This window comes from Cellulomonas terrae, assembly GCF_007990265.1.
GTDB classification, from domain to species: domain Bacteria; phylum Actinomycetota; class Actinomycetes; order Actinomycetales; family Cellulomonadaceae; genus Cellulomonas; species Cellulomonas terrae.
This window is the reverse complement of the sequence record NZ_BJWH01000028.1, coordinates 1-51401: the sequence shown is the minus strand read 5'-3', so window position 1 is coordinate 51401 and position 51401 is coordinate 1. Positions and strand designations below refer to the sequence as shown.

The window sequence follows — 51401 nt, the reverse complement described above, 5'->3', positions numbered from 1 at the left end:
GGGCCGCGCTGGCCCGCCGCCCGACCTCAGCGGCGACGTCGGAACAGCCGCGCCGCGACGACGCGGGCCACGACGAAGATCCCCAGGCACCACACGACGGCCGCCACCCAGGTGTCCCCGATCGGGGTGCCCAGGAGCAGCCCCCGGAGCGTGTCCGTGACGGGCGTGATCGGGTTGTAGGTGGCGATCGACTCCAGCACCGCCGGCATCGACTCCGGCGGCACGAACGCGCTGGACACGTACGGGAGGAACAGGATGGCGAACGTGAACCCGCTCGCCGCCTCCGGCCCGGACGCGACGATCCCGATGGCGACGGCCACCCACGTCAGCGCCAGCACGAAGAGGGCGATGAGGCCGATCGCGCCCAGCCACTGCACCGGCGACGCGGCCGCGTCGAACCCGATGAGGATGGCGATGCCGAACACCAGGGCCGTCGAGACGGCGTTCCGGGCCATGCTGGCCACCACGTGCCCGGTCAGGACGCCGGTCGGACGGATGGGCAGGGACCGGAAGCGGTCGATGATGCCCCCGGTCATGTCGCTGGCGACGTCGACCGCGGTCGTGGCCGAGCCGTAGCCCGCGGTCAGCAGCACGATGCCGGGCACCACCCAGTTCACGTAGTCCCCGCCGGTCTGGATGGCGCCACCGAACACGTAGACGAACAGCAGGAGGAGCACCACGGGCAGGATCACCGCCATCAGGACGGTGTCGAGCTGCCGCAGCGACCGCCGCAGGCACCGCTCGATGAGGGCTCCGGTGTCGTGGGCGGTCCAGCCGAGGGCAGGGGTGATCGTGGTCATCAGGACTCCCGGGAGGTGACGAGCTCGGACTCGGTGGGGCGGCCCGTCAGCGTCAGGAAGACGTCGTCGAGCGTGGGGGAGCGGACCTCCCAGGTGTCGACGTCGACGCCGCGGCGCTCGATGTCGGCGAGGATCCGCCGGACGTCCGGCACCGAGCCGTCGGTGCTGATGCGCTCGTCGGTGCCGTCCTTGAGCCGGAGCTCGACGTGCGCGGACCCGACCGCCCGCTTGAGCTCGCGCGCGGTGCCGTCCGCGATGACGCGCCCGTGGTCGATGACCGCGACGCGGTCGGCCAGCTGGTCGGCCTCCTCCAGGTACTGCGTGGTGAGCAGCACCGTCGTGCCGGCGGCCACGACCGACCGGATGACGTCCCACAGGTCGTTGCGGCTGCGGGGGTCGAGCCCCGTCGTCGGCTCGTCGAGGAACACCACCTGCGGCCGGGACAGCAGCCCGACCGCCAGGTCGAGCCGGCGCCGCATGCCCCCCGAGTAGGTCTTGACCACGCGCCGGCCGGCGTCGGTGAGGTCGAAGAGCTCCAGCAGCTCGGCGCTGCGCGTGCGGACCTCGGCACGTCCCAGGTGGGCCAGCCTGGCCATGAGGTGCAGGTTCTCGACGCCCGTCAGCAGCTCGTCGACGGCGGCGAACTGTCCGGTGAGGCTGATGGCCGCGCGGACCTCGGCCGGCTGCCGCACGACGTCCTTGCCCGCGACGTGAGCGGTGCCTCCGTCGGGCAGCAGGAGCGTCGACAGGATGCGCACGGTCGTGGTCTTGCCGGCTCCGTTGGGACCGAGCAGGGCGAGCACCTCGCCCGAGCCGACCTCGAGGTCGACGCCGTCGAGCACGGTCAGGTCGCCGTAGGACTTGCGCAGTCCCCGGGCGACGACGACGGGTGCAGTCATCGCCTTCTCCTTCTGTGTATGTCATAAACTGTGTGTGTATTTCATACACACTTATAGGATCAGGGGTCAAGGAGGTGCCGTGGACGTCGAGGCACGAGAGGCAGAGCTCGCCAGGCGCGAGGCCGAGGAGGCGCGGCGCGAGGCCGAGCTCCTGCGGCGCGACCGCGAGAAGGCCGAGCGCGCCGAGGCCAAGGAGGCCGAGCGTCGCCGTCGCGACCTGGAGAAGGCCGACCGCGACGCCCAGAAGGAGCTCGAGCGGCGTGAACGGGACCGGCTGAAGGCGGAGCAGGACGCCGCCAAGGAGGTCGAGCGCCGCGAGCGTGACCGGCTGCGCGCCGAGCAGGACGTCCGCAAGCTGGCCGAGCAGCGCGAGCGCGACCGGCTCCGCGCCGAGCAGGACGCGGTGAAGCAGGCCGAGCAGAGGCGTCGCGACGAGGAGCGGGCCGCTCAGCAGGCCGTCCGCGAGGCCGCCCGCCAGCTGCGCGAGGCCGAGAAGGCCCAGCGCGCGGCGGCGCTCGCCCAGCAGCAGGCGGCTCGCGAGGCCGAGAAGGCGCGTCGGCAGGCAATGCGGGTGGCGGGCACGGAGAGCGTCCCCGCAGACCTCCCGCCCGGCATCGCGGTGCTCTGGCGATCTCCCAGCCCGGGTCGCCCCGGGCCGCGGCCCAGCCTCACCCTGGAGCAGATCGCCGACGCGGCCGTCGCGCTGGCCGACGCCGAAGGGATCGAGGCGGTGTCGATGGCCCGGCTCGCCGAGTCGCTCGGGTTCACGACGATGTCCCTCTACCGCTACGTCTCGTCCAAGGACGAGGTGCTGAGCCTCATGTCCGACCGCGCGTCCGGCCGGCCGCCCGTCGTCGGTCCCGAGGTCGGCGGCTGGCGGGAGCGGCTCGAGCTCCTGCTCGCGGTCCAGCGCCCGATCCTGCACGCGCACCCGTGGCTCGCCCGCTCGTCCGCGGTCCTGCACGCCGTGGGCCCCAGCCGGCTCGCCTGGATGGAGGCCATGCTCTCCGCGCTCGACGGCACCCCGCTGACCGAGCACCAGAAGGTCGGGGCCATCGGCCTGCTGGCGTCGAACACGCTCGACCAGCTGCGGATCGGCGAGGAGCTCAGCGGCACCGGTCGCACCGCCGCCGTCGGGACCGCCGGAGACGGGGGTCCGCCGCCCGACCTGGGCGACCTCATCACGGTCCTCGCCTCGGCCGACGAGCATCCGGCCCTCCTGCGGGCCGCCGCCCAGGGCGCGTTCTCCTTCCCGGAGGACGCCGCCGAGCCGGACGACGAGCTGGACTTCGGCACCGTGCTCATCCTCGACGGGATCGAGCGCCTCATCGCGCTCGCCGGCTGAGCCGCCCACAGCCCTCGCGGTCCACAGCCCGTCGGCCCGGTGTCGGTGGCGCGCGGCAGACTCGGCGCATGACCTCGTCCGACGTCCCGCGCACCGGCCGCTGCTTCGGCGACGGCAACCCCGTCTACGAGCAGTACCACGACGAGGAGTGGGGCCGGCCGGTGCACGGCGAGAACGCCCTGTACGAGCGGTTCGCGCTGGAGGCGTTCCAGTCCGGGCTCGCGTGGATCACCATCCTGCGCAAGAGGCCCGCCTTCCGGACGGCCTTCGCAGACTTCGACCCGGAGCTCGTCGCCGCGTTCGGGGACGACGACGTGGCCCGGCTGATGGCCGACGCCGGCATCGTGCGGAACCGCGCCAAGATCGAGGCGACGATCGCCAACGGTCGCGCGCTGCGGGACCTGCACGCGTCGGGTCGCACGCTCGACCAGGTGCTCTGGTCGCACGCCCCCGACCGCTCGACCCACACCCGTCCGGTCACCTGGGCCGACGTGCCGGCGCAGACACCGGAGAGCCGGGCGCTCGCCAAGGAGCTCAAGCTGCTGGGCTTCCGGTTCGTCGGCCCGGTCACCGCCTACGCCGCGATGCAGGCCTGCGGTGTCGTCGACGACCACCTGGCGACGTGCCCCGCCGTCGCCGGAGACTGAGCGCGGCGTCCGAGATGTCCGGAAGCGCCCGGGTCGGCCCGTCGCGCTGCGGGTGAGATGTGCTCCCCGCGGGTGATACCCCCTCCGGGGGTCTCGGCAGGGCCCGGCACGCGCGACTACAGTGCCCCGCATGACGGACAAGCCCGACTCCGACGCCCGGCGTGATGCCGCGCGTGCGGCGGCCGAGGCTCTGGCGGACAACGTCGTCCCCGATGCCGAGATTCTCGAGGCGGTACAGAGCGGACTCCTGTCGGTCCCAGCCGGCTCCCCGAACTCGTGGTTCGACGTCCCGTCGCAGCGCAGCCGCATGCACACGAGCACGCTCGCCCCTCGCCGCCCGCACTGACGACGGCACGGACGCGCCCGCCGTCGCGGGCCGGTCCTCGCCGCGCTGTTGTTCACACCGGCCACCTCGCGCCGCCCTGCGCGCTGACGCCGGTCTGCTCGCACCGCCCTGCGCGCCCGCGCGGCTGACGGTGACGCCGACACTCCACGGACGCTCCCGTCTCATCTGTCGAGCGACGTTGCCCAGCATGTGATCGCCGGTCTACCATCACGCCTACCATCCAGAGCGGCCGAGAGACCTGGCTCGACGACGCCGCAGCAACCCCCCTCCTCGCGAGGGTGTGGGTGCTTCCGCCAGGGGCGATGGAGTGAGCAATGTCCCGAAGGTCACGTGTCCCCGCACCGCGCCGGTGCCCGGCGGCCCGGTCGGTCGCGCCGTGAGCGCCGCCGCCGTGGACTCCCGGACGCCCGGCCTGCACGCCGCGACGAGCCGACGCGCGGTCGCGGCCAACGACCGCCCGACCATCTCCTTCGAGCTCTTCCCGCCCCGGAACCCCGACGCGGCCCCCCGCCTCTGGGCCACGATCCGGGAGCTCGAGACCGTCCAGCCGGACTTCGTCTCCGTCACCTACGGCGCCTCGGGCAAGACGCGGGTGACCACGCGCGCCCTCGTCCGGCGGCTGCTGCGGGAGACGTCGCTCAACCCGATCGCCCACCTGACCTGCGTCGGGACGTCCCGCGAGGAGATCACCACGATCGTCGGGGAGTTCCTCGACGAGGGCCTGCGGTCGTTCCTCGCCCTGCGCGGCGACCCGCCCACGGACCAGAGCGACTGGGAGGCTCACCCCGACGGCCTCCAGACCGCGGGTGAGCTCGTCGAGCTGCTGCGCGAGATCGAGGCCCAGCGGTGCGCGGACAGCCCTTCGCAGGCGGTCCGGGCGCGGGTACGTCCGCTGTCGGTCGCGGTGGCGGCGTTCCCGCGCGGCAACCACGCGACGGGCGGCACGCGCGCGCAGGACGTCGCCTCGCTGCTGGCCAAGCAGGAGGCCGGCGCCGACTTCGCGATCACGCAGGTGTTCTTCGACGCGGACGACTACCTCGGTATCGTGGCGGAGGCCCGGGAGGCCGGCGTGACCATCCCGATCATCCCGGGCATCATCCCGACCACCGACCCGGCCCGGCTGCTGCGCGTGCAGGAGCTCACCGGCGTCCCCGTGCCGCACGACCTGCTCGACCTGCTCGGTTCTGCCGACGACGACCTCGACCGTCATCGCCGGGGCATCCGGGCGAGCGTCGACCTGGTCAACGGCGTCCTGGACGGCGGGGCCCCCGGCGTCCACCTGTACACGTTCAACCAGCACCATGCCGCACTTGACCTGCTCGAGGGTGCACACCTCGACGGCGGAGCTCGGACAGCTCCCGACCTGGCCAGCTGGCCGCAGGACACGGCTCCCGCCCGATCCACGAGGGACTGAAAAAAGATGAGCAGCACACCCCCGCTGAGCCCAAGCTTCCCGGCGAGCTCCGTGCTCGGCTACCCCCGCATCGGCCCGCGCCGCGAGCTGAAGAAGGCCCTCGAGGCGTTCTGGGCCGGTCGCACGTCGGCCGACGAGGTCGAGGCGACCGCCGCCGACCTGCGCAGGCGCACCCGCACGCGCCTGGCCGAGCTCGGCCTGGCCACCGACGTGCCCGCGATCCCGAGCGCGTTCTCGTTCTACGACCACGTGCTCGACGCGACGGCCGTCGTCGGTGCCGTGCCGGCGCGGTTCGCTGACGTCGTCGGCGCGGACGGTGCGCTCGACCTCGCCGGGTACTCGACCGTGGCCCGCGGCCGTGGCGACGACCTCCCGCTCGAGATGACGAAGTGGTTCGACACCAACTACCACTACCTCGTCCCGGAGATCGGCCCCGAGACCGAGTTCCGCTACGCCAGCGACCGTCCCGTGCGGGAGTTCAAGGAAGCCCTCGCGGACGGCGTGCTGACGCGTCCGGTCATCGTCGGCCCCGTCACGTACCTCGCCCTGGCGAAGGCCACGGAGGACGCGCCGGAGGGCTTCGCGCCCATCGACCGTCTCGCGGACCTGCTGCCCGTGTACGCCGAGCTGCTCACGGACCTCGCCGCCGCGGGTGCCACCTGGGTCCAGCTCGAGGAGCCGGCGCTCGTGTCCGACTCGGTCGCGGTGCCGGCCGAGCAGCTGCTCGCGTCCGTCATCGAGGCGTACCGCGCGCTGGCCACCGAGCTCACCCGTCCGACGCGTCCCGCCATCCTCGTCGCGGCGCCCTACGGCGACCTCGGCGCGGCGTTCCCGGTGCTGGCCGCCACGGACGTCGAGGCCATCGGCATCGACCTGGTCCGCGGGCACGCGCCCGCGGAGGCGGTCCCCGGCCTGGAGACCAAGACGCTCGTCGCCGGCGTCATCGACGGCCACAACATCTGGCGCGCCGACCTCGACGCCAAGCTGGCGATCCTCGAGCAGCTCGAGGGCCTGGGCGCCGCGGCCGTCACCGTCGGCACGTCCACGTCGCTGTTCCACGTCCCCCACACCCTCACCGACGAGCCGAACCTCGACGCCACGCTCAAGACGTGGCTCGCGTTCGCCGACGAGAAGGTCGTCGAGGTCGTCACCCTGGCCGAGGGTCTGACCGAGGGCCGCGAGGCGATCCACGAGCAGCTCCTCGCCGCGACCGACGCGATCAACTCCCGCCGCACGGCGCCCGGCGTCGTCAACCCCGAGGTCCGCGACCGCGTCGCTGAGCTGGACGAGTCCGCCTTCAACCGCGGCCCGTTCGACGAGCGCAAGGCCGCCCAGGCAGCGCGGCTCAACCTGCCCCCGCTGCCCACGACCTCGATCGGCTCGTTCCCGCAGACCACCGAGATCCGTACCGCCCGCGCGGCGTTCGGCAAGGGCGAGCTGACGGAGGCGCAGTACGACGAGGAGATGAAGGCGGAGATCCGCCGCGTCGTCGACCTGCAGGAGTCGATCGGCTTCGACGTGCTGGTGCACGGCGAGCCCGAGCGCAACGACATGGTCCAGTACTTCGCGGAGAACCTCGACGGGTTCGCCGTGACGCAGAACGGCTGGGTCCAGTCCTACGGCTCGCGCTGCACGCGTCCCTCGATCCTGTGGGGCGACGTCTCGCGGCCCAAGCCGATCACGGTCGAGTGGTCCGCGTACACGCAGTCGCTCACCGAGAAGCCCGTCAAGGGCATGCTCACCGGTCCGGTGACGATCCTCGCGTGGTCGTTCGTGCGTGACGACCAGCCGCTCGGCGACACCGCCAACCAGGTCGGCCTCGCGCTGCGCGACGAGATCGCCGACCTCGAGGCCGCCGGCATCGCCGTGATCCAGGTGGACGAGCCCGCCCTGCGCGAGCTGCTGCCGCTGCGAGTCGAGGACCACGCCGCGTACCTCGACTGGTCGGTCCGCTCGTTCCGCCTGTCGACCGCGGGCGTCCGCCCCGACACGCAGATCCACACGCACCTGTGCTACTCGGAGTTCGGCGAGATCATCGGCGCGATCGACGGCTTGGACGCCGACGTCACGTCCATCGAGGCGGCCCGCTCGAAGATGGAGATCCTCGGCGACATCTCGGCGGCCGGCTACCCGCGCGGCATCGGCCCCGGCGTCTACGACATCCACTCGCCGCGCGTCCCCAGCGAGGCCGAGGTCGAGGAGCTCCTCACCGAGGCGGTCAAGGCCATCGCGGTCGACCAGCTCTGGGTCAACCCGGACTGCGGCCTGAAGACCCGTCGCTACGAGGAGGTCGCCCCGTCGCTGGAGCACATCCTCGAGGCGACCCGGAAGGTCCGCGCGACCCTCTGATCCACCCGACGGCCCCGGACCCTGCGCAGGTGTCCGGGGCCGTCGTGCGTCCTAGGGTCGGACGCGTGACGATCTTCGACACCGTGCCACTCGACCAGCTGCGCCGCCGGACCAGCGAGAAGTGGCGGCACTACCCGCCGGACGTGCTGCCGCTGTTCGTCGCGGAGATGGACGTGCCGCAACCGGAGCCGGTGGTCCGGGCCGTCGTCGACGCGATGCGGCTGGGCGACACCGGCTACCCGGCCGGCACCGCCTACGCCGAGGCGATGGCGACGTTCGCGGCCGACCGGTGGGACTGGACGGTCGACGTCGCCGCGACACGGTTGGTCCCCGACGTGATGCTCGGCGCGGTCGAGCTGCTCCGGCTGGTCACCGACCCGGGCGACGCCGTCGTCATCAGCCCTCCGGTGTACCCGCCGTTCGCGGCGTTCGTCGACCACGCAGCCCGCAGGGTGGTGACCGCCCCGCTGGCCCCCGACGGGCGGCTCGACCTGGAGGCCCTCGACCGGGCGTTCGGCGAGGCCACCGCGTCGGGCGGCCGCGCGGCGTACCTGCTGTGCCACCCGCACAACCCCACCGGCACGCTGCACACGGCCGACGAGCTGCGTGCGGTCGGCGAGCTGGCAAGCATGCACGGCGTGCGCGTGGTGGCCGACGAGATCCACGCACCCCTCGTGCTCGGCCCGGGCAGCCGGTTCGTGCCCACGACGACGCAGATCCCCGACGCGATCGCCCTGCACTCCGCGTCCAAGGCGTTCAACCTGGCCGGCCTGCGCGCCGCGGTCGCGGTGCCCGGACCGGACGCGGTGGCCGACCTCGCCCGCCTGCCCGCGGTCGTCGCCGACGGCGTCACGCACCTCGGTGCCCTCGCCCAGCGCACCGCCTACCGGGAGGGCGCCGCCTGGCTGGACGAGGTGCTCGACGGGCTCCGGCAGAACCAGCTGCTGCTCGCGGACCTGCTCGCGGAGCAGGTCCCGGCCGCCGTCTGGTCCCCGCCCGAGGCGACGTACTTCGCCTGGATCGACCTGCGCGCCCTCGAGGCGGTCCGCTCCGGCGAGGACCCGGCCCGCCTCGCCCTGCACCGCGCCCGGCTCGCGCTCAACCCGGGCCCCACCTTCGGGGCCGAGGGCACCGGCTTCGTCCGCCTCAACCTCGCCGCCTCGACGGCGACCCTGACCGACGCCGTCGGCCGGCTCGCCAGCGCTCTGGAGCACGTCGCAACCGTTTCGTGACCAAGACACGCCGCCCGAGGGCTCATGTCCACCCCGGGGGCGTGCCGATCACTCCGTACGGAGCCCACGAAAAGGCCCACGCCTGTACAACGAAGTCATGGGAGATCGACGTGGTGAAGTGCGATGAGTGCAGCTCGGCGGTGCAGGTCTGCGAGCGCTGCGACGGAGCCGGCCGCAAGCGCTGGTCCGGGGAGTGCAGCTACTGCCGCGGGACCGGGCAGACGTGCATGAAGAACGGCAACCACCGCTGGTGACGCAGCAGCACCCCGCACCGACGGTGGGCGGGGTGCTCGACAGAGCAGGTCAGCTGAGGCGGACCGACAGGCTCGCCAGCCGGTCGACGATGCGGACGTCCGCATCCAACCAGGGGACGTCGTGCCACTGGTGCGGTGCCAGCCACCGCAGCTCGTCGTGCTCGACGAGAGGTTCGGGCGTGCCCTCGACGACCTCCGCCAGCCAGATGCGCATCACGTAGTCCTCGGACAGCCGCCACCCGCCGTCGTCAGGCCCGACGACCTCGTCGCCGAGGCCGATCCGCACGCCGAGCTCCTCGCGGATCTCGCGGTGCAGGGCATCCTCGGGGGACTCGTCGCCGTCGACCTTGCCGCCGGGGAACTCCCACCGGCCGGCCAGACGCGCGGGGACCGCCCGCCGCGCAGCAAGAAGCTCGCGCGGGTCGTCCAGGTCGTCGACGATGGCGGCGGCCACGACGAGTACGGGTGTGATCATGCGGTGAGTCTGCCAGGCCCGCGTGCCACGGACCTGGGACGCAGGGGACGGCCCACCTTCTGGAGCCGTCGGACCCTGCTCAGCGGATGCCGTGCTCGATGGCCCACGCGACCGCCTCGGCACGCGTCGAGGCGCCGATCTTGCGGTACACGCTGCGGACCTGCGACTTCACCGTGTTCCTCGTCACGAAGAGCCGCGTCGCGATCTCCTCCAGGGTGACGTCCTCGGCGAGCTCAGCCAGCACGACCCGCTCGCGGCGCGTCAGTGCGTCGTTCGTGAGCCCGACGGTCCTGCTCGTCTCCAACATGCTCATGATGTCCTCCGGTGTGCTGCGTGGTTCCGGGGGGTCCGGGCCACGCTCTGGGCTGCGTACCGGATGAGAGAGGGCTGGTCGTGAGCCATGACGCCACTTCCAGCAATCTCCTCATGCGCGGGTTCCCCCCCGCCATGCGCCCGATCGCGCTTGCCACCCACAATGAACGCCGGCTGCCCCGGCAGATACGCCGAACGTGTGATCAGTTCCGAGTTTTCACCCGGACGGCTGACCAGAACGCGTGGCATACCTCACACGGGGACAACGAGAGCAGTGCTGACGAGGTTCAGCCGGCGTTCTGCGCGGTGTACTCGGCAGCGGTGAGCAGCGGACCGGTCGATGCCACGTCGACCTTCAGCAGCCAGCCCTGTCCGTACGGGTCGGAGTTGACCACCGAGGGGTCCTCGACGGCAGCCTGGTTGATCTCGACGACCGTGCCGGACACCGGGGAGTACAGCTCCGAGACCGACTTGGTCGACTCGATCTCGCCGACGACCGCGCCGGCGATGACCTCCTCACCGACGGCGGGGAGCTCGAGATAGACGATGTCGCCGAGCGCGTCAGCCGCGATCCCGGTGATGCCGACGGTCGCAGGGGCGCCGTCATCCAGCCATTCGTGCTCGACCGTGTAGTGCAGGTGGGTGGGCAGCTCCGTCATGAGTGAGGCTCCTGTCGACTTCTTCTAGGGCTTGGTCTACCGGTGTCGGCGGTAGAAGGGAAGAGCAACCACCCGGACGGGCTCGAAGCGTCCGCGCACGTCAACCGCGAGCTCGGTACCGGGGGCACTGACCTCGGGGGTGACGTAGGCCATCGCGACGGGGTGCCCGAGGGTCGGCGAGGGTGCACCGGACGTCACCGTCCCGACGGTCGGGGCGTCCGGCGCGGTGGAGTGCTTGACGGGATAGCCGTGGCGGGCGGCACGTCGGCCGAGCCCTTCGAGCCCCACCAGGACGCGCGCGGGCTCCGACTGCGACCGGGCCTCCAGGGCGGCGCGGCCCACGAACGGGAGCGGGTTGCCCTCGTCGTCGACCTTGTCGAGCTTCACCACCCGACCGAGCCCGGCGTCGTGCGGGGTCGTCGTGCGGTCGAGCTCGTTGCCGTAGAGCGGCATGCCGGCCTCGAGCCGGAGGCTGTCCCGCGCGGACAGCCCGGCGGGCACCAGCCCGAACGGCGCGCCCGCCGCGAGGAACGCCCGCCACAGGGCGGGGGCGAGGGCGGCGTCGAGGAAGAACTCGAAGCCGTCCTCCCCGGTGTACCCGGTCCGCGCGACGAAGACGGCGCTGCCCTGGAACGTCATGGGGATGGCCGCGTAGTACTTGAGCGTCTCGGCGTCGTGACCCGCCTCGACGAGCCCTTCCGTGGCACGCAGGATCTCCAGCGCGCGCGGCCCCTGCACGGCGATGAGGGCGGTCTGCGGCGAGCGGTCCTCGACCGTGACGTCGAGGCCCGCGGTCCGCTCCGCGAGGGCCGCCAGGACCGTGTCGTGGTTGGAGGCGTTGGCGACGACGAGGAACGTGTCCTCGGTGTCGCGGTAGACGATCAGGTCGTCGATGACACCGCCGTCCTCGGCGCAGATCATCGTGTAGCGCGCACCGAGGACCCGCAGGCCGGAGAGGTTGCCGACGAGGGCGAGGTCGAGGAACCGGCCGGCGTCCGGACCGGTCACCCCGATCTCGCCCATGTGCGACAGGTCGAACAGGCCCGCGGCCGTGCGGACGGCGGTGTGCTCGGCGATGTCGGAGGTGTAGCGCAAGGGCATCTGCCAGCCGGCGAAGGAGGTCAGGGCGGCGCCCAGGGCGACGTGCTCGTCGTGCAACGGGCTCAGTGTCTCGTCGGCGCTGGCGCTCATTTCCTTGGCTTCCTTCACTCGGCGTACGACTCGATGGGCGGGCAGGAGCAGACCAGGTTGCGGTCGCCGTGCGCCCCGTCGATCCGGCGGACCGGCGGCCAGTACTTGCCCTCGCGCAGCGCGGCCACGGGGAACGCGGCGAGCTCGCGCGGGTAGGCCTGCTGCCAGGTGTCGGTGCTGACCGACGCCGCGGTGTGCGGCGCGTTGCGCAGCGGGGAGTCGGCCACGGACCAGCGACCGGCCTCGACGGCGTCGATCTCGCCGCGGATCGCGACGAGCGCGTCGACGAACCGGTCGAGCTCGGCCAGGTCCTCGCTCTCCGTCGGCTCGACCATGAGCGTGCCAGCGACGGGGAAGGACAGCGTCGGTGCGTGGAACCCGTAGTCCATGAGGCGCTTGGCGACGTCCTCCGCGGTCACCCCGGTCTCCTTGGTGATGTCCCGCAGGTCGAGGATGCACTCGTGCGCGACCAGGCCGTTCGGTCCCGTGTAGAGCACCGGGTAGTGACCGGACAGGCGCGTGGCCAGGTAGTTCGCCGCGAGGACCGCAGTCTCGGTCGCCGTCTTCAGGCCGTCGGGGCCCATGAGCGCGACGTACGCCCAGGAGATCGGGAGGATGCCCGCCGAGCCCCAGGGGGCCGCACTGACCGGGGCCACCGTGTTCGTCGCGGTGGTCGCCGGCGTCGGGTCGCCCGGCAGGAACGGGGCCAGGTGCGCCGCGACCGCGACCGGTCCGACGCCGGGCCCGCCGCCGCCGTGCGGGATGCAGAACGTCTTGTGCAGGTTCAGGTGGCTGACGTCGCCACCGAGCTCGCCCGGCCGCGCCAGGCCGACGAGCGCGTTGAGGTTCGCACCGTCGATGTACACCTGACCACCGGCCTGGTGGACGAGGTCGCAGACGGTGCGCACACCCTCCTCGTAGACGCCGTGCGTCGACGGGTACGTGATCATGATCGCCGCGACCTCGGGACCGTGCTTGTCCAGCTTGGCGCGCAGGTCGTCGAGGTCGATCGAGCCGTCGGCCGCGGTCGCGACGACCACGACACGCATCCCAGCGAGCGCCGCCGACGCCGCGTTGGTGCCGTGCGCCGAGGCGGGGATCAGGCAGACGTCACGCTTGTCGCCCCGCGACGCGTGGTAGCCGTGGATGGCGAGCAGCCCCGCGAGCTCACCCTGCGACCCCGCGTTCGGCTGCACCGACACCGCGGCGTACCCGGTGATCTCCGCGAGCCAGTCCTGCAGCTCCGTGACCAGCTCGGCGTAGCCCTCGGTCTGGTCGGTCGGGGCGTAGGGGTGGATGGTGGCGAACTCCGGCCAGGAGATCGGCTCCATCTCCGCCGTCGCGTTGAGCTTCATCGTGCACGAGCCCAGCGGGATCATCGTGCGGTCGAGGGCCAGGTCCTTGTCCGAGAGGCGACGCAGGTAGCGCAGCATCGCCGTCTCGGAGCGGTGCAGGTGGAAGACCGGGTGCTGCAGGTACGCGCTCGTGCGGCGGAGGGCGTCCGGCAGAGCGTCACCCTCGCCGAGGCCGGAGAACCCGAACGCGTAGGTCCCGTCGTCGTCGGCGTCCAGCGTGGTGACCCCGGCCGCCGCGAAGGCCAGCACGATCCGCAGCAGGTGGTCGGTGGTCGTGCGCTCGTCGGCCGCGATCTGCACGTGGTCGTCGTCGGGCGCCCAGAGGTTCACCCCGGCAGCCGCCGCCTGCGCGACGACCTCACGGGCCTTGCCGGGGACGACCGTGCGCACCGTGTCGAAGAACGTGTCGTGCTCGACCGTCACGCCGACGCCGGTGAGCAGCTCGGCCAGGCCGGCGGCGTGCGCGTGCACCCGCTCGCCGATCGCCCGCAGCCCGTCGGGCCCGTGGTAGACCGCGTACATCGACGCGACGATGGCCAGCAGCGCCTGCGCGGTGCAGATGTTGCTCGTCGCCTTCTCGCGACGGATGTGCTGCTCGCGCGTCTGCAGCGCGAGGCGGTAGGCCCGAGCACCGTCGGCGTCGATGGAGACGCCCACGAGCCGGCCGGGGAGCATCCGCTCGAGGCCGGTGCGCACCGCCATGAACGCGGCGTGCGGTCCGCCGCCGAACAGCGGGACACCAAAGCGCTGCGCGGAGCCGACCGAGACGTCGGCGCCGAGCTCGCCGGGGGAGGTGAGCAGAGTCAGAGCCAGCAGGTCCGCGGCGACCGTGACGAGCCCACCGCGCTCCTTCGTCTGCGCGACCACGCCACTCAGGTCCCGGACGCGTCCCGACGCACCGACCTGCTGCACGACGACGCCGATGAGGTCGCCCTCGATCTCCGGCAGCCCGTCGGTGAGGTCCGCGACGACGACCGGCAGGCCGATCGCCTCCGCACGGCCGAGCGTCACGGCCAGCGACTGACCGAACAGGTCGGCGTCGAGCACCACGGTGCCGGCCTTGCCGCGAGCCGCGCGCCACATGAGCGCGACGGCCTCGGCGACAGCGGTCGCCTCGTCGAGCAGCGACGCGTTGGCCACGTCGAGGCCGGTGAGGTCGGTGACCATCGTCTGGAAGTTCAGCAGCGCCTCGAGCCGACCCTGCGCGATCTCCGGCTGGTACGGCGTGTAGGCGGTGTACCAGGCGGGGGACTCGAGCACGTTGCGACGGATGACGGCCGGCGTGATCGTGTCCGAGTACCCCTGGCCGATCATCTGCGTCATCACCCGGTTCCGGCCCGCGATGGTGCGCAGCGCCGCCAGCACCTCCTCCTCGGAGCGCGCGGCGGGCAGGTCCAGAGGCCGGTCCGTGCGGATGCTCGCGGGGACGGCCGCGTCGACGAGCGCGTCGAGGTCCGGGTAGCCGACGACCGACAGCATGTGCGCGGTCTCACCGCCGCGCGGCCCGATGTGCCGGTCCGCGAAGACCTCCGCTGCCGGCGTGTGCTCGACGCTGGTGAACGGCACCGCGTCGGACGAGGGATCCAGGTGGATGGCAGGGACGCCGCTCACGACGGCGTCGTGCAACTGGCTCAGATCGGTGGTCACGGGCTGCTCCGCTGGGTCGTCCGGACGTGCCGGGACGGTGGGTGGGCTCCCCGCTCTGTCATTACGCGGTTGGGTACGCGCGACCTGAGAGTTTTGCCGGTCCGCCTGTCGGGGCGCGCCGGCTTGCACCGTCGGTGGGACCTGTCCCCGGAGGGGCCGGTCCGCTTTCCAGAGTTGCCTCGCCGTGGCGGTACAGGGGCCTGAGAGATTCCCGGGGAGGGTTGCTCCTTCGGCGTCCCGCACGTTGCGCGGGAGCTCTCCCGCCGCGGTTCGAGCAGCGTGTGAAGTTGTGGGGTCAGCCTAGCGCCTCGAGCCGTGGCGTCCGGCGGCCGCGGTCGGCTCGCACCAGGACCGCGACACCCCCCAGCAGCAGCGGCAAGGCTTGCGGCGCGACCTGCGCGACGAGCGGGAGCGGGTCGCTCGCACTCTGACCGGTGCTCGATCCCACGAAGCTGGCGAGCACCCCGAGAGCCAGCCCGGGCATGACGTAGGCGCCGACCCAGGCGGGAGCCATGGCCCAGGCCTTGTCACGCACGCCCGGCAGGCGCAGCGCCAGGTACGAGAGCGCAGCCAGCACCACCGGGATGGCCGTGACCGCCAACGCGAACCGCGCCGCGTCGGTCGTGGCGACGCCGTACTCGCCGACCCAGTGCCTGCGCTTGGCGCCCACCGCGATCCACCATGTCAGGTGGTCGCCGACGAACCCCGCGGCGATCAACGCCGACGCCGCGGTCACCAGGAGGCACAGCGGCACGCCCACCGCCCCGAGGACGAGCACGGTCCTGCGACGCCGCGCCAGGAGGGCGACGCGCTGCGCCGCGATCGCGGCTCTGAGCGCCGGCGGTTGCCTCAGCTCCTCGACGGCCTCGCGTGCGCGGCGCTCGAGACGGGTCTCCTCGCGGCGCAGGTGCTTGGCACGCACCGTCGTCGTCACACCGCCAGGCGGCGCCGGCAGGTCCGTGCCGTCGCCGACGCGTCCGCCGGCCCCCGGCGTGACGACGACGTCCATCGCGGTGCCGTCGGCACGTCCCTGCGTGTCCCACGAGCGCACAGGCGTCCCTTCTTTGCGGGCGAGGCTAGCGGCGCAGGAGCCTGCTGCGGTCCGTCGTCACCCGTTCGGACCTCCTGCCGTCTCGCGCCGACGGGCACCCGTCGAGGTGGTGACCCACGCGCTCGTTACGCTGACTGCGTGACCTCCTCGTCGACCGACCGTGCTCGTGCAGTCGTCGTCGTGGTCTCCGACCGGTCCGCCGCAGGTTCGCGGGCCGACCGGTCGGGGCCGCTCGCGGCCGCCCGGCTGCAGGCGGCCGGGTACGCGGTGGAACCGGTGGTGGTGGTGCCCGACGGTGCCGACTCCGTCGAGGGGGCGCTGCGGGCGGCCGTCGACGAGGGCGCCCGGCTCGTGATCACCTCGGGCGGCACGGGAGTCGCGCCCCGCGACCGCACGCCGGAGGGCACGCGTCCGCTGATCGCCCAGGAGCTGCCCGGCGTCGCTGAGCTCCTTCGCCGGGCCGGTTCGGCGACCGTCCCGACGGCGGTGCTGTCGCGCGGACTCGCCGGCATCACGGCGGACGGTGCCGTGATCGTCAACCTGCCGGGTTCTCCCGGTGGTGTGTCCGACGGCCTCGACGTGCTTGTGCCGCTGCTGCCGCACGTGCTCGACCAGCTTCTCGGCGGCGACCACCGATGATCGCGCGCATCGTCGAAGAGGCCCTCGACCTGCAGTTTCACGTGGAACATGTCAGTGATCCCCGCGCCGGGGCCGTCGCGACGTTCGTCGGGCTCGTTCGCGACCACGACCCGTCGGTCGAGGGGCGCGTGGTGGGCCTGGACTACACCGCGCACCCGGACGCGCAGGACGTCCTGGCCCGGATCGCGCGGGCCGCCCTGACCGACGACGTGCTCGGCATCGCCGTCAGCCACCGCATCGGGCACCTGGCCGTCGGGGAGGCCGCGATCGTCGCTGCGGTGTCCACCGCGCACCGCGCCGAGGCGTTCGACGTGTGCCGCGCGCTCGTCGAGACGGTCAAGGCCGAGCTCCCGGTGTGGAAGCGTGAGGTCCTCGAGGACGGTTCACACGTATGGGTGGGGTTGTGATGACCGAGCAGCTGGTCGACCGGTTCGGGCGCGTGCACCGCGACCTGCGGATCTCGCTCACCGACCGGTGCTCCCTGCGGTGCACGTACTGCATGCCCGCGGACGGCGTGCCGTGGCTCGCGCGGTCCACGATGCTCAGCACCGAGGAGATCGTGCACGTCGCCCGGGTCGGCGTCTCGCTCGGCATCACCGAGATCCGGCTGACCGGCGGCGAACCCCTCCTGCGCGTCGACATCGTGGACGTCGTCCGCCGGCTCACGGCGCTCACCGGCCCGGCCGGCAGCCCCGAGGTCTCCCTCACGACCAACGCCCTGCGCCTCCCCGGGCTCGCGTCGGACCTCAAGGACGCCGGGCTGTCCCGCGTGAACATCAGCCTGGACACCCTCGACCGCGCGAAGTTCCTGGAGCTGACCCGGCGCGACAAGCTCGTCGAGACCCTCGCCGGGATCGCCGCAGCCGACGCCGCCGGACTGCACCCCGTGAAGATCAACGCGGTCGCCATGCGTGGGGTCAACGACGACGAGGTCGTCGCCCTCACCCGGTTCGCCGTCGACCGCGGCTACCAGATGCGGTTCATCGAGCAGATGCCGCTCGACGCCGGGCACACCTGGGACCGCAAGCAGATGGTGACGCAGGCGGAGATCCTGGAGCGGCTGACCGCGGAGTTCACGCTGACGGAGGTGCCCGGCCGCGGTGCCGCACCCGCCGAGCTCTGGACCGTCGACGGCGGTCCCGCGACCGTCGGCGTCATCGCGTCGGTCACCCAGCCGTTCTGCGGTGCCTGCGACCGGCTGCGCCTCACCGCCGACGGTCAGCTGCGCGCGTGCCTGTTCTCCCAGACGGAGACCAACGTGCGGGACCTGCTGCGCGGGTCGTCGGACGCCCCCGACGCGGCGGCGCTCGGGATCGGGCCCGGGCAGGCCGTCCGCATCGGCGCGACGGCCCCCGAGCGACCCGCGCCCGCCGCGGCCGACGTCGACGCCGCCCTCGCCGACGCGTACCGCCGGTGCCTGGCGGGCAAGAAGGCGGGTCACGACATCGACGACCCGAGCTTCCTGCAGCCCGACCGCCCGATGAGCGCGATCGGCGGCTAACCGCGCGCCCGCACTCGCGCACCGGCTCGTGTGAAGAGTGGGTTCCGCTCACCGGAACGGAGTCGTCGCGCGAGCCGGAGCGGCGAGCCGTCGCGCGCTCAGCCGCCGGCGAACGGGGGGAGGACGTCCAGGGTCGTCCCGGAGGGGACCGGGTCGTCGCCGTCGACGCGGGTGCCGTCCGCCAGCAGGGAGCAGCGTCCGAGGACCCGGTCCAGACCTGCGCCGTGCGCGGCGACCATCGCGGTGCGGACCTGCGCGGCCGAGCCGGCGGGCAGCTGCTCGGTGTCCACTCCGGCGGCCTCCGCGGCGGCGGCGAAGTAGCGGACCGTGATCACTGCTCGGCGGTCCACTCGGCGGCGCGCGCCTCGACCCACGCGAGGACGTCGGACGGGTTCGAGCTCGCGGCGGCGAGGCCGGCCACGAACATGGTCACCGGGACGGCGGGGCGGGCCACCTGGTGGGCGACGTCGGAGGACACCTGGAGCAGCCGGTCGATGTCGACGAGCTCCCGCTCGACGCCGAGCGCGGTCGTGATCTGGTCGATCCATTCCGGCAGGTCTGCGCCCGGGGCGCGGCGAGGGTCGTCGGTCATGGGTCGATCCTGTCACTGAGCGCGGCGTCGAGGCGCTGCACGTCGGCCCAGGTGTCGGCGTCGACGGTCGCGCCCTCGTGGTCGGCGACGTCGACCAGCCGCAGGCCCTCGACGAGCCGGTGCATCGCAGCCCCGTGCACGGCCGGGAGCCGGTCGAGCGCCGCCCGCAGGGACGCACGCCGGTAGCCGGCGACGAGGTGCTGCGGTCGTCCCTCCGCGCCGACCATGCGGGCGCCGTCGACGTCGGTCGCCTCCGCAGCCGCGAGCAGTGCGGGCAGGACGCGGGCCGCGCCGGGGACGTCGCACGCGAGGACGACGACGAGGTCGGGGCCGTCGGCGGCGAGCGCGTCGAGGCCTGCGGCGACGCCCGCGACGGGCCCGCCGTCCGGCGGGTCCTCCAGCACCGTCGCGACCCCTGGGCGCGCCACCTGCGGCGGTCCGACGACGACGACGTGCGATGCCCCGACGACAGCCGCGAGCGCGTGGTCGAGCAGGGCCACACCGCCCACCTCGACGTCGGGCTTGCTCGCCCCACCGAGCCGACGAGCGCGCCCACCGGCGAGCACGATCGCGTCGAACGCCCGTCGGGCTCCGGCCTCGGACGCCGCCCCGTCCCCGGGCGCCTCGCCGCGCGGTGCGGTCACGCGTCGCGCACCCAGTCACCCGAGCGGCCGCCGGACTTCGCCTCGAGCTGCACGTCGGCGATGCGGACGGACTTGTCGAGGCCCTTGACCATGTCGACGACCGCGAGCGCGGCGACCGAGACGGCGGTGAGCGCCTCCATCTCGACGCCGGTGCGGTCGGCGGTCCGGACGGTCGCGGTGATGGTCACGCCGTCGTCGGTGATCTCCAGGTCGACGACGACGCCGTGCACGCCGATGACGTGTGCGAGCGGGAGCAGTGACGGCGTGAGCTTGGCGGCGGCGATGCCGGCGATGCGTGCGACCGCCAGGACGTCACCCTTGGGCACGTCGCCGGACCGCAGGGCGGCGACGACGGGCGGTCCGCACCGGACGCGTCCGCTGGCGGTGGCGCTGCGGACGGTCGGCTGCTTGGTGGTCACGTCGACCATGCGGGCGTGCCCGGCGGCGTCGAGGTGCGTGAACTGCTCGCTCATGGGCTCACTCTCAGGACGGTGATCGGGTCCCCGGCTCTGACCTGGGAGACCTCGGCGGGGATGACGGCGAGCCCTTCGGCCAGCGCGAGGCGGGCGACGAGGTGGGACCCGGAGCCGCGCGCGGTGGCGCGGACCACGCGGTCGGGTCCGACCCAGCGGACCGGCATGAGCTGTGCGCGACCGGGGGGTGTGGTCCAGGTGTCGTCGGCGACCGCGAGCACCGTCCGGCGCTCGACGTCGGCCAGACCCCGCATCCGGAGCAGGGCCGGCCGGACGAACATCTCGAACGACGCGAACGAGCTCACGGGGTTGCCGGGCAACGTGTAGATCGGGGTGCCGTCGGGGAGCCGGCCCAGGCCCTGCGGCTTGCCGGGCTGGACCGCGACGGCGACGAACTCGACGTCCGGCTGGTCGACCAACGCTGCCTTGACCACGTCGTACGCGCCGACGCTGACGCCGCCGGACGTGACGATCGCGTCGACGTCGAGGCTCAGGAGCAGCTCCCGCAGCGCGTCCACGTCGTCAGGGACCGGGCCGATCCGCACGGCCTCACCACCGGCCTCGCGGACGGCGGCGGCGAGCAGCCAGGAGTTGGAGTCGGGGATCTGACCGCGGCGCAGCGGCGACCCGGGCGGGACGAGCTCGTCGCCGGTGGAGACGACCGCGACGCGCGGCCGACGGTGGACGCGGACGGTCGCGTGACCGAGGGAGGCGACGGCGGCGATCGCGGCGGGTCCCAGCAGCGTGCCCGCGGCGACGACGACGTCCCCGGGGACGGCGTCCTCACCGGCGCGACGGACGTGCGTGCCGGGCGTCGGTGCGTCCCGGACCAGCACGGTCGCCGTCCCGGCGTCGGTGAGCTCGACGGGGACGATCGTGTCCGCACCCGCGGGCACCGGCGCCCCGGTCATGATCCGCGCGGCCGACCCGGCCACCACGACGGGCTCGTCGGCGGACCCGGCCGGCAGGTCCGCGACCACCCGCAGCGTCACGGGCAGCGCCGTGACGTCGGCGTGCCGGACCGCGTACCCGTCCATCGCGGAGTTGTCCCAGCGAGGCAGGGGCTCGTGGGTCCGCAGGTCCTCCGCGAGGACGAGCCCGCCGGCGTCGTCGAGCAGCACCTCGACCGTGGCGAGCGGGGCGGCCAGGGCGAGGGCCGCGGCGCGGTGGGCGGTCAGGGAGCGCACGGTCAGCGCGCGTCCATCCAGGCCAGGATCCCGCCGTCGACGTTCGCGGCGTCGAACCCGGCCCCGCGCAGGATCGTCGCGGCCGTCAACGACCGCGCACCCACCTGGCAGTGCACGAGGATCTCCTGGTCCCGCGGGAGGTCCGCGAGCGCGGTCCCGTCGAACACCGAGCCCAGCGGCACCAGGATCGCGCCCGGGATCGAGGCCTGCGCGTACTCGGCAGGCTCGCGGACGTCGATCAGGAGGAAGTCGTCGGTGCCCGCTGCCCGGGCAGCCAGCCGGCTGACCAGCTCCGGGGCGGTGACGACGGGGACGTCGGACATGGGGAGGACCTCCGGGGTGGGTGCGGGGAGCGGTCGGCCGACGAGGGGGACCTCGGTCCACCGGCCGCGCAGGGCGTCGATGACGAGCACGCGGCCGAGCAGCGGCTCGCCCGTGCCGGTGAGGAGCTTGACCACCTCGGTGGCCATGACGGAGCCGACCTGCCCGCACAGTGCGCCGAGCACGCCCGCCTCGGCACAGGACGGGACCTCGTCGTCGCGCGGCGGGGCGGGGAACAGGTCGCGCAGCTGCACCCCGGCCCGGCCCCAGAAGACGGTCGTCTGCGCGTCGAACCGCAGCACCGACCCCCAGACCTCCGGCAGGCCCAGGCGGACGCAGGCGTCGTTGACGAGGTAGCGAGTGGGGAAGTTGTCGGTCCCGTCGACGACGAGGTCGTAGCCGCCCAGGATCTCGTCGACGTTCTCGCTGGTCAGACGGGTGCGATGAGCGACCACCCGGACGTCGGGGTCGAGCGCCGCGACCGTGTCGAGCGCGCTGTCGACCTTCGCGCGCCCCACGTCGGCGGTCCCGTGGATCACCTGACGCTGCAGGTTGCTCACGTCGACGACGTCGTCGTCGGCGATGCCGATCGTCCCGACGCCCGCCGCCGCGAGGTACTGGATCACCGGGGCGCCGAGGCCACCCGCGCCCACGACGAGCACGCGCGCGTTGCGCAGCCGACGCTGACCGTCGACCCCGATCTCGGCGAGCAGCAGGTGCCTCGACCCGCGCTCGACCTGCGCAGGGGTCAGGGGCGGTCCGGGCGGGACCAGCGGAGGCAGCGGCACGACGACCAACCTACGTCCCGGGAGGGACGCTCAGACCCGTGCGCCCGGCACGGGTGGCGTCGGGTCCGGCAGCGTGCGCTGCCAGGCCACGATCCGGTCGACCGCTTCCCGGACCACCTCGACCGACGACGCGAACGACAGCCGCACCCAGCTCCGCCCGTCGACGGGGTCGAAGTCGGTGCCCGGGGTCAGGGCCACGCCGGCCTCGTCGAGGAGCCGCGCGCACCACGTGATCGAGTCGAGGCCGCTCGCGGAGATGTCTCCGTACAGGTAGAACGCGCCGTCGGCGGGGGCGATCCGCGACCAGCCGAGCTCGGGCAGCCGGGAGAGCAGGTGCTCGCGGGCGGCGGCGTACCGCTCGACGTTCTGCCGGGCGGCCGCGTACCCCTCGGGGCTGAACGCGGCGACCCCCGCGTGCTGGGCGAGCGCCGGGGGGCACAGGGCGACGTTGCCCGCGAGCGCGTCGACCACCGGGAGCAGGTCGTCCGGGAGGACCATCCAGCCGAGGCGCCACCCGGTCATCGCCCAGTACTTGGAGAACGAGTTCACGACGACCGCGCCGCCCTCGAGGTAGTGCGCGGCGGTCGCGGTCGCCTCGGAGCCGTAGGTGATGCCGTGGTAGATCTCGTCGCTGACCAGCCGGACGCCGTTCGCCCCGCACCAGGTGGCGAGCGCGGCGAGCTCGTCGGGGTCGATCATCGTGCCGGTCGGGTTGGCCGGGCTGGCCACCACCAAGCCCTCGACCGGTGGGTCGAGCGCCGCGAGCTGCGCGACGGTCGGCTGGTAGCGGGTCTCCGGGCCGCACGGGACGATCACGACCTCGCACCCGAGCGCGGCGAGGATGTTCGCGTACGCGGGGTAGCCGGGGACGGCGAGCGCCACCCGGTCGCCCACGTCGAACGCCGCGAGGAACGCGAGGACGAACGCGCCCGAGGAGCCCGTGGTGACGGCGACCCGGCGGGGGTCGAGGGTGAGCTCGTACCGCTCGCTGTAGTGCTGCGCGATCGCCGACCGCAGCGCCGGCACGCCCAGGGCCTCGGTGTAGCCGAGCCCGCCGCCGCTCGTCAGCAGGTCGATCGCCCGCTGCCGGACGACGTCCGACGCCCCCGTCGACGGTTCGCCCGCGCACAGGTTGAGAACGTCCTCGCCCGCGGCCCTGCGCGCGTTCGCGGCGGCGAGGATCTCCATCACCGCGAACGGCGGGACGTGGGCACGCCGGGCAACCTTCATGCCCGCCATTGAACACGTCTCGACTGCGGACCGGGATCCGCGTCGCCCTGCACCGCGCCTCCCGGCGCAACCGCCCGCTCTAGGCCGGCAGGGCCTTCTCGATGACCTCGACGATCTCGGGGGCGTCCGGCTCGGTCTGCGGGCGGAAGCGGTGCACCGAGCCGTCGGGCGTCACGACGAACTTCTCGAAGTTCCACGTGACCCGCCCCGCCTTGCCGGACGCGTCGGGGGTCTTGGTGAGCTCCGCGTAGAGCGGGTGCTGGGACCGGCCGTTGACCTTGGTCTTCTGGAACATCGGGAACGTGACGCCCCACGTCGTGGAGCAGTACTCCGCGATGGCCTCCTCGGAGCCGAGCTCCTGCAGGAACTGGTTGCTCGGGAAGCCGAGGACCGTGAAGCCGCGGTCGCCGTAGGTCTTCTGGAGCTCCTCGAGCTTCGCGTACTGCGGTGCCAGGCCGCACCGGGAGGCGACGTTGACGACGAGCTTCACCTTGTCCGCGTACTCGCCGAACGTCGTCGCGTCGCCGTGCAGGGTGGTCAGCGGGATCTCGTCGAGGGACATGCCTCGGTCAACCGTTGTGCCGCAGCCGCGCATTCCCCAGATCGTTGCGCACGTGGTCGACGATGCCGTCGGCGGCCGCCTCGATCTGCGTGAGGCAGTCCTCGAAGTCCTGCGCGCCGCCGTACCAGGGGTCGGCCACGTCGAGGTTGCCGACCGCGTCGGGGTCGAACGACCGGAACAGCACCGGGTCCAGGCCGCGCAGCGCGCGGGCGTGGGCGTTCGTCATCGCGAGGACGAGGTCGCGGCGGTCGTCGGGCGCGACCTGGCGCGCCCGGTGCCCGTCCCCGGCGGGGTAGCCGCGGGCGACCAGGACGGCGCGGGCCCGGCGGTCCACCGGGTTGCCGTGCTCCTCGTCGCTGATGCCCGTGGAGTCGACGACGACCTCGTCGCCCAGGCCCGCGGCGGCGAACCGCTCGCGGAGCACGATCTCAGCCATCGGGGAACGGCAGATGTTGCCGGTGCAGACGACCATGACGGAGTAGGGGTTCGACACCCCGCCATGATCGCGTGTCGGCGCGGTCCGGTGCGCTCCACGAGCGCCGTGACGTGTGCCACGGCGGAAACACATCGGGCCGTCGAGGGGTTGTCGCAGAGATGCGAGCAATCACCTACTCCCGCTACGGCGGCCCCGACGTCCTCGAGCTCACCGAGCAGCCCACCCCGAAGGTCGGTCCCGACAGCGTGCTGGTCCGCGTGCGCGCCGCGTCGGTCAACCCGGTCGACTGGAAGGTCCGCGCCGGCTACCTCGACGCGATCATGGACGTGACGTTCCCCGTGGTGCCGGGCTGGGACGTGGCGGGCGTCGTCGAGCGCGTCGGCCTGGACACCCCCGAGTACCAGGTGGGCGACGAGGTCTACGGGTACGTCCGTCGCGACTGGGTGCACGGTGGCACGTTCGCCGAGCTCGTCGCCGCGCCGGTGCGCACCTTGGCGCGCAAGCCCGCGTCACTGTCCTTCGAGGAGGCCGCGGCCGTCCCGCTGGCCGGGCTCACCGCCTACCAGACGATCCTGCGCGCAGGCGTGACGGACGGGCAGACCGTCCTCGTGCACGCCGCAGCCGGCGGCGTCGGGGCGTTCGCGGTGCAGATCGCCCGCGCGCTGGGCGCCCGCGTCATCGGCACCGCGTCGGCGCGGAACCACGAGTACCTGCGCGGGCTCGGTGCGGAGCCGGTGGAGTACGGCGACGGGCTGGTCGACCGCGTCCGGGCGATCGCTCCCGACGGCGTCGACGTCATCCTCGACTACGGCGGTGACGACCTCGTCGCGACGTCCCGCGCACTGCTCGCCGACGGGGGCACCGTCGCGTCGATCGTCGACGCCGCCGCGCGCGACGAGCTCGGCGGCCACTACGTGTGGGTGCGCCCCGACACGGCCGACCTCGACGCGCTCACCGCGCTGCTCGACGCCGGCACGGTCACGGTCGAGGTCGCGGAGGTCTTCGACCTGGCCGACGCGGCGGCAGCCCACGAGGCGAGCGCAACGGGCCACACCCGCGGCAAGATCGTCATCCGCGTCGCCTGACCTGGCGCAACGTCCGCACTCAGGTGGGCCCAACCCTCACGAGTGCGGACGTTGCTGTCAGTGGCTCGTCGTGCGGCCGAAGTGGAACTTCGCGCTCGCAGGGGTGTTCGGCCAGCGACTCGTGACCACCTTGCCGCGCGTGTAGAAGCGGACCGACTCCGGGCCGTAGATGTGGCTCTCGCCGAACAGCGAGTTCTTCCAGCCACCGAACGAGTGCCAGCCGACGGGAACCGGGATCGGCACGTTGATGCCGATCATGCCGACGTTCACCGCCCGCTGGAACGTGCGTGCCGCGTCGCCGGACGACGTGAACACCGCGGTCCCATTGCCGTACGGGTTGGCGTTGACCAGGTCGATCGCCTCCGCCAGGTCCGCCGCGCGGATCACGACGAGCACCGGCCCGAAGATCTCCTCGACGTACGCGCGCATGTCCGTCGTGACGCCGTCGAGGATGGTGGGGCCGACGAAGAACCCGTCCTCGTGACCGCTCACCGTGTGACCGCGCCCGTCGACCGGTGCCGAGGCGCCGCTGTCGACCGCGTCCGTGACGATCTCCTCGATGCGCAGCTGCGACGCCCGCGTGATGACGGGGCCCATGTCGGAGTCCGGATCGTTGCCGGGTGCCACGCGGACCTTCTGCGCGGCGGCGGTGAGCCGTTCGAGCAGCGCGTCGGCGATCTCGTCGACGACCACCGCGACCGAGATCGCCATGCACCGCTCGCCGGCCGCCCCGAACGCCGCACCGGTCAGGTGCGTCGCCGCGAGGTCCAGGTCGGCGTCGGCCAGCACGACCGCGTGGTTCTTCGCCCCGCCCAGCGCCTGCACGCGCTTGCCGTGCGCGGTCGCCGTGGCGTGCACGTGCTGCGCGATCGGGGTCGAGCCGACGAACGACACGGCCGCGACGTCCGGGTGCGTCAAGAGAGCATCGACGGCCACCCGGTCGCCCTGCACGACGGAGAACACCCCGTCGGGAAGCCCGGCCGCCTTCCACATCCTCGCCAGGAACAGGCTTGCCGACGGGTCCCGCTCCGACGGCTTGAGGACGAACGCGTTGCCCGTCGCGATCGCCATCGGCGCCATCCACAGCGGCACCATCGCGGGGAAGTTGAACGGCGTGATCCCGGCGACGACCCCCAGCGGCTCCCGGAACGAGAACACGTCCACGCCCGTCGCCGCCTGGTCGGTGTACTCGCCCTTGAGCAGCTGCGGCATCCCGCACGCGTACTCGATGACCTCGAGCCCGCGGGCGATCTCCCCGTGGCTGTCCGCGAGCACCTTCCCGTGCTCCGCGGTGATGATCGCGGCGAGCTCGTCGGTGTGCTGGACGATCTGCTCCCGCAGCGCGAACAGCACCGCGGTGCGCTTGGCGACCGGCTCCTGCGACCAGCTCTGCGCCGCCGTCACCGCCGCCGCGACGGCCGCGTCGACGTCCGCCTGCTCCGCCAGGAGCACCCGGCCGGTCACCCGACCGGTCGCGGGGTCGAACACGTCCTGCGTCCGCGACCCCTCGGGCGTCGTCACCTGCCCCCCGACGACGTGGCCGATGAGCGGAGCGGTGTCGACGAGCGCGGACATCAGAGCCCTCTTTCCGTGCGTGATCCGACGGCATTGCCGGATCGAGCCAATCTAAGTCCGCCGTCAAGAACAACCAACGCCGGCTCTCCACCCTGCGTCCGCACATCCGGTCGTCCGGACGCACGAATCCGCGGACGTCCGAGGATGTGGCCGCTGCGGCGACCAGTTCCTCGGACGTTGTGGGTGGGCTCAGTCTCGGGCTGTGAGGACCAGAGGGCCGTCCGGGGTGATCGCGACCGTGTGCTCCGCGTGCGCGGCGAGCGAGCCGTCGGCCGTGCGGATGGTCCAGCCGTCGTCGTCGATCGTGTATCCGTCGCCGCCCGCCATGAACCACGGCTCGATGGCGATGACCAGGCCCGCCTTGAGCTTGAGCCCGGTGCCGGGACGCCCGAGGTTGGGGACGTGCGGGTCCTCGTGCATGGTCCGTCCGACTCCGTGACCGCCGAAGTCGGCGTTGATCCCGTACCCGCCCGCACGGCCGACGGTGCCGATGGCCGACGAGATGTCTCCCATCCGGGCGCCCGGGCGGGCTGCCGCGATACCGGCGGCCAGGGCGCGCTCGGTGGTCTCGATGAGCGCGGTGACCTCGGGCGACTGCGTCCCGACCTGGAACGTGAGCGCCGAGTCCGCCACCCACCCCTGCACCTGCGCGGCGAAGTCGATGCTGAGCACGTCGCCGTCGACGAGCACGTAGTCGGACGGCAGCCCGTGCAGGGCCGCGTCGTTCACGGAGGTGCACAGCACGCCCGGGTACGGCATCGCACCGAACGACGGGTGGTAGCCCAGGTACACGGAGTGGGCGCCAGCCGCGTCGATCATCTGGTGCGCGTGGCTGTCCAGCTGCTTGAGCGTCATCCCCTCGCGGGCGACATCACGCAAGGAGGACAGCACGCCGGCGACGAACTTCCCGGCGGGACGCATCTGGTTGATCTGAGCAGGGTTCTTGAGGGCCACTGCTCCACCCTGCCACGAGATGGGCAGGCAACAGCCCGTGGGCCGGACCTCCGAAGAGGCCCTGCCGCGAAGGACGAGGTCGCGGCTCCCACGGGCTGCGGTGACTGCCATGGATTCGCTCGCCGGCCCGGGTGGGCCTGCGGGCGGATCGTGTGTGCAATCCGTCCGACTGCTTTCGGGCGACTAGCGGACAGTCACCTCACGCGTCCTGGAAGAGAACATGTCCTGGACCACCTCCTTCCCGTGTCCGACGACCGTACGTCCGGTCCGCGCCAGGCGCCAAGGACTTTTTTCGACGACCCTGGGCGCGGTCAAGGTCCCCCGTCGTGGTGCCGATGGTGGAAGGACCGCTGAACGGCACGACGACTGGAGCACCCGTGACCACGCCCACGACAGGGAACCCCCCAGCGGGCTGGTACACCGACCCCGCCGGCTCAGGCGGTGAGCGCTGGTTCGACGGCGCCGGCTGGACCGAGCACGTGCAGACGCCACCGCCACCTGCACCTGCGGTCCCGACCCAGTTCACCCCGGACCCGCGGTTCGGTCCCGCCACCCCGGCCGCCGGCGGGTTCGGACAGGCGGCACCCGACCCCCGGTTCGGCCCCGCGGCCCCGGCCGCCGGCGGGTTCGGACAGGCAGCACCCGACCCCCGCTTCGGTCCCGCGGCCCCGGCCGCCGCGAGCACCGGGTGGATCCAGCCGGTCGAGAACCACTACCTGGTCAACACGGCCGCGAACCTGGACGACGGCAAGAACACTCCGGCGCGGGTGGCCCTCGTCGTCTCGGTCCTCGCCATGCTCGGCGTGCCGATCGCCGGGGTCGCGGGGATCGTGCTGGCTGTCGTCGGGCTCAAGCGCGCGACGAGGCTCGAGGCCGCCGGCTGGGAGCCCAAGGGCCGAGGTCGGGCGCGGTGGGCGATGGGCCTGTCGATCGTCGGGCTGGTGATCAGCAGCCTCCTGGTGGCGAACGCCGTGCGCGGCGCGCTGGCCGACGCGGTGCCCACCCTCGACCTGCGGGCGATGGAGACCGAGATCGCCGCCGGGGTGGCGGAGCAGGCCGGGGTGACCGTGACGGTGCAGTGCCCGGACACGGTCGTCGACGGGGCGACCTCGTTCCAGTGCGTCGCCGTCGACCCGGCCGGCGCGTCGACGACCGTGAACGTGCAGGTCGTGGACGACGCGGGTGGCTGGACCTGGCAGATCGGCTGAGGCGTTCGCTCCCGGAGGCTGCCGCGGGTCCGGTCAGCGCGACCGGGACTGCGCCCACTCCGCGAACGTCAGCCGCCCGGACGCGTGCTCGGGCGTCAGGTGGTAGCCGTGCCGGAACCCGCTCAGCGGGCCGGGGAACGGCACGGTCCACACCGGCCGTCGTCGACCGCGCGCCGCGAGGTACGTGCGCATGAGCTCGGTGACGGTGAGCACCTGGGGACCACCCAGGTCCTCGACGCGGCCCGACGGACCCGCGTCGACGAGCTGCGCGAGGCGGGACGCGACCTCGCGGACGTCGATCGGCTGGTCGCTCATCCCCGCGGGGGCCAGCGCGACCGGCCCGCGCGAGAGGTAGTCGAGCATCGTCGCGACGAAGTCGTGGAACTGCGTCGCGCGCAGGATCGTCCACGGCACGCCACCGTCCTCGACGATCTCCTCGACCCGGTGCTTCGCCTTGTAGTACGCGTACGGGACGCGGTCGACGCCGACGATCGAGACGTAGACGAGGTGCGGGACCGCGGCCGCGCGCGCAGCGAGCAACAGCTGCACCGCGGCGTCGAGGTCGTCGTCCGGCTTGCGGGGGTCGCTCGCGCAGTGCACCACGGCGCTGACCCCGGTCACCGCCTCGGGCAGCCCGTCGCCGGTGAGCAGGTCGCCGACAGTCCACTCCGCCTCGGACGGTGCGGCGGGTGACCGTTCTCGGCGGCTGAGCACACGGACCGGTCGACCGGCGTCGAGGAGCGTGTGCACGAGGGAGCGGCCGAGGGTTCCGGTCCCCCCGGTCACCAGCACGGGGCGTAGGTCGTCAACCATCCGGACATCCTGGCGCACGGCCGGGACCGCCGACGAGGCCTCGGCGGACATCGGTCGCCGGTCTCGCCGGATGCGACGTGTCGTGTCCGACCGAGCCGCACCTGTGACGGGAGTGCTCTCCTGGTGCGCGCCCGGCGCCACAGGGGTCGGCTGGAGTCACAGGTGCGGCTGGGTTCGTCGGGCGCGACGGGGCCCGGGTCGGATCGGCGACCCGGGCCACGTCGGTCACACGCGCGCGACCAGGAACTGCGTGTACGCCGGGACGGTGAGGAACGTCGGGAAGTCCTCCGCCAGGGCGACCTGCCGGAACAGGTCGGCCGCGTCGTCGTACCGGTCGTCGGCGGTCCGCGGGAGCTCCGCGAGGACCTCCTCGAGCACCTGCTCGACCCGGGCGGCGTCGATGCGGGTCCCCTCGGCGGTGACGACGCCCTGGTGCACCCACTGCCACACCTGCGACCGCGAGATCTCGGCCGTCGCCGCGTCCTCCATGAGGTGGTCGATGGCGACGGCCCCGATCCCGCGCAGCCACGCCTCGAGGTACCGGACGCCGACGGACACGTTCCCGCGCAGCCCGCCGTCGGTGACGGCCCCGGGCTCGCCGCCGCCGGCCGACGGGATGTCGAGCAGGTCCGCTGCGGTCACGTGCACGTCCTCACGGAGCCGGTGCCGCTGGTCGACCCGGTCGCCGAGCGCCTCGTCGAAGACCTCCCGGGCGACGGGCACCAGGTCGGGATGCGCCACCCAGGTGCCGTCGTACCCCTGGCCCGCCTCCCGCTGCTTGTCCGCCCTGACCTGGGCCAACGCCTTCTCGGTGACCTCCGGGTCGCGGCGGTCCGGGATGAACGCGCTCATGCCGCCGATGGCCTGCGCCCCCCGCTTGTGGCAGGTGGCGACGAGCAGCTCGGTGTACGCCTTCATGAACGGGACGGTCATGGTGACGCTGCTGCGGTCCGGCAGGACGAACCGGGGTCCGCGAGCGCGGAAGTTCTTGATGACGCTGAAGATGTAGTCCCAGCGGCCGGCGTTCAGGCCGGCGCAGTGGTCGCGCAGCTCGTAGAGGATCTCCTCCATCTCGAACGCGGCCGTGATGGTCTCGATGAGGACCGTCGCGCGGATCGTCCCGTACCGCAGTCCCAGGTACGTCTCGGTGAACCGGAAGACCTCGTCCCAGAGGCGGGCCTCCAGGTGACCTTCGAGCTTGGGCAGGTAGAGGTACGGTCCGCGGCCGGAGTCGATGAGCGCCTGGGCGTTGTGGAAGAGGTACAGGCCGGCGTCGACGAGGCTCGCGGAGGCCGCGCAGACCTGGCCCGCACGGTCCGTGAACTCCAGGTGCTTCTCGGTCAGGTGCCACCCGCGCGGCCGGAACACGATCGTCGGTGTCGTCCCGCCGACGCGGTACTCCTTGCCCTCGGGTGACGTGAAGTCGATCTGACCCCGGATCGCGTCGAACAGGCTGTGCTGCCCGCCGACGACGTTGGTCCACGTGGGGCTGGTGGCGTCCTCCATGTCCGCGAGCCAGACCTTCGCACCGGAGTTCAGCGCGTTGATCGTCATCTTGCGGTCGGTGGGGCCGGTGATCTCGACGCGACGGTCCTCCAGGCCGGGTCCGGGGCCGGCCACGCGCCAGCTCGGGTCCGCCCGGATGCCTGCGGTCAGCGGCTGGAAGTCGGGGTCGGCGCCGTTGGAGAACCGCGTCCGGCGGTGCTGGCGGCCCAGCAGCAGGTCGTGGCGTCGCCCGGAGAACCGGACGTGCAGGTCGGTGAGGAAGTCGATGGCCTCGGAGGTGAGGATCTCGGTCGCGCCGGCGACGTCCGGTCCGACCAGCGCCAGCTGAGGTCGAGTGGTCGGCGGGGTGATGGTGATGGTCATGTCGGTGCTCCTGGTGCTGGGGCGCCCGGCCGCGAGGACGGCAGTTCCCTCCGAGGACGGCAGTCTCGACTGCCGTCCTCGTCGCAAAGTGCCGTTCTCGCGGACGGGGCGCGAGGTCAGTGGGTGAACTGGGCCGTCTCCGTCGAGCCGGCGAGGGCGAGGGTGGCGCTCTCGGGACTGATCGCGGTGGCGACGCGGTCGAAGTAGCCGGTGCCGACCTCGCGCTGGTGACGCGTGGCGGTGTAGCCGTCGGACTCGGAGGCGATCTCGGCCTCCTGCAGCTCGACGTACGCGCTCATGCCGCGCTCGGCGTAGCCGCGGGCGAGGTCGAACATCGAGTGGTTGAGGGCGTGGAACCCGGCCAGGGTGATGAACTGGAAGACGTACCCGTGACCGGCGAGCTCCCGCTGGAACCGCGCGATCTGGAGGTCGTCCAGCTGCGAGCGCCAGTGGAACGACGGCGAGCAGTTGTACGCGAGGAGCTTGCCGGGGAACCGGTCGTGGATCCGCTCGGCGAACTCGACGGCCAGGGCGACGTCGGGGGTCGACGTCTCCACCCAGATGAGGTCGGAGTGCGGTGCGTACGCCTCGGCGCGTGCGACGACGGGGTCGAGGCCCGGGCGCACCCGGTAGTACCCCTCGGCGGTCCGCTCGCCGGTGAGGAACGGCTCGTCGCGCGGGTCGACGTCGGACGTCAGCAGGTCGGCACCGAGCGCGTCGGTCCGGGCGACGATGACCGTCGGGACCCCGGCGACGTCGGCCGCGAGCCGCGCCGCGGACAGCGTCCGGACGTGCTGCGACGTCGGGACGAGCACCTTGCCGCCCAGGTGGCCGCACTTCTTCTCGGCCGCCAGCTGGTCCTCCCAGTGCACGCCCGCCGCGCCCGCGGAGATCATCGCGTGCATGAGCTCGTAGGCGTTCAGCGGTCCACCGAACCCGGCCTCGGCGTCCGCGACGATCGGCGCGAGCCACTCACGGGAGCGACGACCGGTCTCGGCGAACTCGACCTGGTCGGCCCGCAGCAGCGCGTTGTTGATGCGACGGACCACCGCGGGCACCGAGTTCACCGGGTACAGCGACTGGTCCGGGTAGGTCTGGCCGGACAGGTTGGCGTCGGCGGCCACCTGCCACCCGGACAGGTAGATCGCCTCGAGCCCCGCGCGGACCTGCTGCACCGCCTGGTTGCCGGTCAGCGCCCCCAGCGCCGGGACGAGGGTGCGCGAGTGCAGGAGCTGCCAGAGCCGCTCGGCGCCGCGCTGGGCGAGGGTGTTCTCCTCGCGGACCGACCCCCGCAGGGCGACGACGTCCTCGGCGGTGTGGGTGCGGCGGATGCCGGCCCAGCGTGCGTCGAGGTCCCAGCTCGCCGCGAGCTCGGCCGCGGTCTCGGTCTGGTCGCCGTGCCTGTACGTGCTCATCGTGTCCTCCGTCATTGGGGCGTTCTTCTCGGCCCTTCGGCCTGACCTCCACGTTCCTCGCTGTTCGGCAGTTCTTCTCACGGATAGTCCGCAGAAGATCGGCAATCCTTCTCCTGGACAGAAGCGCAGGCTCGGGCGATGGTGGACGGCATGACGACGACGGCCAACGGCGGCCTGGACACGCTGGTGCTGGGACGACGGATCCGGCACCTGCGCACGGGCCGGAACATGACGCTCGACGACCTGGGTGCGGCCATCGGTCGCGCGCCCTCGCAGGTCTCCATGCTGGAGAACGGCCACCGCGAGCCCAAGCTCTCGCTGCTGTCCCAGGTGGCGGAGGCGCTCGACGTCCCGCTGTCCGAGCTGCTCCGCACCGAGCCCCCGACACGCCGGGCGGCCCTGGAGGTCGAGCTCGAGCGTGCGCAGCGAGGACCACTGTTCGCGTCGCTGGGGGTCTCACCCGTGAAGGTCGGGCGGTCCCTGCCCGCCGACGCGCTCGAAGCCCTGGTCCGTCTGCAGGCCGAGATCCAGCGCCTGCTCACGGAGAACGCCGCCACCCCGGAGGAGGCCCGCCGCGCCAACGCCGAGCTGCGGCAGCGCATGCGGTCGCAGGACAACTACTTCCCCGAGCTCGAGGACCACGCCCGCCGCCTGCTCGCAGCGATCGACCACCCGGGAGGTCCGTTGTCGCAGCGGGCCACCGCCGACATCGCCGCGCACCTCGGCTTCGCGCTGCACTACGTCCCCGACCTGCCGCACTCCACGCGGTCGGTCACCGACCTGGCCCACGGCCGCATCTACCTGCCGCAGGGCAATCCCGGCACGAGCGACGCCCGCTCGCCGCTCCTGCAGGCCATCGCCAGCCACGTGCTCGGTCACGCGGAGCCCAAGGACTACGGCGACTTCCTGCGCCAGCGCGTCGAGGCCAACTACCTGGCCGCCGCCCTGATGCTGCCCGAGGACGGTGCCGTGCCGTTCCTCCAGGAGGCGAAGGCCGAGCGCCGGCTGTCCGTGGAGGACCTGCGCGACGCCTTCGCCGTGCCCTACGAGACGGCCGCGCACCGGTTCACCAACCTGGCGACGCGCCACCTGGGCATCCCCGTGCACTTCATGAAGGTCCACGAGGGCGGCACCCTGCACAAGGCGTACGAGAACGACGGCGTGAAGTTCCCCGCGGACCCGCTGGGCGCCATCGAGGGGCAGCCCGTCTGCCGGCAGTGGACCGCCCGCGTGGTGTTCACGCTGCCCGACCGGTTCACGCCGTACTACCAGTACACCGACACGTCGTCGGGCACCTACTGGTGCACGTCCCGCGTGCAGCCGTCGTCGCAGGGGGCGTTCTCCGTGTCCGTCGGGGTGCCGTTCGCGCACGTCCGCTGGTTCCGCGGGCGCGAGACCACCGAGCGCGCGTCGTCCAGGTGCCCCGACCCGATGTGCTGCCGCCAGCCCCCGACCGAGCTCGCCGAGCGCTGGTCCGACAAGTCCTGGCCGAGCGCCCGCCCGCACGCGTCCCTGCTGGCAGCTCTGCCGGTCGGGGTGTTCCCCGGGGTGGACACGACGGAGGTCTACCGGTTCCTGGACCGGCACGCGCCGACCCAGGGCTGACGTCTACGCGGGGTCACTTCTCGCAGCCGACACCGTCGCCGTCCTTGTCGAGCTTGCTGCTGTAGCCCGGCTGACCGGCGAGGATCGGGGCTGCGCCGGCGGCCTTGACCGCGTCGCAGTTCTTGTAGGAGACGGAGCCCCCCGACGTCGCGGCGGGCGCCTTCTGCACCGTGGCCGTCCCCGCGGCGATCCGCGCAGCCTCCGCGTCCGCGACCGCCTGCGCCTGACGCGCGGCCTCGTCGGCGGCAGCGGCTGCGGCTGCGGCCGCCTCGGCAGCCACGCGCTCCGCCTCGACCCGCTGCTCCTCGGAGGCCCGGAGCAGCGCGAGCGCGCTCGCCGCACCGCCCAGGCGGTCGTTCACCGCGGCCGTGCGGGTGCGCAGGTCGGCGATCATCGCCGCCGGGTAGCGCACCCACTGCTCCCCGTCGAGCAGCGCCGCGAGCGCCGCGCCGGTCGGCACCACGGCCGCGACAGCAGCTGCGTGCCGGTCGACCTCGGCGACGCCGACGCCCGCGGCCAGCACGGCGGCCGGCTCGGCGGCAGCAGCCGCGGCCTTCTCGAGCGCGACCACCTGCGCCTGCACGGTGCACTCGTCCTGGGTGCCGAAGAGCCCGGCGCCGACGTCGACGGCCTCCTGCTCGGCCGGCGCGACCTGCTCGGTGATCGCGGTGTCCACCACGGCATGCGCCAGCCCCTGGCGTGCGAGCTCCGCGTTGACCAGGACGTCACCCGCGAAGACGGCGGCGACGGGGTCGTCGGCGGGCTCGAGCCGGACCTCCGCCCCGATGGGCAGGAGGTCGGAGAGCGCCGCCGCCGAGTCCTCGCCCAGGCACTCGTCCAGCGCGGGCGGGTCGATCCCCAGCAGCGTCACGGTGACCGCCTTGCCGGCCCGCTCCACCTCGACCGTGCGTCCGTCGAGCACCGCCGAGACGGTGGCGACGTCAGACTCGGTCGAGGGCTCTGCGTCGACGCCGCAGCCGGTCGTCCACGCGGCGACGACGAGGCCCAGCAGGGCGACGGTGACCGGGCGGCGAAGGCGCATGCCTAGGCATCGGCGTCACGACACCCGACCAGGACCCGGCAGCGCACAGTTCCCTCGTCCGCGTACTCCTCACGGGTGAGGCCCGACGCCGATCCTCGCCCCGACAACCGTGACCTGCACGCGTGCTCCTCGTCCTCGGGGGCCTGGTGCCAAGGATGTCGGGGCAGGAGGTCACCGCGTCAGGCCACGGCTGCGCGCTCCTGTCCGAGGCGCGACAGCGCCGTCGCCAGACCGAACCGGGCGGCCAGCGCGTCAAGGCTCGTGAGACCGACCACCCCGCGGCTGGCGTGCACGGCGACGAGCGCAGGGAGCAGGTCGTCGTGCGGGACGGGCACGGTCGCCTCGAGCAGGGTCTCCGTCCCGTCGGTCACCAGGTACGACATCGCGGGCCCGAACTCGTCGGCCGGCGCGACCCGGAACCGTACGGACCCGACCTCGACCGGAGCCGGCAGCGGCTGGCCCGCGACGTGACCGATCTCCAGCAGGTCGCGGATCGCCTTCGCGCCGTCGGCGTCGAGCCCGGCCGAGGCGTCGAGGGAGTCGAGGTCCGCGAGCACGACGCACGACTCGGTGGGCTCCACGGAGCCCGGGTGCCAGGAGGCGTCGACCTCGAGCGCGAGGAAGCCCCCGCTCACCGAGAACGCGTCCCGGATCAGCGTCGCCCGCTCGTCGGCGGACAGGCCGCGCATGGGGTGACGACGGGTGGTCCCGGCGGAACCGCACGAGCACGAGAGAGTGATCATGGGACCAGGGTGCAACCGACCACTGACACGCCCCCGCCGCACACGCCGCGAAAGCCGATCAGCCGTCGTCCCCGAAGTGCCGCTCCCAGAACGCCTGCGCCTCGTCGGGCCGGCCCGCCTGGTCGAGCCACGTCGCCGCCGAACCGGCCGCGTGGCTGCCCACCTGGGTGGCACCGGCGGCCCTGGCGCGCACGGCGACGTCGTCCAGGAGGGCAAGCCCTTCCTCGTCGCGGCCGACCTCGAGCAGCGCGATGCCGCGCAGGGTCTCGCTGTCGAGCGCGCGGGCACCGTCGCCGAGCGCCTGCCACGCCTCGGGCAGACCCTCGAGCTCGTCGAGTGCCCGCTGGTACTCGTCCGCCTGCCGCAGCAGCTGCGCGGACAGGGTGCGGAGCGTGGCGTCCTCCCACGGGAAGTCCCAGGTCTCCAGGTCCCCGGCGGCCGACGGGTCGGCGAGGATCCGGGCCTGCGCGACGTCGTTGGCGGTGCGGGCGCTCTGGAGGTCAGCGAGCGCGGCGTCCAGGCCGTCGGCGTCGAACCGTGCCCAGATGCGGTCGCGGCGGATCACGAGGGCCGCGGCGTCGAGCCCGCTGACGATCGCGGCGTCGAGAGCCTCCGCGTAGATCCTCGTCGCCTCGACGGCGTCCACCGACTCCCGCAGACCCGCGAGGCGGTGCAGCGCGTGGCACGCGAGCGCGGCGGTCCCGTCGGGACCGGTGGCGAGCTCGACCGCCTCGCGCGCGAGGGCCCCGGCACGGTCCGGCTCCGCCATCGCCGACGAGAGGCGCGACGCGAGGTCCAGCAGGGAGAGCCGCTGCTCGGTCCGGTACCGGCGCTGTCTGCGGGGGACGACCCGGTCGCGCGGGACGATCCCCAGGGTCGACTCGGCGAGCTCGATCGCCTCGAGCTCACGGCCGCGCCGGGCCATGATCTGCGCGACGAGGGTGCGGCAGTCGATGGCGACGTCGGCGAGGTCCTCGTCCAGGGCGGCTGCGGCGACGGACATGGCATGGGCCTCCGCACGCTCGTGGTCGCCGGACGCGACGAACGCCCGGGCGCGCGCGGCCTCGACGTGGAGCGCGAGCGCCGGCGCACCGGCACGCCGCGCGACCGTCGCGGCGTCGTCGAGGAGTGCGAACGTGCCGGTCAGGTCACCGGCGTTCGCGCCGGCGCCGGCCCGGCCACCCAGCACCTGGACCCGCACCTCCGGCTCCTCGTCGTCCTCGAGCGGCTCGAGGACCGGGCCGTCGGGAGCGGTGGCGAGGCGCAGCCGCGCGACGAGGCCGCGGTCGTGCGGGGTCAGCTCGCTGACGGCGGCCAGCAGGTCCAGGGCCTCGCCGCGCAGTCGTGCGGCGAGGTCGTCCGGTGCGTCGACGGCCAGCCGCGAGCGGACCAGGGCTCGCTGGCTGGTCGTCCCGGTGGCGTCCACCGCCCGGAGGACGGGCTCGGGCTCGATCGGGAGTCCCGCACGCAGGTCGCCCAGGAGCTCGACGAGCACCGCCTCCGCCTCGTCACCGAGCTGCCGGTAGAGCTGCGCGGCGCTCCGGGTGAGCTCCGGTTCCGGGTCGGGCGAGCTCCACGCGCAGAACGCGTCCAGGTCCGCGCGTGGACGCACGACAGCCGTCTCCGTGTCCCGTCGCGCCGACCAGTGCGCGGCGAGCCGGCCCCACGTCGGCCGGTGCGCGACGCGTTGCGCCAGGGCGGCGAGATCCGCCAGCGCGGCGACGTCCAGGGCGTCCAGGTCGACGTCCTCCTGGAGCGCGGGGTGGGCGGGGACCCGCGGCAGGTCGAGCGGCCGGGCCGTCGTCCGGTCCGGGTGCGTCGAACCGAGCGGGAGGGTGGGCAGGTCCGGTGCCGAGATCCAGCGCCGGATTCCGTCGCCGACGGTCGTCGTCCCGTTGCGCTCGTCGAACCGGCGGGCCGTGGTGAGCGCCTGGGCCTCGACGCGTGCGAGCAGGTCGACCGCTCGCTCGGGCTCCCGGCCGCGTCCGTGGACCAGCAGGTCGCCGTCCCCCGCCTCCACGACCCTGCGCAGCAGCCGCGTCGCTGCCGCGGCGAGCTGCATCCCCGTCATGGGCGTCGACGGTCGGTCGAGGGCGTCGAGCTGCTCCGTGAGCACGTCCAGGCCGCGGCTGACGTTGCCGGTACGGGCCAACACCTCCAGGTGGCGGGCGACGGCAGCGGTCTCCCCGGGGTTGCGTCGGCTCGCGCGGTAGGCGCTGCGGTGCGACGCGGCGGCGGTCTCGACGTCACCGAGCTCGACGATCGACGCCAGCGCCATCGCCACGGCGCGCTGCGGCTGCTCGGAGCACCCGACCTCACCGCGCACCACGGGGCCGAGCTCGTCGACGACCTCCTGGTGGCGGCCCAGCTCGGCCAGGTGGGAGATCCGCTGGTCCGGCTCGCAGCCCTTGCAGTCCGACAACCGGGTCCGCGGCGCCCGCCGCCACTCCAGGTACTCCGCCTCCGACGCGGCGGCACCGTGCACGTGCGCGTGCAGGACATAGGCGCAGCTGAGCACCGGCGCGAGACCCTCACCTGCGGCGACGTACCGGTCCCGCATCCCGCCGAGCACCGACTCCAGCTGGGCCAGCGAGATCTCCGGGTGGTCGAGCAGGTCGACCACCATCCACTTGTGCAACCACAGCACCCGGTGGCGGTCGGCGTCCGTCAGCCAGTCCGGCTCGGCGTCGTAGCACCGGACGAGGTACGCGAACGGGGCGAACATGCGGTGCTTGGCGGTCGCGTAGAAGAACGACTCGACGAGCTCGAGCCGAGCGCGGAACCGCATCTCGTCGTCGGCGGAGGCGTCGGCGACCCGCACGAGCTCCTCCGCGGCGGCGGTCCGCTCGAAGCGCGGGGTGAGGGCCACCTGGTCCAGCAGCTGCTGCACCTCGGCTCGGGTCACGGTCACGCGGGGGTCCCTTCGGGTGCGTCGACCGCGCGGTCGAGCAGGGCGTTGAACGAGCGGTCGATCAGGGCGGTGTCGACCGGGCGCAGCCGCCTGCCGCCGGCGAGCAGCGCCCGCCCGTACAGGGACTCGGCGGCGACCTGCCGCAGTGCGGCGTCCCGCAGGACGAGGACCCGTCGCACCGTGGGGTTGGTGTCGTTGAGCAGGAGACGCGGCCGGTCGCTGCCGCCGTCGTCGAACGCACCGAGCAGCGCGCTCCACACGTCGTCGGCCTCCGCGGCGGCGGCGCGGACCTCCCGCCGGGCCCGCCGGTCGCCCTCGTCGAGCAGGAGAGCGGGCAGCGACACCGGCGCGAACGCCCGCAGCTCGACGTCCACCTGGACCCCGTCGAGCGCCGCCCGCACGTCGGCGAGGGCCGCCGCGACCTCGCACAGCCGCTCGTCGGGCACGAGCCGCACGTGCCCGTCGATGTCCCCGGGCACGACGACCTCGACGACGGCGGTCGGCTCGACGTCGCCCAGCCGGCGCACCAGGTCCAGGTCGAACGTGTAGCCGCCGTTCACGACCGCGACGCCCTGCGCCGCCAGGACGGCACCGACCTGACGGAAGTCGTCGACCGTCGCGGCCACGCGGACCACGTCGGTCGTCCGCAGCAGCTCCGGCAGGGTGCACCGGCCCTGGTTGGTCTCGAAGGGCAGGAGCGGCAGGAGGATCCGGAGCAGGTCGTCGTCCTGCAGCGCCATGGCCTTGACGGCCACCTGGTGGATCGCGAGGAACCGCTGCATCCGTTCGGGCTGGGTCGACGCCATCCGCACGAGCCACGCGCGCACCTGGGCGCCGATCTCCGCGCGCGTCTGCTCCAGCAGGTCGTCGTCGAAGAGGGCTTCCCGGTTGGCCGTGGGGCGCAGCAGCTGGGAGTCCACGGCACACCGGACGAAGAACGCCCACTCCGGCACCAGGTCGGCGACCTGGTCGGACAGCAGCATGCCCTTGAGGTGGACGCGGTGGCGCCCCGGGCTGGCGCTGGCCGCGCGATGCCCCCCGATCACGGCGACACCGTCGAGCCCGGCCTGCGGCACCCGGATCGGCAGCACGTGGAACGGCTCACCCCCGAGCTCGGCCGTCGCGAGCTCGACGCACGCGGCCCGGCGTCGCTCGGGGTCCTCGATCCGCCACGGAGGCGTCCGCAGGCTCGCGTCCACGTCGCCGGTGGCAGTCCGCACGACGACCCGGTGCGGCAGGTGGGAGCCGAAGTGCCGGGCCAGGTCCACGACGGAGACGCTCTCGAGCAGGTGCTCCGTGCCGCGACGCGGGGTCAGCGTCACGCAGGTGCCCGGTCCGCCGGCCAGCCAGGCCACCCGCTCGTCGTCCGCCGCGAGGCCGTCCGGCAGCGTCGCCAGCTCGTACGTGCCGTCCGCGTGCCCGACCCACCGCACCCACGGCCCGTCGGCCCGTCGCGACACCACCTCGATGTCCTCGCTGACCATGAAGCAGCTGAGCAGCCCGATGCCGAACTGCCCGAGCAGGTCCGAGCGCGCCAGGCCCAGCTCGTCGCGCTTGCTCGACCGGCCGATCGTGGCCAGGAACGTGCGGACGTCCTCCTCGTCGAGGCCCACGCCCGAGTCCATCGCGTGGAGCCTCCGGTCGGCAGCGACGTCGGTCGGGACGAGCAGCAGGGCCGGCCGGTCGTCGCCGGTCCCGCGCACCGTGACGGCGTCGACGGCGTTCTGCATCAGCTCACGGACGTACACCCGGGGGCCGGAGTACAGGTGGTGGCTCAGGAGGTCGACGATGCCGCGAAGGTCGACCTGGAACGTGCTCTCGTCCTCACGCACGCGTGAACTGTAGGGCAGGCGTCCAGACCGGGGTCGGTGTTTGCGCACAGGGCCCCCGCGCGACCTCGCGGTCGCACGGGGGCCCGGTCGTGGTGTGCTCGCGTCAGTGCCGTCGAGACGTCACCTGTAGGTGATGGAGGAGGTCGAGTACCCGCACGCGGAGGAGGGTCCGGAGCCGATCTTGGACGGTTCGCCGGAGGTCACGCCCTTGTACTCCTCGCAGATCACGATCTTCTTCGACGAGTCGTTGTAGATCTGGACGTTCGTGATCGTGGCCTTGTCGCCGAGGTTGGAGTTGATCCCGACCAGGGACTTGCCCGGGGCGGTGACCTTGATGTTGTCGATGACCACGGTGCGCGCGTACTGCTTGGAGCAGTTCCCGCACGAGCGGTAGAGCTTGCCGAAGTCGGTCACCTGGAAGTTCTTGATGACGAACCTGCCGGGCCCGTTGTGCTGGAACACCTTGTCCGAGGCACCCTTGGCGCCGCCGCCGGTGACGGTCATGACCTGCGAGCTCGACGAGCCCTTCAGCGTGGCGGCGTCCTCGCCGACGTCCTCCCACCACACGTTCTCCAGCGTGCAGGTGCCGGTGCAGTGGATGCCGTCGCCGGCGTCGGTGCCGATGATGACGTTCTTCAGGGTCGCGCCGTCGGAGAGCTGGAAGATCGGCGGCTGGGACTCGTCCTGGTCACCCGAGGAGATCCCGTAGTACCGCACGTACCCACCGTCGCGGGTGCCGGAGACGCTGATCGTCGAGGACACCTTCTGCTGACCCGACGCCGACGGCCACGATCCGGACGGGGGCGCGGTCGTCGTCGTCGGCGACGGGGTCGGCGAGGACGTCGGGCTCGAGGTCGGGCTCGTCGTCGGGTTGGACCCGCTGGAGTACGTCTCGAACTCCGCGACCTGCGGCGTGGACGACGCGCTGGTGATGGTGAAGGTGACCTTCTTCAGCGACGTCGAGCTGAAGCTGATCGCGCCGGCGCCGCTGCCGGTCTTCAGGGTCGAGCCGGTGTCCGCGTTGACCAGCGTCCAGGACCCGATCCGGCCGGCCGCACCCGAGGTCTCACGGATGACCACGGACGACACCGTCGTGGCAGAACCCCACTTGATCGAGATGCTCCCGGTGGAGCCGCTCGGCGACCAGTACGTGCTCAGCGAGCCGTCCTTCACGTTGCCGTAGCTGGTGCCGCTGCCCTTGCTCGACCCGTCGGCGCCCGCGCCCAGGCTGAGGTTGGTCCCGTCCGCGGCCTGCGCGGCCGACATCGAGACCGCGGCCACCCCGATCGTGGCGGCCATGGCCAGAGCAGCCATGGCTGCCAGGGGCCGTCGTGCTGATGCTTGTCTCATCGTTGCCTCGTCTTCGTGTGTGGTGCTCGTCGGCTCTGGGAGGCGCGACCCCGGACCACGTCGGGCCCGGGGTCGCGCGGTGACGTGCGGGTCAGCCGGCGTAGGTCTCGAACTCCGCGACCTGCGGCGTGCCCGACGCACTCGTGATCTGGAACGTGACCTTCTTCAGCGACGTCGAGCTGAAGCTGATGACGCCCGCTCCGGTGCCGGTCTTCAGCGTCGCTCCCGTGTCGGCGTTGATGAGCTTCCACGCACCGATCCGGCCGCTGGCGCCGGAGGTCTCACGGATGTTGACCTTCGACACCGTCGTGGCGGAGCCCCACTTGATCGAGATGCTCCCGGTGGAGCCGCTCGGCGACCAGTACGTGCTCATCGAGCCGTCCTTGACGTTGCCGTAGCTGGTGCCGCTGCCCTTGCTCGACCCGTCCGCACCGGCGTTGAGGCTGAGGTTGGTCCCGCTCGGCGCCGTCGACGTCGGGGTCTGGGTGGGCGTCGACGTCTGCGTCGGGTTGGAGGTCGGCGTGGTCGTCGACGTCGGCGTGGCGGTCGGGGTCGTCGGGGTGCAGGACCCGTTCGACACCTGGAGGCCCTTGTTGGCGCCGGCCGTCTGGGCGACGACGTTGGGCACGCAGCTCGCGCCGTCCAGCGTGTACGAGTACGGGATGCTGACGGACGTCGTCGACGTCACGTTCGGTCCGGCCGGGTTGTTGTCGCTGCTCTTCGACGACCAGGTGATGTTGTCGAAGATGTTCCCGGCGACCTGCCAGGTGCCGGCCTCGTCCGTGTAGAACGTGCCCAGGACGTCCTTCGAGTCCTTGAAGTAGTTGTTCTCCACCTTCGCCTTGGCGCCGGCTCGGGAGTTGATCCCCGACTCGTGCAGGTTGACGTAGGAGTTGTTGTAGATGTGTGCGATGCCGCCGCGCAGCAGCGGGGTGCGCGAGTCGAGGTTCGAGTACAGGTTGTGGTGGAACGTGATGTTCCCGCTGCCCGTGTCGGTCTCGCTGGAGCCGATGAGGCCGCCACGACCGGAGTTGCGCAGGATCGAGTAGGACAGCGTCACGTACTCGACGTCGTTCTTCAGGTCGAAGAGACCGTCGTAGCCCTCCGACTCCCCGCCCGACGCCTCGAGGGTCACGTGGTCGACCCACACGTTGCGGACGGTGCTCTCCATGCCGATCGCGTCGCCGCCGTTGGAGGTGGGCGAGCCCGACTTCTTGACGTTCTTGACGGTGACGTTCTGGATGATGATGTTCCTCGAGTCCCGGATGTGGATCCCGATCTGGTCGAACGTCGCGCCGCTGCCGACGCCGACGATGGTGACGTTGCTGATGTTCTTCAGCTCGATCACGCCGGACGCGGTGCTGCAGCTGCCCGACACCTGCGAGGTGTTGCCGACGGTGATCGTGCCCTGCACCTGGATCGTGATGGGGGTGCTGGTGCTGGCGCGGCTGCACAGCGCCTGGTGGATCGCGGTGCCCGTCGAGGCGGTCACCGTCGCGCCGCCGGCACCGCCCGTGGTGCCGCCGTTCTGCGTCGCGTAGCCGGTGACGCCACCGGTCGCCGCCTGCGCGGTAGACATCGAGATCGCGGTGACGCCGATCGTGGCCGCCATGGCCAGGGTGGCCACCGCCGCCAGGGGGCGTCGTGCTTGTGCTCGTCTCATCGTTGCCTCGTCTTCGTCATTGGAGTAGGCCGCTGCCTCGACTCACGGAGTCAGGCGCCCGGTGTCGTCGGAGCGTGAGCAACCGGTTTCTCGATGGTAGGAGACCGCTTTCCGTCGGCCGAGTGACTAAACGATTCGGCGCGCTGTTTCTCATTCGGGCGCCATCGCCAGCCCCGTCACGGCACGAGCGTCACAGCTCGTCAGGCATCAGTCACAGTCACCACGGGCTGTCGCAGGATGGTGCGCTGCCTCTCGGGCGCGACCCGACGCCGGTCGCTCAGGTAGATCTCGTGGTGCGTCCCGACCATGCGCAGGCCGTTGCCCGGGATGAACTCGTCGTGCAGCCGCGCGAGCACCTCGGCCTCGTCGTCGAACGCGCCGACGTGCAGCGTCTGCACGCACAGCCCCTCGGACAACGTGCCGAGCCGGAGGTCCGCTGCGCCGGCCTTCTCGATCGCCGCACCGACCAGCTGCCCGTCCAGCCAGTCCGGGACCAGGATCATCAGCGTCCAGTCCCACCGTGACTTGTCCCGCGCCGCCGTGAACGACGCCATGTCGTCGGCCCACCACAGCCCCTCGAGCGGCGGCACGACGTAGTCGCGGCCGAGGTCGCGCTTGCTGGCGAACTTGAGCGTGTAGGCCACCGGGTACAGCGCCTCGACCGCCCGGGTGAAGTCCGGCGACGAGTTCGGGTCACCGTGGCCGTCGACCATCAGGTACTGCAGGTCCGGCACGTCGACGAGCCGGAACTCCCCCTGCCGCGCCCGATAGCTGTCGAGAGACTTCTTGACGTCGACCTTGTCCGTCACAGCGCTGTCGCGGCGACCGTCGCCGTCCCGCACTGCACGCAGACCGCCGCGTCCTGGACCAGGTGGAAGCTGGCGCACGCGGGGTTGGTGCACGTGCGCGTCTCGCTGCCGGCCGGACGCGTCTGCGGGTCCGGGTGGCCCTTGAGCGGCATCGGGGTCGAGTAGATCGGGGCGATCGGGCCCCCACCCGGTGGTGGGACGCGCAGGACCGTCCAGACGGTCGGCCGCCCGCACACGGGGCACGTCGCGGCCGTCTGCACCTTCCCGTTCGCGGCGCACCCCTCGGTGGTGCACCTGCGGGCCACGTTGGACATGGCGTCTCCCTTCGCGGTCAGGCGGCTCGTCGCCGCGCCCGGACGATGAGCGGGATCCCGACGCCGAGGCCGACCACGACGAGCCCGAGCAACCACCACACCCAGGCCGGGGTGCTCTCGGCGGCCTCGGCCGGCTCGTCGGTCGACGCGGACGGCGACGGCGTGGGCTCCTCGGTCGGCGTCGGCGTGGGTGTTGCTGTCGGTGTCGTCGTGGGCGTCGGGGTCGGCTCCGGTGCAGCCGTCGGCTCCGGGACGGCTGTCGGCTGCGGTTCGGGGACCGGCTCGGTCACCGTCGGTTCGGGAGCGACGGCGGTCTCGGTCGGGGCAGGAACGACGGGAAGCGTCGGCAGCACCGCCGTCGGCGTCGGCAGCGACGGGATCGTCACCGTGGGAGTCGGCACCGTCGGCAGCGTCACCGTCGGCGTCGGCAGCGACGGGATCGTGATCGTCGGCGTCGGCAGAGTGAACGTCGGCGTCGGAAGGCTCACGCCGCCGTCGCCGCACGACGCCAGCACCACCGCAGCAAGCAGCGCGCCGAGCACGCCCGTCGTGCGACGAAGGATCCTCCGTGGTGCGTTCACCCCAGGCCCCTTCCGGCGACCGCTCGACCTCGCACACCGATGCGGTCATCTGACCACATTCCGACCTGCCGACGCCCGCGTTCGGCGATCCTTCCCACCGCCGTGACGTCGCCCGCTCGGCCATCCCGCGTCACGCAGCAGTGGGCACGGGTCGCGCGCCTTGTCCAAGACTGCCGACCCGGGACGGGGCCGCGAGGTAGCGCTGGTGCTAGTCGCGAGTGACCAGGGCCTGGATCTCGGCGACCGCGATCTGCGCGGTCGTGACCACGATCTGGTTCGTCAGCGGTGTCGCGGTCGCGTCCAGCGACGACGTCCACGACGCGGCCCACGTCGCCGTCGCGCTCAACGTCACGGTCGGCAGCGACTGCCCGTCCTCGACCCGCTCGCCCGCGGTCGAGCGCAGGAATGTGATCGCGCACGTCGTGCCCGACGCACCCTCGGCCCACGGCGTACCGGTGTCCTCACAGCGCACCGGGTCCGCGCCCGGCGCCGAGACCTCCATGCCCGCCAGCACCGCGTCGACCTGCGCCCACGTCCCGGGGATCTCCGCCCGAACACGGACCGCCGTCGGGGCGTCCTCGACCCACACCCAGGTATCCATCCCCACCACCGTGGCCCCCGACCCCACCAGCGACGGGTTCCACCGGATCGTGCCCTCCGGCAGATCCATGGCATCGCGCGCCACCTGCGCCAGCACCGCCGGATCGACCTCGACCTCCTGCGCAGGCACGGGATCCGACGGCTCCACGAACAGTCCCGGGTGCGACGCGTAGTAGCGCTGCCGGTACTCCAGCGGTGCATCCGCCCGACACGTCGCCTCGAACCAGTGCCCCTCGACCGCGGCATACGCCTCGTACCCCGCGTGCAACGTCGGATCCACGTACTGGTCCGCGCTCGGCGACCACCCACCCTGCTCGACCAGACCCCCCGGACGCCACGTCTCGAAGTACTGCGCCCCCGTCAGACCCCGCCCGTACCAGCACGCTGGTGGAACCCGCACCGTCGAGGTGCTCGTGAGCTCCCGCCCCGACGACGTCGATCCGTCCTGCGTCACCACCACCTCCAGACCTCCACCCACCGCCACCGGCGACACCACCGCCGGCGGAGGCGTGGGCGAGTCTCCGTCGTCCCAGCCTGGCGAGGACTGGCTGACGGACATCGCCGGGGCTGCCGAGACCACTGCGAGCGCGAGAGCCCACGCGAGGGCGGCTCCCATCCGTCTCAGCATTCCCCGGCAGCCGTCCTCGTCAGGACGATCCATGTCTTGTCCGCGACCCGCGCCAACGTCAGCTCCTGGCGAGAGATCCCGCCGAATCCGGCTTCCTCTGGGGTGTACGAGCCATTCGGGTCGGAAAAGGTCGCACCGGCGTAGTCCAGGCAGGCAACTGCCCGAGCGCTCTCACCCTCGACGACCACATCCCGCACCTGCACACGGAACACCCCGCCGATGTGCCCTCCTTCGATGCTCGCGTTCTTGTCCGCCATCTGCTGCATCCGGACGTGGATCTCGGGCGAGGCGATCGAGCTGAGCTTCGGGCTGACGGTGTTTGTCGTCAGCGTCCGCCAGTACTCCGTCTCGAGGGTCGCGACCCAGTGATAGACCTCCGCCTCGTCGCCCGTCAGGCTCTGGTCGTCCTCGAAGACGATCCCCAGCTCGGCATCGGAGTAGTCGATGGTCGGCGACGGCGTCGGGGTCTGAGCCGTCGTCACCGTCGCAGACGCGGTCAGCCCAGGCAGCGGCTCCCGCGGTGACGAGCACGCCACCACAGCAACGACGACGACCACCGACAGAACGCCACCCACGACCGACCGCATCAACGACCCCCTGATCCGCACCCCAGCACCCGCCGGGGCGCCGAACCGTACCGAACCCGACATCGGCCGGGTGGCTCTTATCCACACCCGGACTCCCACGCAGCAGCGTTCGGTGCGCGCACTGCCCGAGGGTCGCTGGACGCCCCATCACGTTCGAGGGCGAGCCGCGTGTGTACCCCGACCGAACGAGCTGAGCCCAGGGCTCGACGGCGGCCGACCGTCGCACGGCCTGTGGACAATTCGGGCGATACGTTTCCCGGCCCGCGCTAGGTTCCCGACCTCACAGGCGGGCAACGAACCGAGGAGCGCGACGCGGTGGATCCAGTGGCACGTGCCGACGACCGGGTGGTGGATCTGCAGACGCTCCTGGCGGACTTTCGTGCGGCGCGGAGCAGGGCGCCGTCGCTGACGACGCCCACCGCCGCGGTCGGCGCACCTGGCACGTGGACCGGGTCCGCGGCCGACCGCCTGCACCGCGACGACCTCGTACCGTTGTCCGGCTCGCTTCCGCGGGATCTGGACCGGGCCGAAGAGACGATCCTCGACGAGATCGCGCACGCGCAGCGGGCAGTACGACGTGCGCGCGAGGATGCCGAGGCCGGGTCGACGTGAGCCGGATGGTGCAGGTCTGCCCCGAGGCGCTCGGAGCGGTTCGCGACGACGTGGCCGCGACCCGCGACGCGATCCGCGACGACCTGAGTCCGCTGCGCCGGCGCATGACCGAGCTCGGTGTGCCCACCGCAGCGATGAACGACGTGCTCTCGGTCGCCGACAGGCTCGACACCGACGTGCTGCCCACCCTGGACTGGCACGTTGCCCGCGCCCGGGATCTCGCGTCTCTGCGCTACGGCGGATCGATGGGCGCCGTCCTCCCGGTCGTCGACGTCGACGGGCCGTTCGGGCCACCACCCGACCCGTTCACCCAGACACCCTCCGGCGACGGGTCGACCGCTCTGACCTGGCCCGCTGCGCCGTTCGAGGTGCGAGAGGCCGACCGGCAGGCGACCGAGACCTCAGACCCGATCGCGTCGTGGTTCGAGGACCGTTTCGCTGAGCTCGACACGTCCGTCCAGAACGGCTTCGACTGGCTCGTCGACACCTGGGACCGGGCGGTCGAGACCGGTGCTGAGCTTGGCGACTGGTGGGAGGCGACCACCGCCGACCTCGGCGGCTGGATCGACGAGTGCCTCGTCGACGTCCGGGAGCTCATCGGCAGGCATGTCGCCGTGTTCCGGTTCCTGGCCGACGCGTGCCGGGTCCTCGGGTGGGTTGTCGTGGCGTTCGGGGTCGTCCTGACCGTCGGCCTGGCCGTCATCGGGGCCATGGGCGGCTCAGCACTCGGTGCCGTGTTCGGGATAGGGGTGGGTGCCGTCCCCGGAGGAGGCGCCGGTGCGCTCGCCGGCGCCGCGGTCGGCCTGAAGGTCCTCGGTGCCGGGTTCGCGATGTTCTCGGTCGGCGACTTCCTGGACGTCGCCGCGGACTGGGGCGAAGGCACCACCGACGGCCAGGACCTCCTCCGGCAGGGAAGCCTCGAGATCACCCTCGCTCTGTGCTCTCTGATCGGCATCGGCGTCTTCGCCAAGATCCTGCACAAGGTCGTCCACGGCCTGCCCGACCACGTGAACGATCGGGTTGGCGGCCCGCCCACAGATGTCCCTCCGCTTCCGGAGCCGGCGAACCCTCGAGCGGAGAGTGGCATGGCGGAGTCCCTCGCCGACAGCGCGATCGACGTTCACGCACTCAGGGCCGCCGTGAGCACGAGGATCAGCACTCAGCGTCAGGGTCGCCACGTCGTGAGCGCGCGTCAGTACGCGGGCGGTAGCTACTTCAGCTCGGCCGACGACGCTCAGCGGGTTCTGGACGACTTCCACAGCGGCGCAGCCGAGGTCTTGGGAAGGAAAGGCGACGATATCGTTGTACAGGACCTGAGTGTCACCGGTTTCAACCACAACCCCGGTGCGGGATTTCCAGATCAGGCGACGAACATCTTCTTCATCAAGGGTTCGGTTTCCCCGAGCGTGGTTCCCTACAACCCGAATTGGACGCCATGACTCTTCCAACACCAGACGATCCCGGGAACGCGCCGGTGTGGGACAACTACATCGTTGCGCAATCGGTCCAAGCGAGTCTTGGACTGCTACCGCGAAGCGCACTCGCGGTCGGGGTGCGCATCGTCGGAACAGACGTCGAGCTGCACTTTCAGCTGAGCGAGCTGACCGAGAACGATATCGCCGACATCGACGACATCGTGAGCGGGTTGGAGTCGATCACCGGCCAGCATGTCCGCGTCGGCAAGACCTACCAGATCCTCGCCGGCCCAATGCTCTCCCCACACGACGACCTCCGCTGGATCTTCTTGGCCCGCGATGAGTGAGGGAACACGAATCCCACCGCTGGCTCACCGACGACGGAGCCGCCAACGAGAAGCGCCTGGAGCACCTGCGCGAGCGGGCCGGCCTCGCGTCGCGGGTCTCTGTGCTGCGCACCTTCGTCCTCGCCTGGCGTGTCGGATCGGGCAAGACGACGATCCGCACCGAGCACGCAGTCCGAGCAGTTCTGTCGTTGGCACCTGATGGACAGCGGAAGTCCGAGTGGGCCGGCATCGACGCGGGTGACATCGTGCTCCAGGTCGAGAACGGCAAAGCACGCAGGCTTGAGATGACGGTGGCAACGACAAGGCGGCCGACGATCGGCCGTTCGCCCGGAATGCCCCACGGCGCCTGGATCGACGCTGCCCGAGGGAGAGTCACGTTGCTCGGAACACGGAGGGAGTCGCACCAGATGCGTGAGTAGAGCTCGTGAAGGCCGCCTATCTCGTGTCCCTCGCCCCGTCGTTCGAGGACGACGTCTGGCGTGCTGCGGCAACTTTGGGCGCAGACGTTCAGGGGCAGTGCGCGCAGTTCCGCGACGACGAGGACCACTCCCTGACGATCTTCGGGGATCTGGGTCAGGAGGGTGCGTGGGAGTGGCAGCAAGGACCGTTCGAGTTCCGGGGCACAGCCCCAGCGCCTGACCTGAGCAGGGCCGCCGCTCTCTCGGTCGAGTGCCGGTGGGAGGACTTGTTCGCCTCGTGGGTCGGCCGGCTCGCAGCACTGCTGCCCGCACCCTCGTGGGTCGTCGACGGCGACGGCGTCGTGTGGCCGGCCACGCAGGTCGATCCCGTCGCGCTGCGCCTGTAGTCGGCGCATCGGGACCTCTCGCTCGCTGCGGGACCGGGCGCCAGAAAGCGCACGCCGACCCCCGGCGATGGGGATCGGTACACACCGTCGCACGCCGAGCACGAATTATGCCGCAATTTTCTTCAGCGACATCGTGGAATTGAGTGCTCATTGTTCTTTCGGGCCCTGAAAGGCGGCATTGACGCTATCGTCGACGGATGAGACCGCCTAGCACCCTCACCGCTCTCGCCGCCGCCTTGCTGGTGAGCGCACTGCCTCTCACGGGCTGCTCCTCGGGCGAGCCGGAAGG

Annotated in this window: 50 protein-coding genes and 2 riboswitches; of the genes, 17 read left to right on the top strand and 33 right to left on the bottom strand. The window is 72.4% G+C overall.

Features of this window, described 5'->3' with window-relative positions; genetic code table 11:
• Positions 1-26: 26 nt before the first annotated feature.
• The gene (locus tag CTE05_RS18560; protein ID WP_146847780.1) at positions 27-800 is read right to left on the bottom strand and encodes an ABC transporter permease; all 774 of its coding nucleotides are present in this window, start codon (positions 798-800) and stop codon (positions 27-29) included.
• Positions 800-1699, bottom strand: a complete 900-nt coding sequence (locus tag CTE05_RS18555; RefSeq protein ID WP_146847779.1) for an ATP-binding cassette domain-containing protein — start codon at positions 1697-1699, stop codon at positions 800-802. The genes CTE05_RS18560 and CTE05_RS18555 overlap by 1 nt, the downstream gene beginning before the upstream one ends.
• 79 nt (positions 1700-1778) lie before the next feature.
• Between CTE05_RS18555 and CTE05_RS18550 the strand changes: the two genes are divergently transcribed.
• From CTE05_RS18550 to CTE05_RS18525, 6 genes are all read left to right on the top strand, one after another.
• Positions 1779-3044, top strand: a complete 1266-nt coding sequence (locus tag CTE05_RS18550) for a TetR/AcrR family transcriptional regulator C-terminal domain-containing protein (RefSeq protein ID WP_146847778.1) — start codon at positions 1779-1781, stop codon at positions 3042-3044.
• A 68-nt stretch (positions 3045-3112) separates the two neighbouring features.
• Complete coding sequence (locus tag CTE05_RS18545; protein ID WP_146847777.1) at positions 3113-3691, top strand: DNA-3-methyladenine glycosylase I; 579 nt, start codon at positions 3113-3115, stop codon at positions 3689-3691.
• Between the two features lie 130 nt (positions 3692-3821).
• The gene (locus CTE05_RS18540; protein WP_146847776.1) at positions 3822-4037 is read left to right on the top strand and encodes a hypothetical protein; all 216 of its coding nucleotides are present in this window, start codon (positions 3822-3824) and stop codon (positions 4035-4037) included.
• 213 nt (positions 4038-4250) lie between these two features.
• Positions 4251-4346, top strand: a riboswitch (SAM riboswitch).
• A 67-nt stretch (positions 4347-4413) separates the two neighbouring features.
• On the top strand, positions 4414-5451 hold the full coding sequence (locus CTE05_RS18535; RefSeq protein ID WP_186814937.1) for a methylenetetrahydrofolate reductase: 1038 nt from the start codon (positions 4414-4416) through the stop codon (positions 5449-5451).
• Positions 5452-5457: 6 nt separating this feature from the next.
• Positions 5458-7800, top strand: a complete 2343-nt coding sequence (gene metE, locus CTE05_RS18530) for a 5-methyltetrahydropteroyltriglutamate--homocysteine S-methyltransferase (protein ID WP_146847775.1) — start codon at positions 5458-5460, stop codon at positions 7798-7800.
• A 65-nt stretch (positions 7801-7865) separates the two neighbouring features.
• Positions 7866-9032 carry a MalY/PatB family protein gene (locus CTE05_RS18525; protein WP_246123749.1) on the top strand — a complete coding sequence of 389 codons (1167 nt, stop codon included), beginning with the start codon at positions 7866-7868 and terminating at the stop codon, positions 9030-9032.
• A gap of 303 nt (positions 9033-9335) precedes the next feature.
• Here the strand turns inward: CTE05_RS18525 and CTE05_RS18520 are convergent, their stop codons facing one another.
• The 6 genes from CTE05_RS18520 to CTE05_RS18495 all read right to left on the bottom strand — a co-directional run bounded on the left by CTE05_RS18520 (position 9336) and on the right by CTE05_RS18495 (position 15976).
• Positions 9336-9761 (bottom strand): (deoxy)nucleoside triphosphate pyrophosphohydrolase, encoded by a 426-nt coding sequence (locus CTE05_RS18520; protein WP_146847774.1) that lies wholly within the window; start codon positions 9759-9761, stop codon positions 9336-9338.
• A 79-nt stretch (positions 9762-9840) separates the two neighbouring features.
• Positions 9841-10074, bottom strand: coding sequence for a LuxR C-terminal-related transcriptional regulator (locus CTE05_RS18515; protein WP_056588764.1), 234 nt, complete (start codon positions 10072-10074; stop codon positions 9841-9843).
• Positions 10075-10360: 286 nt separating this feature from the next.
• Positions 10361-10732 carry a glycine cleavage system protein GcvH gene (gene gcvH / locus CTE05_RS18510; protein ID WP_146847773.1) on the bottom strand — a complete coding sequence of 124 codons (372 nt, stop codon included), beginning with the start codon at positions 10730-10732 and terminating at the stop codon, positions 10361-10363.
• Positions 10733-10768: 36 nt separating this feature from the next.
• Positions 10769-11923, bottom strand: a complete 1155-nt coding sequence (gene gcvT / locus CTE05_RS18505; RefSeq protein ID WP_146847772.1) for a glycine cleavage system aminomethyltransferase GcvT — start codon at positions 11921-11923, stop codon at positions 10769-10771.
• A 14-nt stretch (positions 11924-11937) separates the two neighbouring features.
• Entirely contained in the window at positions 11938-14844 is a 2907-nt protein-coding gene (gene gcvP, locus CTE05_RS18500) for an aminomethyl-transferring glycine dehydrogenase (protein ID WP_246123750.1), read from the bottom strand.
• Positions 14845-15103: 259 nt separating this feature from the next.
• A riboswitch (glycine riboswitch) is annotated at positions 15104-15198 on the bottom strand.
• A gap of 22 nt (positions 15199-15220) precedes the next feature.
• Positions 15221-15976: a hypothetical protein gene (locus tag CTE05_RS18495; protein ID WP_146847771.1), complete on the bottom strand. Its 756-nt coding sequence runs from the start codon at positions 15974-15976 to the stop codon at positions 15221-15223.
• Positions 15977-16114: 138 nt separating this feature from the next.
• Between CTE05_RS18495 and CTE05_RS18490 the strand changes: the two genes are divergently transcribed.
• From CTE05_RS18490 to moaA, 3 genes are read left to right on the top strand one after another with little or no spacing between them, the layout of a single operon-like run.
• Positions 16115-16615: a MogA/MoaB family molybdenum cofactor biosynthesis protein gene (locus CTE05_RS18490; protein ID WP_146847770.1), complete on the top strand. Its 501-nt coding sequence runs from the start codon at positions 16115-16117 to the stop codon at positions 16613-16615.
• Complete coding sequence (locus CTE05_RS18485; RefSeq protein ID WP_146847769.1) at positions 16612-17022, top strand: molybdenum cofactor biosynthesis protein MoaE; 411 nt, start codon at positions 16612-16614, stop codon at positions 17020-17022. The genes CTE05_RS18490 and CTE05_RS18485 overlap by 4 nt, the downstream gene beginning before the upstream one ends.
• The gene (gene moaA / locus CTE05_RS18480; protein WP_186814936.1) at positions 17022-18116 is read left to right on the top strand and encodes a GTP 3',8-cyclase MoaA; all 1095 of its coding nucleotides are present in this window, start codon (positions 17022-17024) and stop codon (positions 18114-18116) included. Before CTE05_RS18485 ends, moaA begins: the two co-directional genes overlap by 1 nt.
• Positions 18117-18214: 98 nt before the next feature.
• Here the strand turns inward: moaA and CTE05_RS18475 are convergent, their stop codons facing one another.
• The 9 genes from CTE05_RS18475 to CTE05_RS18435 form a co-directional block, all read right to left on the bottom strand.
• Positions 18215-18451: a MoaD/ThiS family protein gene (locus CTE05_RS18475; protein WP_146847767.1), complete on the bottom strand. Its 237-nt coding sequence runs from the start codon at positions 18449-18451 to the stop codon at positions 18215-18217.
• A complete protein-coding gene (locus CTE05_RS18470) occupies positions 18448-18708 on the bottom strand; it encodes a DUF6457 domain-containing protein (RefSeq protein WP_146847766.1) in 261 nt (86 codons plus the stop codon). The genes CTE05_RS18475 and CTE05_RS18470 overlap by 4 nt, the downstream gene beginning before the upstream one ends.
• The gene (gene mobA / locus CTE05_RS18465) at positions 18705-19352 is read right to left on the bottom strand and encodes a molybdenum cofactor guanylyltransferase (RefSeq protein WP_246123748.1); all 648 of its coding nucleotides are present in this window, start codon (positions 19350-19352) and stop codon (positions 18705-18707) included. The genes CTE05_RS18470 and mobA overlap by 4 nt, the downstream gene beginning before the upstream one ends.
• On the bottom strand, positions 19349-19825 hold the full coding sequence (gene moaC / locus CTE05_RS18460) for a cyclic pyranopterin monophosphate synthase MoaC (protein WP_146847765.1): 477 nt from the start codon (positions 19823-19825) through the stop codon (positions 19349-19351). The genes mobA and moaC overlap by 4 nt, the downstream gene beginning before the upstream one ends.
• Positions 19822-21012: a molybdopterin molybdotransferase MoeA gene (locus CTE05_RS18455; protein WP_146847764.1), complete on the bottom strand. Its 1191-nt coding sequence runs from the start codon at positions 21010-21012 to the stop codon at positions 19822-19824. The genes moaC and CTE05_RS18455 overlap by 4 nt, the downstream gene beginning before the upstream one ends.
• Before the next feature lie 2 nt (positions 21013-21014).
• The gene (locus tag CTE05_RS18450) at positions 21015-22121 is read right to left on the bottom strand and encodes a ThiF family adenylyltransferase (protein WP_146847763.1); all 1107 of its coding nucleotides are present in this window, start codon (positions 22119-22121) and stop codon (positions 21015-21017) included.
• A gap of 30 nt (positions 22122-22151) precedes the next feature.
• Entirely contained in the window at positions 22152-23351 is a 1200-nt protein-coding gene (locus CTE05_RS18445; protein WP_146847762.1) for a pyridoxal phosphate-dependent aminotransferase, read from the bottom strand.
• Between the two features lie 79 nt (positions 23352-23430).
• On the bottom strand, positions 23431-23913 hold the full coding sequence (locus CTE05_RS18440) for a glutathione peroxidase (RefSeq protein WP_146847761.1): 483 nt from the start codon (positions 23911-23913) through the stop codon (positions 23431-23433).
• A 7-nt stretch (positions 23914-23920) separates the two neighbouring features.
• Entirely contained in the window at positions 23921-24406 is a 486-nt protein-coding gene (locus tag CTE05_RS18435; protein WP_246123747.1) for a low molecular weight protein-tyrosine-phosphatase, read from the bottom strand.
• Positions 24407-24507: 101 nt separating this feature from the next.
• Between CTE05_RS18435 and CTE05_RS18430 the strand changes: the two genes are divergently transcribed.
• Positions 24508-25434, top strand: a complete 927-nt coding sequence (locus CTE05_RS18430) for an NADP-dependent oxidoreductase (RefSeq protein ID WP_146847760.1) — start codon at positions 24508-24510, stop codon at positions 25432-25434.
• Between the two features lie 57 nt (positions 25435-25491).
• Here CTE05_RS18430 and CTE05_RS18425 read toward each other — a convergent pair whose 3' ends face one another.
• Both CTE05_RS18425 and map read right to left on the bottom strand, forming a co-directional pair.
• The gene (locus tag CTE05_RS18425; protein WP_146847759.1) at positions 25492-27009 is read right to left on the bottom strand and encodes a CoA-acylating methylmalonate-semialdehyde dehydrogenase; all 1518 of its coding nucleotides are present in this window, start codon (positions 27007-27009) and stop codon (positions 25492-25494) included.
• Positions 27010-27198: 189 nt separating this feature from the next.
• Positions 27199-27963, bottom strand: a complete 765-nt coding sequence (map, locus tag CTE05_RS18420; RefSeq protein WP_146847758.1) for a type I methionyl aminopeptidase — start codon at positions 27961-27963, stop codon at positions 27199-27201.
• A gap of 377 nt (positions 27964-28340) precedes the next feature.
• On the opposite strand from map, the gene CTE05_RS20690 reads away from it, so the two are divergent.
• A complete protein-coding gene (locus CTE05_RS20690) occupies positions 28341-29171 on the top strand; it encodes a DUF2510 domain-containing protein (RefSeq protein WP_246123746.1) in 831 nt (276 codons plus the stop codon).
• A 33-nt stretch (positions 29172-29204) separates the two neighbouring features.
• On the opposite strand, the gene CTE05_RS18410 is transcribed toward CTE05_RS20690, so the two are convergent.
• From CTE05_RS18410 to aceA, 3 genes are all read right to left on the bottom strand, one after another.
• Positions 29205-29984, bottom strand: a complete 780-nt coding sequence (locus CTE05_RS18410) for an SDR family oxidoreductase (RefSeq protein WP_146847756.1) — start codon at positions 29982-29984, stop codon at positions 29205-29207.
• A gap of 225 nt (positions 29985-30209) precedes the next feature.
• Positions 30210-31853: a malate synthase A gene (aceB, locus tag CTE05_RS18405; RefSeq protein ID WP_146847755.1), complete on the bottom strand. Its 1644-nt coding sequence runs from the start codon at positions 31851-31853 to the stop codon at positions 30210-30212.
• Between the two features lie 116 nt (positions 31854-31969).
• Positions 31970-33268 (bottom strand): isocitrate lyase, encoded by a 1299-nt coding sequence (gene aceA, locus CTE05_RS18400; RefSeq protein WP_186814934.1) that lies wholly within the window; start codon positions 33266-33268, stop codon positions 31970-31972.
• 150 nt (positions 33269-33418) lie between these two features.
• On the opposite strand from aceA, the gene CTE05_RS18395 reads away from it, so the two are divergent.
• Entirely contained in the window at positions 33419-34873 is a 1455-nt protein-coding gene (locus tag CTE05_RS18395) for an XRE family transcriptional regulator (protein WP_246123745.1), read from the top strand.
• Between the two features lie 13 nt (positions 34874-34886).
• Here the strand turns inward: CTE05_RS18395 and CTE05_RS20485 are convergent, their stop codons facing one another.
• From CTE05_RS20485 to CTE05_RS18340, 11 genes are all read right to left on the bottom strand, one after another.
• On the bottom strand, positions 34887-35915 hold the full coding sequence (locus CTE05_RS20485) for a thermonuclease family protein (protein ID WP_146847752.1): 1029 nt from the start codon (positions 35913-35915) through the stop codon (positions 34887-34889).
• Positions 35916-36094: 179 nt separating this feature from the next.
• Complete coding sequence (locus CTE05_RS18385) at positions 36095-36658, bottom strand: hypothetical protein (RefSeq protein ID WP_146847751.1); 564 nt, start codon at positions 36656-36658, stop codon at positions 36095-36097.
• 58 nt (positions 36659-36716) lie between these two features.
• Positions 36717-39569, bottom strand: coding sequence for a hypothetical protein (locus CTE05_RS18380; protein ID WP_146847750.1), 2853 nt, complete (start codon positions 39567-39569; stop codon positions 36717-36719).
• The gene (locus CTE05_RS18375; RefSeq protein WP_146847749.1) at positions 39566-41401 is read right to left on the bottom strand and encodes an HSP90 family protein; all 1836 of its coding nucleotides are present in this window, start codon (positions 41399-41401) and stop codon (positions 39566-39568) included. The genes CTE05_RS18380 and CTE05_RS18375 overlap by 4 nt, the downstream gene beginning before the upstream one ends.
• A 120-nt stretch (positions 41402-41521) precedes the next feature.
• Complete coding sequence (locus CTE05_RS18370) at positions 41522-42715, bottom strand: pectate lyase (RefSeq protein WP_246123744.1); 1194 nt, start codon at positions 42713-42715, stop codon at positions 41522-41524.
• Between the two features lie 127 nt (positions 42716-42842).
• Complete coding sequence (locus tag CTE05_RS18365) at positions 42843-44414, bottom strand: pectate lyase family protein (protein ID WP_146847747.1); 1572 nt, start codon at positions 44412-44414, stop codon at positions 42843-42845.
• A 200-nt stretch (positions 44415-44614) separates the two neighbouring features.
• On the bottom strand, positions 44615-45223 hold the full coding sequence (locus CTE05_RS18360) for a GyrI-like domain-containing protein (protein ID WP_146847746.1): 609 nt from the start codon (positions 45221-45223) through the stop codon (positions 44615-44617).
• Positions 45220-45537, bottom strand: coding sequence for a hypothetical protein (locus CTE05_RS18355; RefSeq protein ID WP_146847745.1), 318 nt, complete (start codon positions 45535-45537; stop codon positions 45220-45222). The genes CTE05_RS18360 and CTE05_RS18355 overlap by 4 nt, the downstream gene beginning before the upstream one ends.
• Positions 45538-45554: 17 nt before the next feature.
• The gene (locus CTE05_RS18350; RefSeq protein ID WP_146847744.1) at positions 45555-46118 is read right to left on the bottom strand and encodes a hypothetical protein; all 564 of its coding nucleotides are present in this window, start codon (positions 46116-46118) and stop codon (positions 45555-45557) included.
• 208 nt (positions 46119-46326) lie between these two features.
• Positions 46327-47334 (bottom strand): hypothetical protein, encoded by a 1008-nt coding sequence (locus CTE05_RS18345; RefSeq protein ID WP_146847743.1) that lies wholly within the window; start codon positions 47332-47334, stop codon positions 46327-46329.
• Positions 47335-47339: 5 nt separating this feature from the next.
• Positions 47340-47933: a hypothetical protein gene (locus tag CTE05_RS18340; RefSeq protein ID WP_146847742.1), complete on the bottom strand. Its 594-nt coding sequence runs from the start codon at positions 47931-47933 to the stop codon at positions 47340-47342.
• A gap of 348 nt (positions 47934-48281) precedes the next feature.
• On the opposite strand from CTE05_RS18340, the gene CTE05_RS18335 reads away from it, so the two are divergent.
• From CTE05_RS18335 to CTE05_RS18315, 5 genes are read left to right on the top strand one after another with little or no spacing between them, the layout of a single operon-like run.
• Positions 48282-48545, top strand: coding sequence for a hypothetical protein (locus tag CTE05_RS18335; protein WP_146847741.1), 264 nt, complete (start codon positions 48282-48284; stop codon positions 48543-48545).
• Positions 48546-48595: 50 nt separating this feature from the next.
• Complete coding sequence (locus CTE05_RS18330; RefSeq protein WP_146847740.1) at positions 48596-49984, top strand: hypothetical protein; 1389 nt, start codon at positions 48596-48598, stop codon at positions 49982-49984.
• 35 nt (positions 49985-50019) lie between these two features.
• Entirely contained in the window at positions 50020-50307 is a 288-nt protein-coding gene (locus CTE05_RS18325; RefSeq protein WP_146847739.1) for a hypothetical protein, read from the top strand.
• Complete coding sequence (locus CTE05_RS18320) at positions 50304-50726, top strand: hypothetical protein (RefSeq protein ID WP_146847738.1); 423 nt, start codon at positions 50304-50306, stop codon at positions 50724-50726. The genes CTE05_RS18325 and CTE05_RS18320 overlap by 4 nt, the downstream gene beginning before the upstream one ends.
• 5 nt (positions 50727-50731) lie before the next feature.
• On the top strand, positions 50732-51112 hold the full coding sequence (locus tag CTE05_RS18315; RefSeq protein ID WP_146847737.1) for a hypothetical protein: 381 nt from the start codon (positions 50732-50734) through the stop codon (positions 51110-51112).
• Positions 51113-51401: the final 289 nt, after the last annotated feature.

Coding starts and splice junctions, on each gene's coding strand:
- CTE05_RS18520 (WP_146847774.1), bottom strand. CDS start 9,761: ATGATCACACCCGTACTCGTCGTGGCCGCCGCCATCGTCGACGACCTG.
- CTE05_RS18545 (WP_146847777.1), top strand. CDS start 3,113: ATGACCTCGTCCGACGTCCCGCGCACCGGCCGCTGCTTCGGCGACGGC.
- aceA (WP_186814934.1), bottom strand. CDS start 33,268: ATGAGCACGTACAGGCACGGCGACCAGACCGAGACCGCGGCCGAGCTC.
- CTE05_RS18560 (WP_146847780.1), bottom strand. CDS start 800: ATGACCACGATCACCCCTGCCCTCGGCTGGACCGCCCACGACACCGGA.
- CTE05_RS18385 (WP_146847751.1), bottom strand. CDS start 36,658: ATGATCACTCTCTCGTGCTCGTGCGGTTCCGCCGGGACCACCCGTCGT.
- aceB (WP_146847755.1), bottom strand. CDS start 31,853: ATGACCATCACCATCACCCCGCCGACCACTCGACCTCAGCTGGCGCTG.
- CTE05_RS18340 (WP_146847742.1), bottom strand. CDS start 47,933: ATGCGGTCGGTCGTGGGTGGCGTTCTGTCGGTGGTCGTCGTCGTTGCT.
- moaC (WP_146847765.1), bottom strand. CDS start 19,825: ATGAGCGAGCAGTTCACGCACCTCGACGCCGCCGGGCACGCCCGCATG.
- CTE05_RS18445 (WP_146847762.1), bottom strand. CDS start 23,351: ATGAAGGTTGCCCGGCGTGCCCACGTCCCGCCGTTCGCGGTGATGGAG.
- metE (WP_146847775.1), top strand. CDS start 5,458: ATGAGCAGCACACCCCCGCTGAGCCCAAGCTTCCCGGCGAGCTCCGTG.
- moaA (WP_186814936.1), top strand. CDS start 17,022: ATGACCGAGCAGCTGGTCGACCGGTTCGGGCGCGTGCACCGCGACCTG.
- CTE05_RS18410 (WP_146847756.1), bottom strand. CDS start 29,984: ATGGTTGACGACCTACGCCCCGTGCTGGTGACCGGGGGGACCGGAACC.
- CTE05_RS18395 (WP_246123745.1), top strand. CDS start 33,419: ATGACGACGACGGCCAACGGCGGCCTGGACACGCTGGTGCTGGGACGA.
- CTE05_RS18515 (WP_056588764.1), bottom strand. CDS start 10,074: ATGAGCATGTTGGAGACGAGCAGGACCGTCGGGCTCACGAACGACGCA.
- CTE05_RS18470 (WP_146847766.1), bottom strand. CDS start 18,708: ATGACCGACGACCCTCGCCGCGCCCCGGGCGCAGACCTGCCGGAATGG.
- CTE05_RS18440 (WP_146847761.1), bottom strand. CDS start 23,913: ATGTCCCTCGACGAGATCCCGCTGACCACCCTGCACGGCGACGCGACG.
- CTE05_RS18430 (WP_146847760.1), top strand. CDS start 24,508: ATGCGAGCAATCACCTACTCCCGCTACGGCGGCCCCGACGTCCTCGAG.
- CTE05_RS18365 (WP_146847747.1), bottom strand. CDS start 44,414: ATGAGACGAGCACAAGCACGACGCCCCCTGGCGGCGGTGGCCACCCTG.
- CTE05_RS18355 (WP_146847745.1), bottom strand. CDS start 45,537: ATGTCCAACGTGGCCCGCAGGTGCACCACCGAGGGGTGCGCCGCGAAC.
- CTE05_RS18425 (WP_146847759.1), bottom strand. CDS start 27,009: ATGTCCGCGCTCGTCGACACCGCTCCGCTCATCGGCCACGTCGTCGGG.
- gcvH (WP_146847773.1), bottom strand. CDS start 10,732: ATGACGGAGCTGCCCACCCACCTGCACTACACGGTCGAGCACGAATGG.
- CTE05_RS18370 (WP_246123744.1), bottom strand. CDS start 42,715: ATGGCTGCTCTGGCCATGGCCGCCACGATCGGGGTGGCCGCGGTCTCG.
- gcvT (WP_146847772.1), bottom strand. CDS start 11,923: ATGAGCGCCAGCGCCGACGAGACACTGAGCCCGTTGCACGACGAGCAC.
- CTE05_RS18555 (WP_146847779.1), bottom strand. CDS start 1,699: ATGACTGCACCCGTCGTCGTCGCCCGGGGACTGCGCAAGTCCTACGGC.
- CTE05_RS18485 (WP_146847769.1), top strand. CDS start 16,612: ATGATCGCGCGCATCGTCGAAGAGGCCCTCGACCTGCAGTTTCACGTG.
- CTE05_RS20485 (WP_146847752.1), bottom strand. CDS start 35,915: ATGCGCCTTCGCCGCCCGGTCACCGTCGCCCTGCTGGGCCTCGTCGTC.
- CTE05_RS18540 (WP_146847776.1), top strand. CDS start 3,822: ATGACGGACAAGCCCGACTCCGACGCCCGGCGTGATGCCGCGCGTGCG.
- CTE05_RS18345 (WP_146847743.1), bottom strand. CDS start 47,334: ATGGGAGCCGCCCTCGCGTGGGCTCTCGCGCTCGCAGTGGTCTCGGCA.